The sequence below is a fragment of the Pseudomonas sp. B329 genome, from assembly GCF_023127835.1.
GTDB classification, from domain to species: domain Bacteria; phylum Pseudomonadota; class Gammaproteobacteria; order Pseudomonadales; family Pseudomonadaceae; genus Aquipseudomonas; species Aquipseudomonas synxantha_A.
The window spans coordinates 132,883-189,351 of the sequence record NZ_SPKP01000021.1 but is presented as its reverse complement, the minus strand read 5'-3'; the positions used below and the strand labels follow the sequence as shown (position 1 = coordinate 189,351).

The following is a 56,469-nucleotide window of genomic DNA, read 5'->3' as shown; positions in this document are numbered from 1 at the left end:
TTCCTGATCGGATCGGCGGCATTGTTCGGCAGCCTGTTCGCTCGCAGCTTCCTGCACACCGTGCAGCACAGCCGCTGGATCGACCGGATCCTGCTGGCGCTGGCAGCCTGCGGCGGCGTGGTGATGGCGCTGGCGCTGTTGACCAGCTACGCCGTGGCCCTGCGCCTGGCCACCGGCCTGGCGCTGGTGTTCACCGTGACCATCTTTGTCGCCGCGATCAAGGCCTGGTACTGCGGGCAGCGCATGGCGCGCTACTTCATCATCGCCTGGTCGGCGTTTCTGCTGGGCGGAGTGGTCAATACGCTGATGGTGCTGGGCTACCTGCCCAACGTGTTCCTGACCATGTACGCCAGCCAGCTCGGCTCGGCCATTGAAGTGGCACTGCTGTCCCTGGCCCTGGCCGACCGCATCAACGGTATGCGCGAACAGCAGGCGCAAATCCTCCTCGACGCCAGCCAGAAGCTCGAAGCGCTCAACCAGCAACTGGCCCGCAGTAATCGCCTCAAAGACGAGTTTCTCGCCACCCTGACCCACGAACTGCGCACGCCGATGAATGGGGTGATTGGTTCCCTGGAATTGATGCAGACCGTGCCGTTGGGCGAGGACCTGGCGCAGTACCAGCAAACCGCCGCGGGCTCGGCGCGGGACATGATGCGCATGGTCAACGGTATCCTCACCCTGACCGAGTTGCAGGCCGGTCGGATGGTGGCCCAGCCGCAAGCGTTCAGCCTGCGCGGTGTGCTCGACACCTTGCGCCAGCAGTTCACCCCCAGCGCGCAGAGCAAGGGCCTGGCGTTTTCCATTGATGTTGCCGATGAGTTGCCGGACCGGGTGATCGGCGATGCCGACAAACTGCTCCAATGCCTGGATTGCCTGCTGGACAATGCATTCAAATTTACCCAACTCGGCGCTGTGCGCTTGCGCGTGGTCGGGGTGCCCGAAGGGGAGGGTGCATTGCACCTGAGCTTTATTGTCACCGACACCGGTATCGGCTTCGCCTTTCTCGATGAGGCCACGCTGTACCAGCGCTTCTTCCAGCTTGATGGCTCGATGACTCGCGAATACGGCGGCCTGGGCATTGGTTTGGCGATTTGCCGGCAGTTGATCGAGCTGTTGGGTGGGCGCCTGACCCATCATTCGGAGCCGCGCAAGGGCAGCCGTTTTCAGTTGGAGGTGGACGTCAGCGTGGTGCCTGCGCAACCCAAGCCGAGCGGGCAAGCGCAGCCCAGGCAGCGTGCGCCCCAGGATTGCACCGTGTTGCTGGTGGACGACAACAGCGTCGGCCAGTTGGCGGTGCGTGGCATGTTGCTCAAACTCGGCTACCGGGTGAAAACCGTAGATAACGGCCCGGCGGCACTGGCGGCATTACAAGGCAATCGCTTCGATGCGGTGCTGCTCGACGTGCCGGAGGGCGGCTTCTCATTGTGCTGTCAGATTCGTGCACTGCCCGACTGTGGTGAGTTGCCGGTGATCGCCTTGAGTAGCTCAAGTGATGGACCAGAGCGTGAACGCTGCCATGGCATCGGCATGACTGATCGCCTGGCTAAACCGGTGCGGTTCGAAGCCCTGCAAGGGGTGCTGGAGCGCCGCGTGTTGCGCTTGGGTGAGGGCGAAAGCGCCGGGCATTCGGCGGGTATGCCACTGTTTTAAGCGTGAGGTCGGTGCTTAACTGAATTCAAGGCCCCTCTTTCACGTGGCCTTTTTCCAGGAGGCCCGTCATGAACCTGCATCAGTTTGCCGAAACCCACGACGTCACCAATCAGCCACCGTCCCTGGACGGCACCAACCTGTATCGCATCGACTTGCCCCTGCAGCAATGGTCGCGTCGCTTTGGCGCCGGCTGGGCCGAATCGCGTATCGATGCCTACGGCGCGCTGGCCGGAGGGCCGTTGATGGCAGCCGGGTTCCTGGCCAATCAGAACAAACCGGTGTTCAGCAGCCATGACCGTTATGGTCATCGCATTGACCTGGTGGAGTTTCATCCGGCTTATCACGAACTGATGCGCACTGCCGTTGAGCATGGCCTGCCGTCGCTGCCCTGGGCTCACCCGCAGCCCGGCGCCCATGTGGCCCGTGCGGCAATGACCTACCTGCACAGCCAGGCCGAGGCCGGCACCGGTTGCCCGCTGACCATGACCTTCGCCTGCGTTCCGGCCTTGCGCCTGCAACCGGACCTGGCAGATCGCTGGTTGCCGAAAATCCTTTCGACCCAATATGACCCACGCAACGTCGGCATTGCCCACAAAGCCGGCGCCACCATCGGCATGGCCATGACCGAGAAGCAGGGCGGCACCGACGTGCGGGCCAACACCACACGCGCTTATCCGGTGGGCGCGGGTGGGCCCGGCCAGGCCTATGAACTGGTGGGCCACAAGTGGTTCTGCTCGGCACCGATGTGCGATGGCTTCCTGACCCTGGCCCAGACCGACAAGGGCCTGACCTGTTTCCTGCTGCCCCGGCACCGCCCGGATGACACGCGCAACGAGTTCTATATCCAGCGCTTGAAGAACAAACTCGGCAACTGCTCCAACGCGTCCAGCGAAGTGGAGTTTCGCGGCGCCCTGGCCTGGATGGTCGGTGAAGAGGGCCGGGGTGTGCCGACCATCATCGAAATGGTCGCCATGACCCGCTTCGATTGCATGGTCGGCTCCAGCGCCTTGATGCGCCAGGCGTTGACCCAGGCCAGTCATCACTGCGCCCACCGCCTGGTCGGTGGCCGCGTGCTCAACCAGCAGCCGCTGATGCAGAACGTCCTGGCCGACCTGGCATTGGAGAGCGAAGCGGCCCTGGCCTTGAGCCTGCGCATGGGGCGCGCCCTGGATCATCTTGAAGATGAACAGGAAGCCAAGTTCGCTCGGCTGGTCACGGCGGTCGGCAAGTATTGGATCTGCAAGCGAGCGCCCGCGATGATCAACGAAGCCGCCGAATGCATGGGCGGCGCCGGGTATGTGGAAGACAGCATCTTGCCGCGTCTTTACCGTGAGGCGCCGGTGAACTCGACATGGGAAGGTTCCGGCAATGTGCAATGCCTGGACGTACTCCGCGCCTTGTCCAAAGAGCCGGGCGTGCTGGAGGTGCTGTTTGTTGAGTTGGGAGACGGCCATGGTGACAAGCAACTGGCGCGGCATATCGAGCAGTTGAAGTCGGCGTTTATGGACACCCAGGACATTCAGTACCGTGCGCGGCAGTTGACCGAGGATATTGCCGTGGCGTTGCAGGCCAAGTTATTGCTGGAAGCAGGAAATGCGGCGGTCAGCGACGGGTTTATCGCCAGCCGGTTGGGCGAATCGTCGGGGCGGGTATATGGCACCTTGCCGCGTGGGGTGGATGTAGAAGCCATAGTCGCGCGCTCAACCCCGCCATCTCCCATATTTTAAGGTGCATTCCAATCCGGCTGTTTCGGTGAGGCCGGGATACAGGCAAGATAAAGGCCTGCAAGTCCAGAACACAGGATGCTTACCGTGACCGAAGCTTTTGTTGTCGTTAAAACCGCCGAAGAAGCCGTGGACCGGCTGGCGGCTCTGCATGAGCAAGCCACCGGCGCGCTCAATCAAGCCCTCAAGCAATACCTCAAGGACCGCGTCGAGCCCGACGCCGCACAACGCGCACTGTTTCGCTACCCGGAACTGCGCCTGACCTACCACTGCCATGGCGAAGTCCCACAGACCACCCGTGCATATGCCAAGGTGCAACTGCCGGGTACCTACAGCGTCACCGTGACCCACCCCGCCGCGTTTCGTAAGTATCTGCTGGAGCAACTGGTGCCGCTGATGCACGACTTCACCGTCACGGTGGAAGTGGGCGTCAGCCAGCAGAACATTCCGTACCCGTATGTGGTGGAGCAGGGCGACGAACTGGCCGGCTCCGGCGTGACCGCCGCGACCCTGGCCCGCGTATTCCCCAGTACCGACCTGTCCGCCGCCACCGACGGCATTGCCGATGGCCTTTACGACTGGGAAAACACCGACCCGCTGCCCCTGGCATTGTTCGACGCGGCGCGCGTGGACTTTTCCCTGCGCCGCCTGGTGCATTACACCGGCAGCGATTGGCGCCATGTACAGCCGTGGATCCTGCTGACCAACTACCACCGCTACGTTGACCAGTTCATCCTGCACGGCCTGGAACAACTGCGCAGCGACCCGCGTTTTATCCGCATGGTGCTGCCGGGCAACGTGGTCATCGACAAGAGCATGGACCACGGCGAAGCCTCGGCGATTGCCGCCGGCGTGGTCTGGCATCGCTACCAGATGCCGGCGTATCACCTGCAAGCCAGTGACGGCCACGGCGTGACCCTGGTGAACATCGGCGTGGGCCCGTCCAACGCCAAGAACATCACCGACCACCTGGCCGTGTTGCGCCCGCATTGCTGGCTGATGATCGGCCACTGCGGCGGCCTGCGCCAATCCCAGACCATCGGCGACTACGTACTGGCCCACGCCTATATGCGCCGTGACGGGATTCTTGACCGCGTGGTACCGCCGAACATCCCGATCCCGGCCCTGGCCGAGGTGCAGTTGGCGCTCCAGCAAGCGGCGGCCCACGTCACTGGCGAAAAAGGCGAAGAGCTGAAAAAACGCCTGCGCACCGGTACCGTGCTGACCTATGACGACCGTAACTGGGAATTGCGCTGGGCCCAGGAACGGCCGCTGATCAACCTGTCCCGCGCCGTGGCCGTGGACATGGAAAGCGGCACCATCGCCGCCCAGGGTTACCGTTTGCGCGTGCCTTACGGCACCTTGTTATGCGTATCCGACAAACCCTTGCACAGCGAGATCAAGCTGCCGGGTTCGGCCAACGCGTTCTACGAGCGTGCGGTCAGCCAGCACTTGAAGATCGGCATCGAGGCGGTCGACCTGTTGCGCACCGAACTCAACTCGTTGCACTCGCGCAAACTGCGCAGCTTCGACGAGCCGCCGTTCCGCTAAGCGGTTGGGATGGTCATTTGGCGGTCAGGCCACTAGCATTGTCGGTCCTGACCGTTAGATGTTTCTTTGCCATGTCCCGTCCTACCCGTCCCGATTCGCGCCGCCCAGGCGTGAAACCTTCGCAGCCTGTTCGGCGTGTCGCCAAGGCGCCACCGGCCGAGCCGAAGCTGATCCTGTTCAATAAGCCGTTCGACGTGTTGACCCAGTTCAGCGACGAAGGCGGTCGCGCGACCCTCAAGGATTTCATCGACATTCCCGGTATTTACCCGGCCGGGCGCCTGGACCGTGACAGCGAAGGCTTGCTGCTGTTGACCAACGATGGCCAGCTTCAGGCGCGCATCGCCGACCCCAAGCACAAGCTGGCGAAAACCTACTGGGTGCAGGTGGAAGGCGAGCCGACCGAAGAACAACTGCAACGCCTGCGCGATGGCGTCGAACTGAACGACGGCATGACCTTGCCTGCCGAGGCCCGTCAGTTGGATGAGCCGGCATTATGGCCGCGCAACCCGCCGGTACGTTTTCGTAAAAGCGTGCCCACCCATTGGCTGGAATTGGTGATTCGGGAAGGGCGCAACCGTCAGGTACGGCGCATGACTGCCGCCGTGGGCCTGCCGACGCTGCGCCTGGTGCGCGTGCGCATTGGTGACTGGTCTATCGACGGCCTGGATCAAGGCCAATGGAAAGCAGTACCGGCGCGCCTATAAAGCGCCGGACTCGATCAAGCCGATCACCACGCTCTTGATGATGAACGCGGCCACGCCCAGGCCCAGCACGAAAAACAGAATGAATGAGCCAAAGCGCCCGGCCTTGGATTTCTTCGCCAGGTCCCAGACGATAAAGCCCATGAAAATGATGAGGATAGTGACCAGGCCGGTCATCATCCATTCTTCAAACAGGGCGGGGTCGATGTTGTTCATGGGGCTCTTCCAGCAAGACAAGCGAGCAGTATACGGCAGCGTTACAGACGCAACATTGACCTGAGTCGAAGCACAATCCAAATGTGGGAGGGGGCTTGCTCCCGATGACTGAGTGTCAGTCAGTTATTTATCAACTGACCCACCGCTATCGGGAGCAAGCCCCCTCCCACATTTGAATCTCTGTGTTCTCAGGTGCGCAGGTGGGTCAGCGGCAGTTCGGTGCTGTTGAGTACCTGGTTGAGCACAAAGCTGGAACGCACGCTGGTCACCCCTTCGATGCGGGTCAGATGGCCCAGCAGCAGTTTCTGGTAATGGTCCATATCCGGCACCACCACCTTCAACTGGTAGTCCGCGTCCATCCCGGTCACCAAACTGCATTCCAGCACTTGCGGCAAGGTGCGAATGGCGGCTTCAAAATTCTCGAAACGCTCCGGCGTGTGCCGGTCCATGCCGATCAATACGTAGGCTGTAAGGCTAAGGCCGAGCATCTTGCGATCCAGCAGGGCGACCTGGCGGGCGATATAGCCGTCGTCTTCCAATTGCTTGACCCGGCGCGAGCAGGGCGAAGGCGACAGGCCGATGCGTTCGGCCAGCTCCTGGTTGGAGATCCTCGCGTCGCGCTGCAATTCCGCCAAAATACTCAGGTCGTATCGGTCAAGCTTGCTCATTGGGTTGGCCTTTGTCGTAACTATTGCGGTGAATTATCCATGAAGGGTTAAAAATTGCGCAAGCACTGTTTATTGACGCAATCTTCGCAATCATCTGTCCGCCCGGCACGCCTATGATTACCAACAGAATCACCGCCTGGACAACAGTCCACAGCAGCGCGCCCAATCAGGCCCGCTGCGGCCGCCGCCCCAGCAGGGTTGAGCCGGCCTCCAGGCTGCACACTGTCCACAAGACGGCGTGAGGTGAGCCAACGTCAAAAGCGTTGAGCACGGACGAAATTCTCAAGGGGTGGCCGACGGGTCACCCCTTTTCTTTTGCCTTGAGAAAATAGTGCCCACGACTGATAACCTGCGTGAGAACCGGGTGAGGCTTTTCCAGTCTCATGTGTAGGCCCTAATCCGCAGTGAGGAAAAGCATGAAGCGCATCTGGCGTATGGCAGGTGTTGGTTTGCTGGTGGCAAGCGTCGGCACGCAGGTAATGGCCGACGAGCGCGATAACTCACCGGGCCCGGGTCAACGGCCTGAGCACAATCAGCCACGTCCACAAAACCCGCAGGATGATCGCGGCGGCCAGCACGAGGGTGGCCAATGGCAAGGTCGCCCGCAAGGTCATGAGCCAGGGCGACCTGCACCGCAACCTTCCAATAACCTGCCGATCCAGGGCCAGCCCGACACGGTGCGCCAGACCCAGGAACCGCGCCAGGGTTATTACCGTGATATCCCCAGGCGCCCCGATGACAATCGGCATTGGGAGGCTGGCGGCCCCGGTTCGCGTCCGGGTAACGATCGCCCCGGTGATAACCGCTGGCCAGGCCGCCCCGACGGGCATGGCAACGGCTGGGGTCCGGGCCCGCAACATCGCCCTGGTTATGTCATCGACCGTTTTCCCGACCGCAATTACCGCGTGCCTTACCGTGGCCAGGACTACTTTTTCTCCGGCGGCTACTGGTATCGCCCCCAAGGTCCACGCTACGTGGTGGTGACGCCACCCTATGGCATCCGCGTGCATTACCTGCCGGACTATGCGCGTGAAGTATGGGTAGGGGGTTCGCTGTTGTTCCTTGCCGCTGGCGCGTACTACGCCTATGAGCAAAGCACCCAGCAATACGTGGTGGTGCAGCCTCCTGCGCAAGTGCCATCGCCCCAGCCGGCGCCGCAAGGCAACGGCTATGACGTAGTGGCCTACCCTGCCAACGGCCAATCGCCGGCGCAGGTGCAGCAGGACGGCTACGACTGTTATCGCTGGGCGGTGCAGCAAAGCGGCTTCGACCCGCGCACCGTCACCTACGCCCCGGACCCGGCGGTGGTGCAAACCTACCGCCAGGCCCAGGGCAACTGCCTGGGCAGTCGTGGGTATCAGGTGCAGTACTAGGTTTTGTTGCCGGTGACCACTTCCAGCGGGTCGGCGTGCACCAATACTTCGGCTTTCGGGTATTCCCGGTGAATGGCGTCGGCGGCCTGGTCGCTGATGCCGTGAGCCACCGACAGCGTCAATTCCCCCGGCAACTCCAGGTGCAGCTGCACAAACCAGTGGTTGCCGGAAACCCGCGTACGCAAGTCGTGGGCACCCAGCACGCCGGGTACGCCACGAGCCAGTTCCAGCATGTGCTGGCTGACATCTGACGGTAACTCTTCGTCCATCAACACCGCAAAGCTTTCGCGGGCGATCTGGATCGCGCTCCACAGAATATAGGCGGCGATACCCAGGCCAAACCAGGCATCGACCTGATGAAAGCCAAAACCGGCCAACACCAGCGCAATCAGGATGCTGCCGTTGAGCAGCAAGTCCGAGCGGTAGTGCAGCGAGTCGGCGCGCACCGCGTTGGAGCCGGTCTCGCGCACCACGCGGTGTTGCAGCATCAGCAGGGCCACGGTCAGCGCCAGCGACAGGATAATCACGCCAATGCTCAGCCACGGTGCGCCGACCGGCTCCGGATGCTTGAGCCGTTCAAAGGCCTGGAGCGCAATCAGCACCGCACTGCCGGCAATAAACAAGGCTTGCGCCATGCCCGCCAGCGACTCCGCCTTCCCGTGCCCGTAACGGTGATCGTCATCGGCCGGGCGCAGGGCGTAATGCACGGCCAGCAGATTCAACAGCGAGGTCACGCCGTCGAGCAGCGAGTCGGTCAGCCCGGCGAGCATACTCACCGAGCCGCTGAGCCACCAGGCGATGGCCTTGGTGATAATCAGCACACTGGCCACGCCCACCGAGGCGCGGGTGGCCAGGCGCAGAAGCCTTGCGTGTTCGGGGCTGCTGGTCATGGGCTGTCCTTACGCGGCGGGCTGCAGGCCCAGGGACGCGAGTTGTTGCACGCTGCCCTTGAACTGGATCAGACGCGGGTCGTCCAGCGGCAAGCTGCGGCCGGTTTCCTTCTCAATGATGCTTTGCAGCTTGGCATTGTCGACCTTGCCGTCGGCGCCGATGGCTTCGTGCAATTTCTCGGGCGCGACCTGGGCGGTCTTGCCGGGTTCGTAGTAGATCGCGCCCGTGGCGAAGTCGACCCCAAACGCGATCAGGCCCGGGATCACGTAGAACAGCAGGCCGACGGCATCGAGCACGGCAATGGCCGGGTCGATCTTGCCGTCGATCTGGCCACGGCGGTCGGGGTAGAAAATCGAGCCGCAGGCGGTGAGTTGGCTCAGCAGGGTGACGGCGAGGACACCGCCGATGACACGGGAAGCGATACGCATGAAAAAGTCTCCTGAACACTATTTAAGGGTGACTATAAGCCAGATCTGCCAAACGCTTATGAACCAATGTGGGAGCTGGCTTGCCTGCGACAGCGTCGGTTCGGGGAATACAGCGGTGACTGTCACACCGCTATCGCAGGCAAGCCAGCTCCCACCTTTGACTGCATTCCCATTCCAAAGAGTGGGTATTTTTGAGACCTGTATCGGCATCCGGCAGTTCGCCGTTATACTCGCCGTCCTGTCTGGACGCCAATGGTGTTCAAGCTTTTCTGTTTGCAGACGAAACACCGTGCAGTTTACAAAAATCAAGGAAGGATGATGACTGAAGAGCAGCAGGCAAACACACTTTATAACCGGACTTTTTGTGAAGATCTGAAAGCTTTTTTCGTCGAATACTCCAGTTTGTTCCTGGTGTATTTGTTGTTTTCCATGGCGTTGATTTACTGGGGCACTTGTCTGAAACCCGAAGTTGGCGAGCTCTTGAACAAAGCTTACGGTGAAGGACTGGCACCTATTTCTATCGCAGTACTAATGGTCATAACCTGTCTGATCATTGGTATCACCCGTCTTATTGCACCCGTTTCATATGCAGCAAAGGAGCATTGGCTGGTGATCATGGCCTTGGCCCTGACGAAATTCATGATCAGCTTGATGGTTACTTATTACGCTTACCTGTTGGGGTTTCTTGCTGCCTGCAGGTTGCTTGAATTTCCCGTCGACATTGTGCTGTGGAAAGGGGCTTTTATTTTTCCGCTCTTTATATTCTTTATCCACTGGGCTGCGCCGCGAGTGTTCTTTGACTCGTTTCATTCAAATGTCGATTTGGATATTGTTTTAAGTCTTGGGACCCTTGGCGTCGGGGCCATCGTGGTTTTTGTGTGTCTCTATCAAAAACCTGAAGAGAGCTCCGACGAAAAGCAGGACGTCAACTCGATGGTCATGTGTTGGTATGGACGGCCCATACATTAGGCAGTCGCCGGATCGGTTACGCCTCTTAACTGCGCGGATTGCCAGAGAACCCTTATGAATTCGTTGCCGATCGATGATGTTTTACCCGCCCTGCGTGACGCCTTGGCGCATCGCCATGAAGCCGTGCTGGAAGCGCCGCCTGGCGCCGGTAAAACCACCCGCGTGCCGTTGGCCTTGTTGCATGAGCCGTGGCTCGCCGGGCAAACCATCCTGATGCTCGAACCCCGGCGCCTGGCCGCACGGGCTGCCGCCGAAAGACTGGCCAGCGAGCTGGGCGAAAAGGTCGGTGAGACCGTGGGCTACCGCATTCGCCTGGACAGCAAAGTCGGCCCCAACACGCGTATCGAGGTGGTGACCGAAGGCATCCTCACTCGCCGCCTGCAGGACGACCCGGCATTGGATGGCGTGGGCCTGTTGATCTTCGACGAATTCCACGAGCGCAGCCTCGACGCCGACCTGGCGCTGGCCCTGAGCCTTAACGGGCGCGAGCTGTTTCGCGACGACCAGCCGCTGAAGATCCTGCTGATGTCCGCCACTCTCGAAGGCGAGCGCCTGGCGGGCTTGCTGGATGACGCGCCGATTCTGCGCAGTGAAGGGCGCATGTTCCCGGTGCAGATGCGCTGGGGCCGGCCGTACCAGGCCGGGGAGTTTATCGAGCCGCGCGTGGTGCATACCGTCCTCGAAGCCCTGCATGACGAGACCGGCAGCGTGCTCGTGTTTTTGCCGGGGCAAGCGGAGATTCGCCGGGTCAACCAGCAACTGGCCGAGGCCTTGGGTGATCGCCCTGATGTGCTGTTATGCCCCCTGCACGGTGAGCTGGACCTCAACGCCCAGCGCGCCGCCATCGACCCGGCGCCGGCCGGCAAGCGCAAAGTAGTGCTGGCCACCAATATCGCCGAGACCAGCCTGACCATCAACGGCGTGCGCGTGGTGATCGACGCCGGGCTGGCGCGGGTGCCACGTTTTGACCCGGGCAGCGGCATGACGCGCCTCGACACCCAGCGCATCTCCCGTGCCAGCGCCACCCAGCGCGCCGGTCGGGCAGGGCGGTTGGAACCGGGGGTGTGTTATCGGTTGTGGTCCGAAGACCAGCATGACGGTTTGGCCGCCTATGGCAGTGCGGAAATTCTCGCCGCCGACCTGGCCGGGCTGGCCTTGCAACTGGCGCGTTGGGGCGTGACGCCCAGCCAGTTGGTTTGGCTGGACATCCCACCGACTGCCGCCTATGCCCAGGCTCAGGAGCTGTTGCAACGCCTGGGTGCATTGAACGAAGCAACCCTCACCGCCCATGGCCAGAAGATGGCCGAGCTGCCGGCCCACCCGCGTATTGCCCATCTGTTATTGCGTGGCCAGGACCTGGGGCTGGCTGCCATGGCCTGTGACGTGGCAGCCCTGTTGGGCGAGCGCGATATCCTGCGCGGCGGCGGTGCCGACTTGCACAGCCGCCTGGCGCTGATAGCCGGTGAAGAACGCGCACGCGGCACTCAGGGTGGCGTGCAGCGCGCCAAGCAGTTGGCACGGCAATACCGTGGCTACCTGCGCGGCAAGGCGACCCAGCCGGTGGACAATCCCGACCACCCGCGCTGGCTCGGCGCCTTGCTGGCACTGGCCTACCCGGACCGCGTCGCCCAGCAACGTCGCCCCGGTGGCGCTGAATATCGCCTGGCCAATGGTCGCGCGGCGCTGTTTGCCGAAGCCGACAGCCTGATGAAACAACCCTGGCTGGTGATCGCCGACCTGGGCAGCCGCCAGGGCCAGCGCGAAGAACGCATCTACCTGGCGGCGGATTTTGATCCGGCGTTGTTCGACACCGTGCTGGCCGAGCAAGTGCGCAATGTCGACCAACTCGACTGGGACGAACGCGAAGGCGTCTTGCGTGCCGAGCGCCAACGCAAAGTCGGTGAGTTGGTACTCAGCCGCGAACCGCTGACCGGCCTCGACGAATCCGCCCGCAGCCAGGCGCTGGTCAACCTCGTGCGCCGCAAAGGCCTGGAACTGCTGCCCTGGACTCCGGAACTGCGTCAGTGGCAAGCCCGTGTGATGCTGTTGCGCCAACTCGACGCCGGCAATACCAGCGAGTGGCCCGACATCAGCGACAAGGCGCTACTGGCCAGCCTCGAACACTGGTTGATGCCTTACCTGGGCAAGGTCTCGCGCCTCAGCCATTTCGCCAACCTGGATATTTCCAGCTACCTGCATAACCTGCTGCCCTGGCCATTGCCCCAACGCCTGGAAGAGTTGGCGCCGCAGCATGTGAAAGTGCCGTCGGGATCATCGGTACGCCTGGACTACAGCGAGCAGCCGCCGATTCTGGCGGTGCGCTTGCAGGAATTGTTCGGGCTGGCAGACACCCCGCGTATCGCCGGCGGGCGCCTGGCCGTGAAGTTGCACCTGCTGTCCCCGGCGCGGCGGCCGGTGCAGGTCACGCAGGATCTGGCGAACTTCTGGCGCAGTACCTACGCCGAGGTGAAGAAGGATTTGAAAGGGCGCTACCCCAAGCATTACTGGCCGGATGACCCGTTGGTGGCCGAAGCTACGGCCCGGATCAAACCCAGAAAGCCTTGAGTGTAAGTAACTCCCCAGTCGTTTTGATGACTGGGGGGTTACCTGAAAGCGTTGAATCACAGCAAGGAGGTTGTCTTGAAGGGCTTAAAGCGCTTCAAGCGCACTGTCAAATTGCTTATGTGCGTTTGGCAACGATTTGCTCGTTTGGGTGTGGATGCCGCAGGTGTACTCGATGAACGAATGCCCGGCGGTTTCAGACTGGGCAATATTGTAGTTCTGAAAGGGCAGCATGGCCCTGCGCACCGGCGACTGATCCAGGATGTTCTTGAATGTGGTGCTCGCGTCATCAGCGATCCACAGCCTTCTTACTTTTCTCTGCTGGTTGCCATCGATGAATTTATGCCGGGCATGCAGGACCCGCAGGTTATCCATCACCAGGATGTCCCCTGGCTCAAGGCTGATGGGGGTAATGTAACGTTCGTTGGTGGAGTAGTGGGTCTGGATGTATTTAAACGCCGCGTTGGCCCATTCGGGAATAAACGCAGTGCTGTCATACCGGTAGCGAATTCTTAACGTTTCGTCATCGATTTTTTCAAAGACTGCGCAATCGATGGACAGCAAATCGTCGCGGCAGTAAGTGACACTGCCGCTGGTCATCAATATTTTTAATGTGTCAGCGTGATGGGCAAGCAGGTCATTGTAGATTTTCTGCCCATCCACCAGGAAGTTGTCGCCGCCAAATTCAGGCTTTGAAACGCACTGGAGAATGACGAATTTGGGTGGCGTGATTTTTTTCGCAGTGCCCTCTACGTAGGCGATGCCATTCAAGAATGACCCATCGGTATGCGGGAAAAAATCGCTCGACAGTTCGCCATGATAATCATCCTTGAAGCGTTGCCAGTCCTTGTTGATCGGCTCGCCACCGCCCACCACACCGTGTTCATCGGACTTGGTATGAAACTGAATCAGCCCAAACTTGCCGGCGGTCTCTCTAAAGGCTTCCAGAGAGTGGTCTTGAGGCTTGATAACGCAATATCCATGCTCTTTCAGAAACGTTGAGATTTCTTTGGTTTCAAAAAAATCAAACTTACGTGTGCTCATTTCACGCTCCTTGTTTTATTGGAAGAACTTTTTACAGGCCGTTGAAAAAATGATCGAAGATCATCTTCAAACCAAAAAACGTCACCCCTGCCTTTAACAGCATTGCGCCGACACGCTGCGATATACGGTCTCTGAGAAAGCCGCCCAAGTACGAACCCAATGTAGAGGCGGTAATCATGATGATGATCAGGTTGGCGTAATCCATGAACGCAAAACCTGCAATAACAAAGGCGGCGACCTTGAGCCCGTGCAGTACGCTCATTTGCATGGCGTGGGTGACAATTACTTCGTTTTTATTAATATTCATCTTCATCAGGATGGGCTGCGATATCAAACCGGTTACGGCCACGAACAGTGAAAGGAAGGTTTGAAAAAAGCCCACCAGGGCAAAGTTTTTAAATATAAAACCCAGGCGTGCGACGATCTTGGTCCAGGTGATGGCCAGGATGAAGAAGCCGAGAATCAGTGATAAATATTGCTCGGGAAATTTGCCGATGAAGAAGTAACCGATGAACGCGCCGACCAGGCAGCCGATAACGTATTTAGGCAGGATTTCCACTTTTGCACTTTTGAAGTCAAACGCGAATCGACTGGCGTTGCTGACCATTTGAATCAAGCCGTGAACCGGTACAACCGCAGAAATGGGGATGAATTGAGGCATAACCGCAAGCAGTCCAATCCCGCCGCCCACGCCAATGGCAGCCGTCATGAATGACGTAATAAAACTGACGCCCACCAATAGATACAAACCATCAGAAAGTTCGAGCATTGTTAATTCCTATCCAATTTTATAAAACGTAAAGCATATATATCGATGCGCAGGCTTCTCACCGGCTGAGTAAACCGGGCGCAATCGCCTGCGAGCGCGCTGAGAGAGTCAGGCGCTTTGAATCTGGCGTAGAAGTGGGTATTGCTACGTGAATAAAGGGCAGCAGTGATGGCCGCTACTTATAAAATTCCCGCGATAAGTCATTAGCCTGTCATCACTCTGAAGTGATGCGATATGTGCCAGAAACTACGCCATGACTGAGGGGGGTAGAACATGTATATGTTTTACCCACCGATACGCTCATGGCGAGCCTCTCTTACAGCACTCGATTTTTACTGCTCAGGCAGGGCCCAGGCGATGATGCTGTCACCTAACTTGGTTGGGATTCGGTCATGACCGCCAACCACCGCCACCACGTACTGTCGACCCTGGCTCATGTAGGTCAAGGGCGAAGCCTGATTGCCTGCCGGGAGGCGTTCTTCCCAGAGCAGTTCGCCGCTTTCGCTGTTGTAAGCCCGCATGAACCGGTCAATAGCGGCGCCGATGAACGTCACGCCGCCAGCGGTTGTCACGCCGGTTGCATCACTCGGCGTACCGATTTCGAAGCGCATCTTGGAGGCGATCCCCCAAGGTCCACTGTCATAGCCTGTGCCGAACGGGCGGCTCCACACGACATCGCGAGTGCGCAGGTCGATACCGGAGATAAAGCCCCAGGGTGGCGCAATGCAAGGCTGGTCCAGGGATGACATCCACGGATCTTTAATCGCGCCGTAAGGCAGGCCGGCCTGGACGCGGAAGCCTTGGGCATTGCCCGGCGACTCCTGGAACGACTTGGCATTGATGGCGTCGAGTTGTTCGCGAGGCACCAGCCCCTGCATATAAGGAAGGCGCTGGTTATTGATGATCAGCAGCCCTCGCTTGAGGTCGACCATCACACCGCCCCAGTTCAAGCCGCCATGATGGCCGGGGAAGATCAGGCTTTGCTGTCCCACGACCGGCGGGGTGAAGATCCCTTCGTAGCGTGCCTGGCGAAATTCGAGGCGACATTGCATCTGATCGAAAGGCGTCAGGCCCCAGGCATTGGCTTCGGTCAGTACTTCCGGTGTTTTCGATGGACGCCCCATGGTGCTCGGCATATCCGGGGACAGTGGCTGGGTGGCTGCGGTGTAGTCTCCCGGGGCGGTGCCCTGTGGGACAGGAGCTTGCACGATATCCACCAGTGGTTCGCCGGTGGCGCGGTCAAGCACGAACAACTGGCCGGATTTGGTCGCCTGGATCATGGCCGGGCGTGGCCCGGCAGCCGTCGGAAAATCAATCAGGCTGGGTTGCGGGCTCAGGTCGTAGTCCCATAGATCATGGTGGACTGTCTGGAAGTGCCAGCGGACTTTACCGGTGGTGGCGTCCAGTGCGACCAGGGACGAGCTGAACGTGTCTTCTTGTGCTGTGCGGGTGCCGCCATAGAAGTCGCCCGCTGCGTTGCCGGTGGTGACATACACCAGGCCCAGTTCATCGTCGGCCGACAGCGGTGCCCACGAGTTGGGGGTGCTGAGGGTGTAGGTCTCGTTGTTACCCGCGGGGGCGTTGGTGTCTGGCCGGCCCAAATCCCAGGCCCACTTCTGTTTGCCGGTCACTGCATCGTAGGCGCGCACCACGCCCGAGGGGGCAGGGCGCACATCCGAGTCGAGTACTCGGCCACCGGTGATCACCACCCCGCGAATGACCAGAGGGGCAGACGTGATACCCGTCGAGCCTTTTCTGAAAGTGCCCAGCCCGTCTTTCAAATCCGCAAAGCCTGCGTTGCCGAAGTCGGGGCACGCCTGGCCGGTCAGGGCGTCTACCGCGCCGAGGCGAATATCATTGGTGCCCCAAATGATGCGCGAGGCGCACAAGCCACTGGCATTGGGGACTTCGAAATAAGAGACACCACGGCAATAGGCGCCGCCATTGGCGAAGTAGTCCGGGTCGACTTTGGAGTCGAATCGCCAGTTCTCCTTTCCAGTGGTGGCATCCAGGGAAATGATGATTTGCTTGGGGGTGCAGGTGTAGAGCGAGTTACCCACCTTGATCGGCGTGGCTTCGTTCAAGTACTTGGTTTTCTCACCGGGTTGCTTCACGTCGCCGTGGTGGTATTCCCAGGCTTTGACCAGGCCCGACACATTCGAAGGCGTGATTTGCGACGCGGCTGAATAGTGGTTGCCCAGGTTGGAGCCTGCATAGGCGGTCCAGTTGGTCTCGGTGTGTGACGCGGCAATATTGCCGTCTGGAGAGTCGACAGTACTGCGGCTGAAGGCGGCGGCGGGGCGTGTGGTGGCAAGCGTCGAGTCGGCAAGGTGAACGCTTGTGGGGAAGAACAGCGGCACCAGAATGGTAGCCCCCATCACCAGCGGCAGCACACCCATAATGGTGAAGTAATGACTTTTTCTGACGTTGGCAAAATCACGCCGTACCACGGGCCAGAACGCCAGGAACGGCACGCTGAGAACCGCCAGCCAGGCCAGGCGTGGAATATAGGCCCAGCCATCGTAACCAGACTCCCACACCGCCCAGGCATAGGTGGCCACAGAGGCTGCGCCATAAAGGTAGAGGCCCAGGGACTTTTTCAGGCCCAAGAGGATGGCCGATAACAACAGCGCGGTGCCCATCATCGCGTAATAGAGTGACCCGCCCGCGGCCATCAGCACGCCGCCTTTATAGGCCAGCATCACGCCAAGCAGGGCAACCACTGTGTTGTACACCCCGAACAGGAGGTTTGAGACTCCCGCTGCACTACCCAACGTCCTTTCGTTCATGGCCACCATCCCTGTGCGATTCGTTACGGATCCGAGTCCGAGCGGCGCGCATGATTGCCTATTGTTGTAACGAAATACAATATGTAGTGAAAAAATTAACTGTTTGGTGATTTTTTTGTATTCTGTTTTGATCAGAAACAATTGTGCTAGGCTGCTTGGCCCGTTATTGGGCGCGGTGATGGCGAAGCTGCGGCACTGACGGGTAGTCAGTGACGTGCTCTAGATTTGGCTTTCTTCTGGCACTGCGCGTTGATCAGTCTTGAGTCGGCCGACTTGATCCAGGTGGCGCCAGAGAAACTGTGCGGCTTCTTCACGCCGATCAGACTCGATGAGGTCGAGCAAATGGATGTGTTCCTGGCATTGCGCCTTAAGACGCGTGCGATCAATGTTGGCCTTGTAGCCCATAAAGCGCCTGAGCTGATTCTGGTGGCGTATGGCGTCGATGAAAAAAACATTGCCGGAGCACTGCACGATCATTTCGTGAAACTGGGCCCCCAGCTGGAACAGTTGCGCGCGGGACAAGGTCTGGATCTCGCCGTCGATCAAGGCCTGTTGCTGTTGCCTGGCCTGGGCAAACGCGGCGTGATTGACCTGATAACCGGGCTCAAGCAGCGCCGCCGGTTCGATGGCCATCCGGAAACGGTAGCTATGAATATGCGCCTGCGTGTTATGCACGAAGTCCTTCAGACCCCACCCTTGGCCTGGCTTACGCTCCACCATGGCTTCGCCGGCCAACCGGTTCAGCACCTTGAGCAACTGCCCCCGGGGCACCTCATAGCGTCGCAACAACTGCGCTTCGAAAAAGTGCGCCGGTATTTCTCCGCTCAGAATGTCGTCGACCACGCGAAGGTAAAAGTCCTCGAACGGATCGCTGGCGCAAGGGACTGCGGCTTCCTGAATCTGCCCGGCACCTTGTTTGAGGAAATAGCCACGATTGGGCTCTTGAATGGCAAGGTCCCACTCGGCGAGCAAGGCAAAAACCCGCCGGATCGGCGAGCGCGACACCCCGAGCGCTTGCGCAAATGTCTGCTCGCGCAAGGGCTCACCGGCTTTCATCGAACGGGCGCGAACCATGTCGATGACGCGTGGGGCCAACTGCAGGGCGAGGTCTTTCTTGATCACAGGTTTTATTCCGAATGGTTAGCTTCAGTCCGTTCCCGTCGGGGCAGATGCCCCCACCGCACTGGAGTGGGAAAATACCATACGAAGAGCATGAGTATTTGCACTGACCACTTTCAATAGCGTGGCGCTGGAGCCGCGAATGAGGCTCCAGGCTGATGATTTGTTTATTCCCAGGATGGATAGTTACCCATGCTCAAATTCAATGCTCACCTCGGTTTCCAGTTCAACGAATTGCCTTTTCTGCAACGCATCGAAGCCGCCGCCGCTGCCGGTTTCAGGGCGGTGGAGTTCCCATCGCCCTATGAATTTGACGCCAGCCTGCTCGCCGATCACCTGGCTCAATACAACCTGCCGTTGATTCAGTTCGCAGCGCCGGCAGGTGTTACCAAAGGCATCGCTGCCTTGCAGGGCAAGGAGCAGGAATTTCGCGATGGGCTGCGCGAGGCGGCCCGCTATGCGAAGGCGCTGAACTGCTCGGATGTGCACATCATGTCTGGCGTGACCACGCCCCAGGATGAGAGCGCGCCTGCCTACGCAAGTAACCTGGAATACGCGGTCAAGTACCTCGAAGATCAGGGTTTGCGCGCGCTTATTGAAGTGATCTGCCCGCAGGCGATGCCGGGCTATTACATGTCTGACTTCAACAAGGCGCAACAGGTGCTGGAAACCTTTACGAGTGTCGGGCTGATTCTGGATCTTTACCATGCCCAGCTTTTGACCGGCGACGCAGCCGGGGTACTGGCGCAGTTTTACGACAGGACCGTCCATGTACAAATCGCCGACAACCCGGGGCGTCACGAGCCGGGCACCGGGACCATGGACTTTGCCGCCTTGTTCGCGGCGCTGGAGCAGCGTGGCTACCGAGGATGGATCGGCTGTGAGTACCGCCCATCCGGCACCACGGTTGAAAGCCTTGAGTGGCTTAAGCCGCTGCGGGCCCAGGCGTTGAAACCCTAGGGGTTATTGTGCGGCAGGCAGCAGGAAGCGGGCGATCACCGGCAGATGGTTGGAAATACGCAACGTATCTTCCTGCCGCACCTTCGCTTCCACGCGTTTGATCCGCGAGCTGTAGAACAGGTAATCCAGGGTGCGATCCGGGCCATCAAGGCTTGGATCGTTGGGGAAGTGCGTCAGCCATTTCTCACGGTCGATGCCACTGGATTGGCTGTTGCTGGGGATCATCGGGTATTTGTCCCACAGCAGATGCAACTCACTGTCCGGCGAGTACTGGCCACGCTTGCCCGCGTCCAGGCGCAGGAACTGGCCCAGTGGCAGCAGGTTGAAATCCCCGCCAATCAACCAGGGTGTGCCGCGACCTTCGAGTTTATCCAGCAGTTTTACCGTGCTTGCCACTTGCTCCTGCACCGCGCTGCGCCCAGGTGCGCCGCCGTCCAGGCGGGTGTTGAGCACCGCCAGTTGGCCGCCATCGCTCAAGGGCAGATATGTCAGCAGCAGAGCTGGCTTGGGTTGGAACTGGCGGCTGATGACGTTGGCATCGGCGGTCGGCAGTTGCAGGCGTTCGGCGTGCTCGATCTGGTAGCGGCTGAGTGTCGCCAGCTTGCGCCCGACGCTGCCGAAGATATGCAGGCTGGGCACAAAGTCGGCTTTCCAGTCGAAGGCCTGGGCGCTGCACGGGTAGAGGTCGACCAGGCGCTCCTGCAACAGCGCAAGCTGGTCCTGATAGTGGGACGGTTTGGCGCCTTCGTCGAGCTCCTGCAACAGCAGGATGTCGGGTTGTTCGTCGCGGATCACCCGGGCCACTTCGTCGAGGCTGAAGGCCATGTCTTCGACAGTAGGGCGATCGTCCGGGCCGCTGCCGTCCGGGGTGTCGTACCAGAACACGTAGTTCTTGCCGGCCAGGTATTGCACATTCCAGGTCATGACCTTGAGCGCCTGCCCCGGCAGCAGCGTCGGCGCACGGGGTGCCACGCAGCTGACAGGCAGGGTTTCTTTGTCGGCAGGGCGCCAGGTCAGGCTGTAGATCAGCGCGGCCAGCAGGCCGGCGATGATCAACAGGCTCAACAGGGTGATGCGCAATAAACGGGTCATCGGCTCGGCTTATATGCGTGTCAGAAGAGGCACGGAGCATATCACCGCGCGTCGGCGTCGCCACCGATCAACATGAATAAACGGAACAGCACCACGCTGGTAAACAACTGCAGGAAGCTGTGCGCACTGTCCATCAACAGCCCCAGCAGCGGCGCGGGCTCGGGATACGCCGCCACGCTGGCACCCTTGAGCAGCCACAACGGCGTCATCACGCACAGCAGGCACACCAGGATTCGCCAGAAATGCCCGCGGGTCAGGCGAAAACTCTCCTTCATCGCCTCCAGGGCCGGCATACCGCGCAGCACCAGCAGGTATTCGGCAAACGCCAACACCACCATCAGCCACAAGCCCGGCAGGAAATACAGCGACAGGCCCAGCAATATCAACAACGTGCTCATGGCCGTCAGCAGGGCGAAGCGCGGCCACAGGCTCAATGCCATGGCCCATACATCCTTGGTGCGTGGTGACTCGCCACGGGTGCGGGCGTCGAGAAATAGGATCAGGGCGCCGGTGTACAGCGGGTACACCAATAAACCCACGACCACGCTTTAGCCGGGAAACGCATCCGGGCCCAGCGTGTGGTCCAGTATTTGTTGCAGCAGGGCTTCAAGGATCACCAACGGCAGGCACAACTGCACGATGGCGCCCAGGTTGCGCTGGGTAAAACGCAAGGAGTCGCGCAAAACGTCTAACGGATTCATCAGGGTCATCACAGGCCTGGAAGCAGAGGGCCACACTTTAACCGATCAGGGTCCAAAGGGGCGCAAACGTAAACCTTGAGTAAAGACCATTGAAACAACTCGTAACATCCCCATAACTGGAAGGCACCCGGCCTGATCACAGGCGGGACCGGAATTTTTTATCGGCAATCTAACGAGGTCGCCATGAACAGCGAAGAGCAAACCCTGATCGATGGACTGTTTTCACGGTTGCAGCAAGCCGAAACGGACTCAGCCCCCCGCGACGCCCAGGCCGAAGCGCGGATCAAGGAGCACATGACTCGCCAGCCGGCCGCCGGCTACTACATGACCCAGTCATTGCTGGTGCAGGAACATGCGCTCCAGGCTCTGGATGCGCAAAACAAGCAACAGGCGCAACAGATCCAGCAATTGCAGGACGAACTGCAGCGGGCCAAGTCGGCGCAACCGGCGCCGGCCAGTGGTGGTGGGTTCCTGTCGAGCATCTTTGGCGGTAGCTCCCGTGAGCCACAGCCTGCGCCGAACAACTCCGGTGGCGGCTGGCGTGAGCCGGCGCGGCCGTCGTTCAACCAGCCAGCACCGCAGCAAAACTATCAGCCGCCGCAAGCACCGGCTGGCGCACCCGTGGGCAGCGGTTTCCTCGGCGGCGCCATGAAGACCGCTGCCGGTGTGGCCGGTGGTGTGTTGCTCGCCGAAGGCATCAGCAGCCTGTTCCACCATAATCAGCAGCCACAGGTGGTGGAAGAAATCATCGAACAACCGGCACCGGCCAGCGACCAGGGTGACTGGGGCAACGATGACCAGAAGTTTGCCGGCAATGACAGTTGGGGCAACAACTCTGACAACTTGGCTGACAGCGATTATTCCGACGATTCCTCTTCCTTCGGCGACGACGATTCCTTCGTCTGACACCTCTTGGCCCGGGGCGCCACGGCGCTCCGGTCTGATTTTTTCCCGGAAACGCTCCCTTGGCTGGCATACTGGCGCCCTTTCCGGGCGCTGGCGCCTGGCTGTCCATGAGGAAGTGCGGTGAAGAAAATTGCAGTGTTCGCCGATGTACAAAACCTCTACTACACCGTGCGCCAAGCCTATGGCTGCCACTTCAACTACGCCGCCCTGTGGGCTGACATCAGCGCTCGCGGGCAGATTGTCGAGGCCTATGCCTATGCCATCGACCGTGGCGACAGCAAGCAGCAGCAATTCCAGCAGATCCTGCGCAACCTGGGCTTTACGGTAAAACTCAAGCCGTATATCCAGCGCAGCGATGGCTCGGCCAAGGGCGACTGGGACGTGGGCATCACCCTCGACATCATGGACGCCGCCGACCATGTCGACGAAATCGTACTGGCCTCCGGTGACGGCGATTTCGACATGCTGCTCGAACGCATCATCCAAAAGCATGGCGTGCGGGCCGTGGCCTACGGCGTGCCGGGGCTGACGGCCAACTCATTGATACGCGCCGCCAGCCACTACGTGCCGATCGAAGGCGCGTTGTTGCTCAAATAGAAATAGATTGTTGAATGGAGTTGGAGCAGGTTTGGAACGTATAGCGGTCATCGACTTTGAAACCACCGGCATCACCCCCAGCAGCCAATGCCGGGCCACGGAGATTGGCGTGGTCATCCTCGAGCGCGGTCAAATCGTGGACCGCTACCAGAGCCTGATGAACGCCGGTGTGCGCGTACCGGCCTTTATCGAACAGCTCACCGGCATCAGCAACGCCATGCTGCGCGGTGCGCCACCGGCTGAGCGAGTGATGAACGAGGTCAATGAGTTCGTCGGCACCACGCCCTTGATGGCGCACAACGCCGCCTTCGACCAGAAGTTCTGGGACTATGAGCTCGGCCTGATCCGCCGCACCCGCCTGCAGAAATTCGCCTGCTCCCTGCTGCTGGCCCGCCGCCTGATGCCGGCTGCGCCCAACCACAAACTCGGCACCCTCAACGCCTACGCCAAACTGCCCCACACCGGCCAGGCTCACCGGGCGCTGGCGGATGCGGAAATGGCCGCCAACCTCACGGCCCACCTGGCCCAGCAACTGCGCCAGACCCACGGCCTGCGCGAACTGTCCCATGACCTGTTATGCACCTTGCAGAAAGTGCCTGCCGCCAAAATCAATGAGCACCTGAAAAAGCATCGCGGGTTCTAAACCAGCCACCCTCTCAAGAACACCAAAGATCCAAATGTGGGAGGGGGCTTGCTCCCGATAGCAGTGTGTCAGCTAAAAATAAGCTGGCTGATACACCGCCATCGGGAGCAAGCCCCCTCCCACATTTAGTGATGCGGCGCCTATCGAGGCTGTGTGCACGCCAACGCCTGGTCCACCACTCCCTTCGCCATCTCCACCAAATGCATCACCGCCCGCTGCGGCGCCTTCATCACCTCTCCCGAGGCATGTGCCGTCTCCACCGCGCAATGCAACAAATCCGCCGCATGGGCCAGGGCGTCTTCGAAGCTCAGGTTGTCATTCAGGATAAAAATGGGCGCACCCGGGGCGGATGCCTTGAGGTAGTAGTCGATGGCACGACGGTGGAGCAGGGCGTCTTCGCTGAGGAAGTCGGTTTTGGACTTGGGTGGGTCGGGGGTGACTTTTTTGGCCATGGTGAAGCTTCTCCGTCAGGTAAGAAGCTGCAACCGTTCGCTTGCACACGAATTAGGGTGGCAGCAGTACGCAGGTGTGCAAGACCGAGACGGAGTCCGGTAGATCCGAAGATCTCCCGCGTACAGCTGCCATAACGCATAACGCGTGGACTAAAACCAGGCGTTGGGAGCTAGGGCTGTTGCGTATTACCGTCGTCGGACTTGCACGTCCGTTCACCGAACATTCGATGAAGCAGCGAGACTAGCTACTTGATGCGACGGAAACAAGGCCGTGGGATTCTCTAGGAAACGTCCCGCAAATGAAAGGGATTGGTCTTGCTGGCCACTGAAACACTGGGGTTTTGAGGTCTCTTTCACCTGGGCGCTGAATGGTCGGTAGGCCAAATCCGGCTATGATCTAGGACCTTTCTGGTTTTCCTCTTTACTCATCCATCGAGTTTTACTGCGGCCTACCATCCTGTGTGTCATTCACGCACAGGGACAAAGAACATGCAGGAAAGCGACCTTCATACAGCGATCGTGCGAAGCAAGTTGGAGCTCGAATCAAATGGCATTGATCTGGGTTCCAGTTCAAGCATGGCGTTTCATGTGGGGAACACGATGACAAGCTGCCCGGCAGTCATAGCGTTGCCGAGTTCGCCAGGTTGGAGTCATGGCCCTCATTACCAGTTACTCAAGCCGATTCACGCTGACCCCGCTGTGCCCGATACGACGTTTGATGAACTCTGGAAATGTACACAGCAACACTACGGCCTCACGGCAGCCACCGTGATCACTGGTGCGGCGGGCATACCGATAAGCAAAACTGCGGTGGGTGCTTGGGTTCACGTCAGCTCCAGCAAAACCACGAACCTGGCTAGCCTGATCGGAATGCGCTTTTCCCTCGTACGTTGATCAAGCAACCCTCCATGGCCAGAATGGCAAAGGCAACGTTTGGCACGGTCCGGGTATTTGGCATCATCGGGCGAGGCATCCCCTTCGTCGCTGCCGGGCTTGCAGTCTTTGACCTAGTCAGTATTGGTAAGTGTGCCTATGAGGCGAGAAATGGAAGGTAGCCTGACCAGAGCCGACATCAGCAAAAAAGTGATCCAGCTATTCGTCGATATCATCGGTTTTATCGACCGAAGCGAAGTGACGGAGCAAACCGATTTCATCCATGACTTCGACATCATTGATGACGACCTGACCTGCTTTGTCATGCAGATCAAGTGGCAGTTCAAGTTGCAAGCGACGCAGGAGGATTGGGAACACATCACTACGATTGAGCAGGTAGTCGATTTGATTGTTCAGCGTTCGACTCTTCGGTGAGGCCACTGACGCCATCGCAGGCAAGCCAGCTCCCACAGTTGGCAGTACGCGATCCCTGTGGGAGCCGGGCTTGCCCGCGATGGCGATCGCTCAGCCACCATTTTTCCCATTGGCTTCCAACTGCCCCAACGGCACCCGCCGCTCTATGGCGCTGGACAAAATAATCGAGGTCTTGCTGAACCCGAACTTCGCCACTCGATTAATCAGGTCTTCCAGCTGCGGCATGGTGCCTACCGCCGCTTGCATGATCACGCACGGGTCGCCCGTGACCCGGTGGCATTCGGTCAGTTCGGGAATTTGCGCCAGGGCGTCGTACACCTTCTGGCTGCCGTGATTGGTCAGCCGCAGTTCAATTACGCACTGAATCGGCAAACCGACTTTGGATAGATCCACTTTGGCCTGGTATCCGGTGATCACTCCGCTGGCCTCAAGCTTGGCCACGCGTTCGGCCACGGCGGGGGCGGAGAGGTTCACGGTGCGCGCCAGTTGCGCGTAGGAAGCACGGCCATCTTCAAGCAGGGCGCTGAGCAGCATTCGGTCGTATTTGTCCATGGTAAGGCTCCGGTGGCGCGTGGCTTTCGAAAGCACGGGTTATAGCCCTCATAACCATGGTTTGAAAAGTGTATGGGCGGTTTAAACAGGTTTTGTAACTTAAGTTTATCCACCTTCGTTTCTAGAATAAGTCTCCCTTTTCCTGCCATAGAGCCGCCCAATGCCTGGCCCACGTCGCTTTCCCTTACCGTTGATCGCCGCCTTTTTTGCGTTGTATGTGATCTGGGGTTCCACTTACCTGGTGATCCGCATCGGCGTGGAGTACTGGCCGCCGCTGTTGCTGGCGGGGATTCGGTTTTGCACGGCGGGTGTGTTGATGTATGGCTTCCTCAGGTGGCGCGGGGTGCCGGCGCCAACCTGGCCGCAGTGGAAGGCCGCCGGGATGATCGGCATTTTGTTGCTCACCGTGGGCAATGGTGGTGTCAGCGTGGCCGAACATATGGGCGTGTCGTCCGGTGTGGCGGCATTGGCCGTGGCGACCGTGCCGTTGTTTACCCTGCTGTGCGGGTTTTTCTGGGGCGCGCGTAATACGCGGCTGGAGTGGGCCGGGGTGATTCTGGGCATCATCGGCATCGCCATGCTCAATATGGGCAGTACCTTGCAATCAAGCCCATCGGGTGCAGTTTTGCTGTTGGTCGCGGCGGCCTCCTGGGCTTTCGGCTCGGTGTGGAGCCGCCACCTGCCACTGCCCCAGGGCGCCATGGCCAGTGCCGCAGAAATGCTCGTGGCCGGCGTGGCGCTGCTGATTGTCAGCGCGCTGTCGGGCGAGCACCTGCAGGCCATGCCGCCGCTGGAAGGCTGGCTGGCCCTGGCCTACTTGACGGTATTCGGTTCGATCATCGCCTTTAACGCCTACATGTATCTGCTCAAGCATGTGCGTCCGGCAGCGGCGACCAGCTATGCCTACGTGAACCCGGCTGTGGCGGTGTTGCTGGGGATTGTATTCGTCGGTGAGACCATCGGCCTGGAAGAAGCCTTGGCGATGCTGGTGATCATCAGCGCCGTGTTGCTGATCAGCCTGCCCCAGTGGCGCAAGCCCAAGCCGGAAATAAGGTAAACTGCCGCGCATTACGCCCTTGCGCTGAATTTTTCCTACGGTAACTACATGACTTTCGCCACCCTTGGCCTGATCGAACCCTTGCTGCGCGCCCTTGAGACGCTTGGCTACCAGACCCCGACGCCGGTGCAGGCGCAAGCCATTCCGGCGGTGCTGGCCGGTCGCGACCTGATGGCCGCGGCCCAGACCGGCACCGGCAAGACCGCAGGTTTCGCCTTGCCGCTGCTGCAACTGCTGACCATGGAAGGGCCGAAAGTCGCCGCCAACTCGGCGCGTGCGCTGATCCTGTGCCCGACTCGCGAACTGGCCGAGCAGGTTCACGCCAGCGTCGCTGAATATGCCCAGCACCTGCCGCTGACCACCTACGCGGTATACGGCGGGGTAAGCATCAACCCGCAGATGATGAAGCTGCGCAAAGGCGTCGACATTCTGGTCGCCACCCCTGGCCGCCTGATCGACCTGTTCCGCCAGAACGCGCTGAAGCTCAACCAGCTGCAAACCCTGGTGCTGGATGAAGCCGACCGTATGCTCGACCTGGGCTTCTCCGAAGAGCTTGCCAACATTTATCGCATGTTGCCGAAAAAGCGCCAGACCCTGTTGTTCTCTGCGACCTTCTCCGATGACATCCGCCTGTTGGCTGGGCAGATGCTCAACGACCCGCTGAGCATCGAAGTCAGCCCGCGCAACGTCGCTGCCAACACCGTCAAGCAGTGGGTGGTGCCGGTGGACAAGAAGCGCAAGCCGGAACTGTTTGTGCACCTGATGCGCAAGGGCCGTTGGAAGCAGGTATTGGTATTCGCCAAGACCCGCAACGGCGTGGACGCCCTGGTGGACAAGTTGCAGGGCCTGGGCATCAACGCCGACGGCATCCATGGCGACAAGCCCCAAGCTACCCGCCAACGCGCACTGGACCGCTTCAAGACCAGCGAGGTGCAAATCCTGGTGGCCACTGATGTGGCGGCCCGTGGCCTGGATATCGAAGACCTGCCGCTGGTGGTCAACTTTGACCTGCCGATCGTGGCCGAAGACTACATCCACCGTATTGGCCGTACCGGGCGCGCGGGCAACACTGGGGAGGCGATTTCCCTGGTGTGCGCTGATGAGGTGAACATGCTCTCGGCGATCGAGATGCTGACCCGCCAGACCCTTACCCGCAAAATGGAAGCGGATTTCGAGCCGGAGCATCGTGTACCGGATACCGATGCCAGCGGGCAGGTGGTGAAGAAGCCGAAAAAACCGAAGAAACCCAAAGCGTCCGGTGGTGGCGGCAAGCGCAACCTGGGCAAGTGGGTGGACAGTGGTGACGTGGCGCCGGCTGAGCCGTCGATCAAGCCGGTGCGCAAGGTGCCGGTTTTCAATACCGGGCCGAGTAAGAAGAAGTGATTTTGCGCTGTGGCTGATGGCCTCATCGCAGGCAAGCCAGCTCCCACCTTTAAATTGTGAATACAGTCAAAGGTGGGAGCTGGCTTGCCTGCGATGGCGGCTTTGAACCCACCCCAGATCTCAGCGATTAAGCCACTCCAACATCCCCAGCCCAGCCGCTCTGCCACTGGCAAAACACCCCGTCAGCAAATACCCACCAGTGGGCGCCTCCCAGTCCAGCATTTCCCCCGCACAAAACACCCCAGGCAATGGCTTGAGCATCAACCGCTCATCCAGCGCTTCAAACGGCACACCCCCCGCCGTACTGATCGCCTCATCCATCGGCCGCGTCCTCACCAATGTCAGCGGCAACGCCTTGATATCCACTGCCAACTGCGCCGGATCGGTGAAGTGTTCAGCGGGCGTCAGCTCGCGCAGCAGGGCGGCTTTCACGCCATCCAACCCCAACTGACTGTGCAAGTGCTTGCTCATCGACCGCGAACCCCGGGGCTTGGCCAATGCGGCCTGCACTTTGTCCAGCGGCTTGCTCGGCAGCAAATCGATATGCACCGTGGCTGCACCGCTGCGGTTGATCGCTTCGCGAATTGGCGCCGACAAGGCGTAAATCAAACTGCCTTCAATACCGGTGGCGGTTATCACGCATTCACCCAGCCGAGGCTTGTCATCCCCCAGGCCAATGGCGACGTTTTTCAACGGTGCGCCAGCGAATTTGCTGACCATCAACTCGCTCCACGCCGACACTTCGAACCCGCAGTTGCTCGGTTGCAGGCGCACATAGGGCAGGCCTTTGCCTTCAAACAGGTTCAGCCACGCACCGTCAGAGCCCAGGCGCGACCAACTGCCGCCGCCCAGGGCCAGCAACACCGCGTCGCTGTGGACAACTTTGTCGCCGTCCGGGCTGTGGATAAGTAAATCGCCCTCGGCATTCCAACCGGTCCAACGATGCCGGGTGTGGATAACCACACCTTGATCCCGCAGGCGCTTGAGCCAAGCGCGCAACAGCGGCGCGGCTTTCATGTCGGTAGGAAATACGCGGCCGGAGGTGCCGACAAAGGTCTGGATACCCAGGCCATGGATCCATTCGCACAACGCCTCGGCGCCGAAGCTGCGCAGCAGCGGGGCCATGTGCGGGGCGCGTTCGGCGTAGCGCGACAGAAACGCCGGGTAGGCTTCGGAGTGGGTGATATTCATGCCGCCCACACCTGCCAACAGGAACTTGCGCCCCACTGAAGGCATGCCGTCGTACAGGTACACGCGCACGCCCGCCTGGCTCAAGACTTCGGCGGCCATCAGCCCGGCGGGGCCGCCGCCGATAATGGAGACGTGGTGGGCAGAAGTCTGAGGCATGGGCAGGGCTACGGTGATGTGAATAGGCCGAGCATTCTACCCGACCACGACGCCGCTGCCTGATCAAAAAACGTACACTTTCCTACAGGCCATGCGGCCACTCGCTTGCAGCCGCTTACGCTCAAGTTATCCACAGGCCGTTCCACAGGCATTGTGAGTAACACCCAGAATTCAATGACAGCCTGATGACGTCCACACCCGCTGCGCGCTGTGATGCAGGATGCCGTGACGACGGGCGAGGGCGGGGCGGTCTTTGCTGTAACCGCCGCCGATCACGCCCATCACCGGTATGTCGCGGCCCAGGCAGTGGCGCATCACGCTTTCATCGCGGGCGGCGACGCCTGCGTCTGTCAGCTTGAGGTAACCGAGGGCGTCGTCCTTGTGTACATCCACGCCAGCGTCGTACAGCACCAGGTCGGGCTGGTAGAGCGGCAGCAAGTAGTTGAGCGCGTCATCCACTACCTTGAGGTAGTCGGCATCGCCCATGCCCATGGGCAGCGGGATGTCCCAGTCGCTTTGGGCCTTGCGTGCCGGGAAGTTCTTTTCGCAGTGCAGCGACACGGTGATGGCGTCCGGTGTGTCGTGGAGGATGCGTGCGGTGCCATCGCCCTGGTGCACGTCGCAATCGAAGATCAGCACGCGATTGACCCGGCCGCTGGCCAGCAGATAGCGGCTGATCACTGCCAGGTCGTTGAAAATGCAGAATCCCGCCGGATAATCGTAATGGGCGTGGTGGGTACCACCGGCCAAATGGCAGGCCAGGCCATGTTCGAGGGCCTGTTCAGCCGCCAGTATCGAGCCACCCACCGCACGCACGGTGCGCCTCGCCAGGGCTTCGCTCCAGGGCAGGCCGAGGCGGCGCTGGTCTTCGCGAGACAGTTCGCCGCCCATGTAGCGTTCGATATACCCAGGTTCATGGGCCAGGGCCAGGATGTCTGCCGGGCACAGCTGCGGGCGCAGCAATTGGCTGTCCTGGGTCAGGCCACTGTCCACCAGGTGGTCACGCAATAGGCGAAACTTGTCCATGGGGAAGCGGTGGTCCGCCGGGAACTCAGGGCTGTAGTCTTCGTGGTAGATCAATGGCAAGGGCATGGGATTTTCTGACGGGAACCTGCGAAGGATCTTAACAGCGCTGTACACTCACGCACATGGCAAGGCAGGGGGACCCATGGAGCCGATACTGGAATTGGAAAGTGCACGGCTGGTGCTGCGTCAATGGCGCGACAGCGACCTGCCGGAATTTGCGCGCATGTGCGCTGACTCGCAGGTGATGCGCTACTTTCCGGCTAAATTGAGCCACTTGGAAAGCGCCGCGCTGATCGGTCGGATTCGCGGGCATTTTGCTGAATATGGCTTTGGTTTCTGGGCGTTGCAGCGCAAAGACACCGGTGAATTTATCGGCGTGACGGGCCTTGCGAATGTCAGCTTCGAAGCGGGCTTCACCCCGGCGGTGGAGATTGGTTGGCGCCTGGCCCGTGAGCATTGGGGCCTGGGCTATGCCAGTGAGGCGGCCTGGACCGCACTGCGCTGCGGCTTTGATCGCTTGCAGTTGGACGAAGTCGTCGCCTTTACCACCGAGGCCAATCTGCCGTCACAAAAAGTCATGCAGGCCATCGGTATGCATTACGATCCGCAGGCAGATTTCGAACACCCCAAAGTCGCAGCCGGTGACCCGCTGCGCCCGCATGTTTTGTACCGCATCACCCGCGCCCAATGGTTGGACACGCTGCACGGATAAGCAGCCCGGAATGCCCTATTGATTGTAGGAGTTGCTCTATGAGCCAAGTATTGGAAGATCTGGTGGACTTGCTGACCCTGGAGCCGATCGAGGAGAACCTCTTTCGCGGCCGCAGCCAGGACCTGGGCTTTCGCCAGTTGTTCGGCGGCCAGGTGCTCGGCCAGTCGTTGTCGGCGGCCAGCCAGACCGTAGAAGAAGCGCGGCATGTGCATTCCCTGCACGGTTATTTCTTGCGCCCTGGCGATGCCGCGTTGCCGGTGGTGTATTCGGTGGACCGCGTGCGCGATGGCGGCAGCTTCAGCACGCGCCGTGTCACCGCGATTCAAAAGGGCCATCCGATCTTTACCTGTACCACCTCGTTCCAGTACGACGAAGCTGGCTTCGAGCACCAGACCACCATGCCGGTGGTGGTGGGCCCGGAGAATCTGCCGTCGGAGCTGGAGCTGACCCAACAGCGTGCGCACCTGATCCCCGAGCACATGCGCGACAAGCTGCTGTGCCCCAAGCCCATCGAAGTGCGCCCGGTCACCGAAAAAGACCCGTTCAACCCGCAGCCGTCCGACCCGGTCAAGTACGTGTGGTTTCGTGCCGACGGCGCCCTGGCGGATTCGCCGGCGCTGCATAAGTACTTGCTGGCCTACGCCTCGGACTTCGGCCTGTTGACCACCTCGTTGCTGCCCCACGGCAAGACCGTGTGGCAAAAAGACATGCAGGTGGCCAGCCTCGACCACGCGCTGTGGTTCCACGCCGACCTGCGTGCCGATGACTGGTTGCTGTACGCCATGGATAGCCCATGGGCCGGCAATTCCCGGGGTTTCTCCCGCGGCAGCGTGTACAACCGCGCCGGGCAACTGGTGGCATCGGTGACCCAGGAAGGCTTGATCCGCCATCGCAAGGACTGGGCATGAGCCTGTCAGACGTTAAACATTGGGTGTTCGACATGGACGGCACGCTGACGGTGGCAGTGCATGACTTTGCCGCCATTCGCGTGGCGTTGGAGATTGCGCCTGAGGACGACATCCTCACGCACCTGGCTGCATTGCCGGCGGATGTCGCGGCAGCCAAACATGCCTGGCTGCTGGAGCATGAGCGCGAGTTGGCGCTGGGGTCGGTCGCGGCCGAAGGTGCCGTTGAGTTGGTAAGGGAATTGGCCGGGCGTGGTTATCGCCTGGGCATCCTGACCCGTAATGCGCGGGAATTGGCCCATATCACTCTGCAAGCGATTGGCTTGGCGGACTGCTTTGCCATTGAGGATGTGCTGGGGCGGGATGACGCGCCGCACAAGCCTGATCCGGGTGGCCTGTTGAAACTGGCTGCGGCCTGGGGGGTAGCGCCGAGCGAGATGGTGATGGTCGGGGATTATCGCTTTGACCTGGATTGTGGCCGGGCGGCGGGGGCCAGGACGGTGTTGGTGAACTTGCCGGATAACCCGTGGCCGGAGTTGGCGGATTGGCATGCCGAGGATTGTGCGGCGCTGCGCCGAATGATCTAACCCAGGCGACGGAGATCAAATGTGGGAGGGGGCTTGCTCCCGATTGCAGTGTGTCAGCCAGCCTATGTTTAGCTGGCACACCGCTATCGGGAGCAAGCCCCCTCCCACATTTTGATTGGGTTCCTTCAGGTGCTACTGGGCAAACAGCACCTTTTCTCCCTCTGGCGAGGTAAACATCTTATCCCCGTCATGCCCCACCCCTGGCACTTCCACCAGCTCGTGACTCAACTGCGGATGGCGCAGTTTGAGGTAGCCAAAGTAGTTGTGCCCACGAATCAGCCGATACGCACCCTGGGTTTCGGCCTCGCAGCTTTTATCCAGTGCCGGGTGGTTGGGGTCGGTGTCCTGCTGGCCCAACAGGTAAGTGATGTCGCGTGAGACGTAGGCTTTTTCCAGTTGCTGGGCGCCTCGGTCACCCACGTAATCGGGCAGCTTTTGCATGCCGTATTTCCAGTCGTTGAAGCTTGGGCAACTGGCCGTATCGAACGGCACCGGCCGCTGCGGGCTGAAGTAGGCGTAGGACGATGGGTTGGCCACCACGTACCGCAGGCTGATGCCTTCGGTTTGCAGCAACGGGTGTTCATGGCCGGTGAGGGCGAAGCGTTGGACGACCTGGCCGCCACCGGAATGCCCGGCGATCACGATTTCCTTCAGCGCCGGGAACAGCTTGCGGTTGCCCAGGTGCTTGATGATCTGGTCCAGAGCGCCATAAGAACTGACCTGCCCAGGCGCGGTGGAAGCTTCGCCAGCCATCCAGTCGTTGCCCTTCCAACGCAATACCTGATTGCCCAGATGGTTACGCTTCACGTCCGATTGATTCAGAAACTGCGGCGCGATCACCAGCGTAGTGCCGCCGACCCCGGCATGGGTGGCGGCGTCGATACCGCTTTGCAGATAGGTCTGCGCATTGCGCAGGCGGCCGTGCACGATGATCAGCGCACGCGTGACCTTGGGCAGCGGCTGGCGCCAGTCCTGGCTTACGCCGAGGCTGAGGTCGCCCGCCTCCAGATGAAAGCGATCGGGGCTGACCACCTTGACGCCGTGTTCAGCCGCCAGGGTGCAGCAGGACACGAACACACCCAGCAGCACCCCCAATCGTTTGATCATTTAGAGACTCTTGGCCGCGAAGGTATCGCATTGAGTGATCTGGCCCTGTGCGAAGCCAGTCTTGAACCAGCGTACCCGTTGCGCCGAGGTGCCGTGGGTAAACGAGTCCGGCACCACGCGCCCTTGCCCCTGTTGCTGCAAGCGGTCATCGCCAATGGCGTTGGCTGCATTCAGGGCTTCTTCGATATCGCCGGGCTCCAGCCAGTTCAGGCGTTTTTGCGCCCGATTGGCCCACACCCCGGCAAAGCAGTCGGCTTGCAGCTCCTGGCGTACCAGCAGGCCGCCATCGCCTTCCATTTGCCGACCCTGTTGGCGCGCCGCCTGGATCTTGGACGAGATGCCGAGCAGGGTTTGCACGTGATGCCCGACTTCGTGGGCGATCACGTAGGCCTGGGCGAAATCGCCGGCGGCCTGGAAGCGTTGCGACATTTCGCGGAAGAAATCCAGGTCCAGGTAGACCTGCTGGTCAGCCGGGCAATAGAACGGGCCGCTGGCCGAGGTGGCGCCACCGCAGGCGGAGTTCACCCGGCCACGGAACAGCACCAGCTTTGGGTTCTTGTAGGCCAGGCCGTTTTCCTGGAACACCTGGCCCCAGGTGTCTTCGGTATCGCCCAACACCGCCCGCACAAAGTCGGCGTGCTCATCATTGGCCGGTGGCGCCTGGCGCGATTGCGAACTCACCGACGGCGCCTGCTCCATCTGCCCCGTCAACTGGCCGAGGATCTGCATCGGGTCTTGCCCGGTCAGCCAGCCAATACCTACGACCAGCACAATGGCCGTCAGGCTCAGGCCCTTGCCGCCGCCAAAGCGCATACCGCCACCGCCGCCGCCACTGTCATCGCGGGCATCCACCACGTTGTCGCTGCGTCGGCCTTTTTTCCATAGCATGGGAGCATTCCTCTGTGTGCTAACCGTGATTGATTATGGTCGGTATTAACGGCAATAGCCTTCGCCGGTGGTCACGATCAGGCAGTCTTTTTTATCCGCCAGCCATTTCAGGCCGGTGGCGGCGCCGTCTCCGGCGCGCAACAGCTGCGGGCCGTCGGGGCGGGTGAAGGCGATGCCATCTTCGTTCGCTTCACCTTTGAAGGTGCCGGAACTGTCGGCGTCGAGGCCGTATTGCATGGTCAGAAGGTAGTGGCCGCGGCCGATGCTGTCGTCCTTGGCGATGGTCAGGTGCAAGCCTTCGACGCCGATCCATTTGCCGACCCATTGATCGGTGGGCGGCGTTTGCGGCACCAGGGTCGCCTGTACAGACGGCGGCGCGGACTTGGGGGCTTCCTTGGCTTTATCGCAGGCGGTAAGCAGGGCGAGGGCAGACAGAACAAACAGGATTTTTTTCATAGCGGCAAGGCCTTGATTAAAAAGTGTGCAACGCCTGGGCGAGCGTGCAGGGTTGGACTCGATTCCAGTGATTTAGTGCGCTGTTCGCCCGCTGTTTGGTTATGCTCTTGGAGCAGGCGCTGGCCCGGCTGCTAGATTACCGGGTTGAGTACCATCGCGTTCAGCCCGCCAGCAAGAGAATTCCATGACTGTCAGTACCCCCCTCTCAGGCGTCAACCATCCCTTCAAAGGCATCCTGCTGATTGTGGTGGCGACGTTCCTGTTCTCCAGCCACGACGCCTTGTCCAAATACCTGGCCGGGTTCTACCCCATTGTGATGGTGGTGTGGGCGCGCTACCTGGTGCACACCCTGCTGATGGCCGGGATCTTCCTGCCGCAATCAGGCTTGCGCGTGCTGCGCAGCAAGCGCCCGGGTATGCAGGTGGTACGTGCCTTGTGCCTGTTGGGCACCAGCCTGTTTTTCACCGCCGCATTGCACTACATCCCATTGGCCGAGGCCACGGCGGTGAACTTCCTCGCGCCGATCCTGGTGACAGCGCTGTCGGTGCCGCTGTTGGGCGAACATGTGACACGCGGCCAGTGGCTGGCGGTGATCTGCGGCTTTATCGGGGTGCTGGTCATCATCCATCCCGGCGGCGAACTGTTCACGCCGGCGGTGCTGCTGCCGTTGTGTTCGGCGACGTTCTTCTGTTTTTACCAACTGTTGACGCGCATCCTCAGTAAGTTCGATACGCCGACCACCAGCAACTTCTTCGCCGGGCTGTGCAATACCCTGGTCATGAGCGCCATGGTGCCGTTCTTCTGGCAGGTGCCGAGCCTGTGGCATGGCGTGCTGATGCTGGCACTGGGGACCTGCGGGATGACGGCACACCTGATGCTCACCCAGGCGTTCCGCTTTGCGGCGCCGGCCTTGCTGGCGCCGTTTGGCTATTGCCAGATTGTGTTTGCGGGGTTGTTGGGCTGGCTGGTGTTCAGCCATACCCCCGATACAACCACGGTGGTCGGTATCGGGGTGATCTGCATGAGCGGGTTGGCCGCTGCCTGGCAGCAGCGGCGCAGGTAGGTCAAAGGTCGACGGTAGGAATCTTGCGCGGTGCCATGAAGTACATCCAGGTCAGCGCAATGAAGTACATCGCCGGGATCAGGGTGAATAACACTGTGTAGTTGTTGTTGGTCACCGTGAGGATATGGCCGACGATCTGGGTCATGAACATGCCGCCGATGGCCGCGCACATGCCGCCGAAGCCGAACACCGTGCTCATCATGTGCTTGGGCGTGTAGTCCATCACCAGGCTCCAGATGTTGGCGGTCCAGGCCTGGTGGGCGCCGATGGCCAGGGAGATGGCGAACACCGCGACCCACAGCTGGCTGGAGCCGGCCGCCATGATCACACCGACTATGCAGCAGGCGAACAGCAGCATCGACAAGAGCCGCGCCTTGATCGAGTTCATCCCGCGGCCGATCAGGAATGACGACAGAATCCCGCCTCCCACGCTGCCGAAGTCGGCGGTCAGGTAAATGATGATCAGCGGAATGCCCATCTGCGTCACGTTGATGCCCAGGTTGTATTGCTGGTTCAAAAACGGCGGCAGCCAGTACAGGTAGAACCAGAACACCGGCGCAGTCAGCGCGTAGGCGATGGCGAAGGCCCAGGTGCCACGCATACGCAGGATGCGGCTGAACGGCACGCGGGGCTGTTCGGGCTCGACTTCCTGTTGCACGTAGTCCAGTTCCGATTGTTTAACGCTTGGGTGGTCTTCCGGGTTGTAGTACTTCAACCCCCAGAACACCAGCCAGATCGCACCGAGTGCCGACATGCACAGGAACGCCGCCTGCCAGCCCCACACGTGCAGGATCAACGGCAGCAGCATCGGTGTCATCATCGCGCCGACGTTGGTGCCGGCGTTGAAGATGCCGGTGGCCACCGCACGTTCACCCGCCGGGAACCACAAACGTGTGGTCTTGACGCAGGCGGGGTAGTTGGCGGCTTCGGTCAGGCCGAGGATAAATCGGCAGACCATAAAGCCCACCGCCGAAGTGGCCAGACCGTGGGCGCCGGTGGCCAGGCTCCACAGCAGCACGGCGCAAAAGAACACGCGCTTGACGCCTACGCGGTCGATCAGGCGACCTTGCAGCACAAAGCCGATGGCGTAGCCGACCTGGAACCAGAAGTTGATGTTGGCGTAGTCCATCGCCGTCCAGCTCATTTCTTTGGCCAGGATCGGTTGCATCACGCCCAGGGCGGCGCGGTCGATGTAATTCAGGGTGGTGGCAAAAAACACCAGGGCCAGCATGCCCCAGCGCGTTTTACCCACGGCCAGGGCACCGCGGATCTTGTCGCCGATGCCGGCGTGCGGGTTGCCCGGGCGCGTGGCCAGGGCTGGATTTTGCAGAGGCATGAGGTCGTACCCGTTTTTTTGAAATTCTTATGGTGTGTTCTGGGTCTTTGTTACGTGAACGAATTGCCCGGTCGATGGTGCGCAGTGGTTAAAAAGTCGTCAATTCGCCAAACGGGCATAGTGTTCGATAATCGCACCAAAAACTAACCGGTTCGTACATTTTAATTGCTGCCTGTAGGCTGGGGGCGAATAATTTGCCACAAACAACAATTGCCGGGAGTCTTCCATGCAACGTTCTATTGCCACTGTGTCCTTGAGCGGCACCCTGCCGGAAAAGCTTGAGGCTATTGCCGCCGCCGGGTTTGATGGGGTGGAAATCTTCGAGAACGATTTGTTGTATTACGACGGCAGCCCCCGGGAAGTCAGGCAGATGTGCGCCGACCTGGGCATTGCCATCACCTTGTTCCAACCGTTTCGCGACTTCGAAGGATGCCGCCGCGACCGCCTGGCGCGCAACCTGGAGCGCGCCGAGCGCAAGTTTGACTTGATGCAAGAGCTGGGAACCGACCTGGTATTGGTGTGCAGTAATGCCTCGGCCGACAGCGTGGGCGACGAACGTATTCTGCTCGATGACTTGAGCCTGCTGGCCGAACACGCGGGCAAGCGCGGCCTGCGCATCGGCTATGAAGCATTGGCCTGGGGCAAGCATGTGAACACCTGGCAGCAGGTGTGGAACCTGGTGCGCCAGATCGATCACCCAAGCCTGGGCGTGTTGCTCGACAGCTTCCACACCTTGTCGCTCAAGGGCGACCCCAGCGCCATTGCGCAGATCCCCGGCGACAAGGTTTTCTTTGTGCAAATGGCCGACGCGCCGATCCTGGCCATGGATGTGCTGGAGTGGAGCCGGCATTTCCGCTGCTTCCCGGGGCAGGGCGAGTTCGACCTGGCGGGCTTTCTTGCTCCAATCATCCAGAGTGGCTACACCGGGCCGTTGTCCCTGGAAATTTTCAACGACGGTTTCCGCGCCGCGCCGACTCGGGCGAATGCGGCGGATGGCTTGCGGTCACTGTTATACCTGGAAGAAAAAACCCGCCAACGCCTGGCTGAACAAGCCCCCGCTGCGCCCGTGGACATCCTGTTTGAAACCCCGGCGGCCAGCGAATATGACGGTATCGAGTTTCTTGAATTTGCCGTGGATGAAAGCCTCGGCGCCAAACTGACCCACTGGCTGGAGCGCCTGGGTTTCGCCAAGGCCGGTCAGCATCGCTCGAAGAATGTGAGCCTGTTGCGCCAGGGTGACATCAACCTGATCCTCAACTGCGAACCCTATTCTTTCGCCCACAACTTTTTCGAGGCCCATGGCCCATCGCTGTGCGCCACCGCGATTCGGGTCAAGGACAGCGCCAAGGCCCTGGAGCGGGCGGTGGCCTACAAGGGCCAGCCTTATCGCGGCCTGGTCGGCCCCAACGAGCTGGAATTGGCCGCGGTGCGTGCGCCGGACGGCAGCCTGATCTACCTGGTGGACCCCAGCGAAGGCGGGCTGTACGACACCGATTTCAACCTGCAAGTGGCCACACCTGCCAGCGGTGGCTTGTTGCGCATCGATCATATGGCCATGGCGCTGCCGGCGGACAGCCTCGACAGTTGGGTGCTGTTCTACAAAAGCCTGCTGGATTTCGAAGCCGATGACGAAGTGGTGCTGCCCGACCCTTACGGCTTGGTGAAGAGCCGTGCGTTGCGCAGCCGTTGCAGTTCGATTCGCCTGCCGCTGAACATCTCCGAAAACCGCAATACGGCGATTTCCCACGCGCTTTCCAGCTATCGCGGTTCGGGCGTGCACCATATTGCCTTCGATTGCGCGGATATTTTCGCCGAGGTGCGCCGGGCCAAAGAGGCCGGCGTACCGTTGTTGGATATTCCACTCAACTATTACGACGACCTGGCGGCGCGCTTCGATTTCGACGATGAGTTCCTCAGTGAGCTGGCGTATTACAACGTGCTGTACGACCGCGACGCCCAGGGCGGTGAGTTGTTTCATGTGTACACCGAGGCGTTCGAAGGGCGGTTTTTCTTCGAGATCATCCAGCGCAAGAACGGCTATGCCGGCTACGGCGCGGCCAACGTAGCGGTGCGTCTGGCGGCGATGGCCAAGTCGCGCAGTGGGGCGGTACGCCAGGCCCGGCTATAACCGCAGGCAGGTGCTTCCTTCGGGAAGCGCCGCGGCCCATAATCAGCGCTTGCAAACAATGGCCGTGAGCGCACCATGACCCCGAGTCCCGATCTCCCCGCGGTAGCTGACGCACCGCGCAAGAGTCGCAAGAACAATCCGGAAAAGACCCGCGAGAATATTCTCCAGGAAGCCATTGTCGAGTTTGTTCAACAGGGCCTGGCCGGCGCTCGCGTGGACGCCATCGCCGAGCGCATCCACACCTCCAAGCGCATGATCTATTACTACTTCGGCAGTAAAGAGCAGTTATACGTCGAGGTATTGGAGAAGCTCTACGGCGATATCCGCAACACTGAAACCCGCATGAACCTCACGGCCCTGGAGCCGCGTGAGGCGATTCGCCGGCTGGTGGAATTCACCTTCGATCACCATGACCAGAACGTGGATTTCGTGCGCATCGTCAGCATCGAAAATATCCACAACGCCGAGTACGTCAAACGCACCGAGACCATCAAGGCGATGAACAGCAAGATCCTCGAAGGGCTGGGCGAGACCTTGCGCCGTGGCGCCGAACTGGGGTTGTTTCGCGAAGGGCTGGAGCCGTTGGACGTGCACCTGTTGATCAATTCGTTCAGCTTTTACCGGGTCTCCAACCGGCATACCTTCAGCGAGATATTCCAGATCGAACTGTCGGACGAGGCGATCAAGCACCGGCACCGGGAGATGATCTGCGAGTCGGTGTTGCGCTACCTGCAAGCCTGAGTTCAGCGCAGGGCCAATGTGGGAGGGGGCAAGTCGAATCGTCGCACCGCCCCTCCCACATTTGAACTCTGTTTCGGCAGTCAGCCATTCATGCTCTGGAAGTGCGCCAGCATCCTGTCTGCATCCGCCACTTCACCGCTGAACAACTCAAACGCCTTCACCGCCTGAAACACCGCCATGTTGCCGCCATCCAGGGTGCGGCAACCCAATGCGCGGGCGTCGCGCAGCAGTTCGGTTTCCAGCGGGAAATACACGATTTCCGCAACCCACAACCCTGCCCGCAACAACGCAGCGGGGACCGGTGTGCCGGGCAGCTTGGTCATGCCCATCGGCGTGGTATTGACTAAACCATCGGCCTCGGCCATCGCATTTTTCAGATCAGTGCCGACCTGGGCACGACCAGGGCCGAAGCGCTGCGCGAGGTTATCCACAAGGTCGCGGGCGCGGGAGGCGTCCACGTCGAAAATGCTCAAGTGCTCGACCCCCTCTGCCAGCAGCGCATGGGCCACCGCTGCGCCCGCGCCACCGGCGCCCATCTGCACCACGTGTCGGCGGGCAACGTCATGCAAGTTGCGGCGAAACCCTTCGGCGAAGCCCAGGCAATCGGTGTTGTGGCCGATGCGTTTACCGTCCTTGAACACCACGGTGTTGACTGCACCAATGCCCCGGGCCTCGTCGGACAAGTCATCAAGCAGGGGCAGGATCGCCTGCTTGCACGGGTAGGTAATGTTCAACCCGTTGAAGTGCATCAGCTCGGCGGCCCGCAGTAATTCCGGCAGGGCGTTGAGGTCCAGGCGCAGCGGCTCCAGGTCGATCAGGCGATACAGGTAGCGCAGGCCCTGGGCGTCACCCTCGAGTTCATGCAGGGCAGGGGTGCGGGAAGCCTGGATACCGGCGCCGATCAGGCCGGCGAGAATGCGCGGTTTCATCAGGCGCGTCCCTTGAGTGTCTGGCTGAAGTGCTCAAGCGCCAGGTGGTAGCCGTGGCTGCCAAACCCGGCCAGCACGGCCTTGGCGATGGGCGATACAAATGAATGCTGACGAAACGCTTCGCGCGCGTGCACGTTGGATAAATGCACTTCGATCACCGGCACTTCACTGGCCACCAGCGCATCGCGGATCGCGACCGAGGTGTGGGTCCAGGCCGCCGGGTTGATCACGATACCCGCACAACGGTTACGGGCGCCGTGGATCCAGTCGAGCAGTTCGCCTTCGTGGTTGGTCTGGCGAAACTCGATTTTCAGCCCGAGTTCAGTAGCGCTGCGACCACACAGGGCGGCGATGTCAGCCAGGGTTTCATGGCCATAAGTGGCCGGCTCGCGGGTGCCGAGCAGGTTGAGGTTGGGGCCGTTGAGCACCAGCACGATGGGCGGCATAGCGGGATCTCCACAGTTCTTATTGGTTATGTGGGTAAAATGTACTGGTTGGTTAGTTTGGTCAATTGATCGCAGCGGATCTGTGCGGTTATCGAACTGTTATCAACAACCTCTTACGGCCCGATCAGATTAGATATCAATTGAAAATCATTCTCGACAACGCTTAAGATGCCCGCCTGTTTCCTATACATTCCAGGGAGTCGGTTTGTCGGACGTGGATCTCAAGGGCCTGTTTCTCAAGCACGCCGATACCCTGCGCGGGTATCTGGCGCGCAAGGTACGGGACCCGCAATTGGCCGCAGACCTGGTGCAGGAGAGCTTCCTGCGGCTGGCGGAAAAACCGGCCGGTGAGCGCATCGACAACTCCCAGGGCTATCTCTATCGAACGGCAAGCAATCTGCTGATCGACCATATTCGTCAGGAAGCGCGGCGCAAGACCGACACCGTGCCCCATGAGGCGCTGGCCGAGATCGAAGATGACGTGGCCGGGTTGGAGGCTCAGGCAATGGCGCAGCAACAGCGACAGGCATTGAAGCAGGCACTGGCGGAACTGCCGGAGCGCACCCAGCAGATTTTTCGCTTGAACCGTATCGAAGGCATGACCCACGCCCAGGTCGCCCGGCACCTGGCTATCTCCGACAGCTCAGTGCAAAAGCATCTGGCCAAGGCGTTGGCCTATGTGATGCAGCGCTTGCAGGAAGGCGAGGTGGCGCCATCCGACGAATGAATTACCGAAAAATGCCAGGCCAGACGTCAGAGCGTCTACATAACGAAAATTCGAGATTCACACGTGAATAGCCAGGGTCCGCAACAGCACAGCATTACCGAGGCGGCTGCCGAATGGGCGGTGCGCCTGCACGCCGGTGCCCTGAGCGAACAGGAGCAGGCCGAGTTGCGCCAGTGGATCGCCCGCGACAGCCGTCACGAAGGGGCGCTGCGGTTTGCCGAGCAGACCTGGGCGGCATTGGGTGAAGTACATAAGGACGAGCCCGTACACCGACAACGGCCAGCCGCGCCGACCCCGCCCGTGCGCCGCACCAAACGCAGAAGGCCGTGGCAACGTGCAGCCGCTGTGGCGCTGGTCGTGGTGGTGGCCGGCGTCGGCTGGCTACGCGGGCCCGACGTGTTGCTGCACATGCAGGCCGACTACGTCACGCAAAAGGGAGAGGTGCGCACGGTGCACCTGGCGGACGGCAGTAGGGTGGAGCTGGATTCCGCCAGCGCCATTCGCCTGGATTACGATGGCGTGCAGCGGGGTATCAGCCTGCTCCAGGGCTCGGCGGTTTTTGATGTGGCGCCGATGAAAGGCGAAGAAACCCGGCCGTTCGTGGTGCACAGCGCCGGGGGCCAGACCCGGGCGCTGGGCACGCGGTTTGTGGTCGAGCGTGAGGGCCAGAGCCAGGCCTGGGTCGGTGTGCTGCAGCACAGCGTCGAGGTGTCTATGCAGGCCTCACCGACCACAGGCCCGGTCGAGCGCGTTGTGCAGCAAGGCCAGGCTGCGCGTTACAGCCCCGTTGAAGGTGTGGTCAGCCTTGATCAGTTTGATGTGGATCGCGCCACCAGTTGGCGGCGCGGTGTGTTGATCTTCGACCGCCAGCCGTTGGCCAAGGTTATCGAGCAACTCAACCGTTACCGCCCCGGGCGGGTAGTGTTGACCGACGCGGCCTTGGGTGAGCGCGAAGTCAGCGGTGTCTTCCGCCTGGACATGCTCGACAGCGCACTCGCCACCCTGACCCAGGAACTTCAAGTGCAACGCTTGGACCTGGCCGGCCTCAGCCTGATCTATTGACCTTTCGCGTTATCGGCAGCAGCTCTGTCCTGTGGCGAGCAAGCTTGCTTGCGACTGCTGCGCAGTCGAACGGGAGCAAGCTCCCCCGCCACACGCGGGCTGGTTTTCAAACCCTCATTAAAAATTTCTAAAAAGCCTTACTGACTTCCCGCGTCTCGCGCGTCTTGCTAGGTGAGAAGCATTCGCATAAACAAAAAACGCTTAGCGCAGGGATAACCACACATGTCAGCACTCACCAAGGGGCGTATCACCGGCAGCCGGTTGGCCCTGGCCATTCACTTGGGATTGTTTGCCGTCGCCGCGCCGGTGCATGCCGTGCAGCCTGCGGCTGGCGCAGCCCAATCTGCTGTGTTGAGGTTCGACATTCCTGCGCAATCCCTGGGCAGTGCAGTACTGGCGTTCGCCGATCAGGCGGGCCTGCAAGTGCTGTTCGACAGCCAGCGCCTGCAAGGGTTGAGCAGCTCCGCGCTCAAGGGCAGCTTCGACGTGCAGGAAGGTCTTGGCCGCCTGCTGGGTGCCGCACCGGTTGAATATCGTTTCACCGGCGAGCGCCAGGTCACCTTGACCCGCGTCGAGCAACAGGCCGGAGCGCTGGCCTTGGGGACCACCACCATCACCGGCCTGCACAAGCAGGACTGGGTGTATTCAACACCACGTTCGGTCAGCGTGGTCGATCGCGAGCAACTGGACCGCAACCCGCCACGCCATGCTGCCGAGATGCTCGAAGAGGCGCCTGGCGTCTATTCCGCCGTCAGCCAGCAAGACCCTGGCCTGTCCGTGAATATCCGCGGTATCCAGGACTATGGCCGGGTCAATATGTCGGTCGATGGCATGCGCCAGAATTACCAGCAGAGCGGCCACCAGCAACGCAATGGCACGCTGTATGTCGACCCAGAGTTGTTGTCCGAAGTGGTGATCGAAAAGGGCGCGACCTCAACCCAAGGCGGGGCTGGCGTGATTGGCGGGGTGGCCAATTTCCGTACCGTGGAGGCCGCCGACCTGCTCAAGGACGGCAAGCAAATCGGCGGGCGCATTCGCCTCACCACCGGGTTGGGCGGGCGCAGCAACGGCACGCACTTTATCGGCAGTTCGGCGTTTGCCGTGGGGACCGACGTGTGGGACATGTTGGTGGCCGCCAGTGAGCGTCACCTGGGCGATTACAACCCCGGCACCAAGGGCAGCATCGGCGAGCTGCGTACCGGTGCGGCGTACATGCCGGCCAGTGAAGAGCGCATCAAGCACAGCACGGTCGCCTATTCAGGCTCGGTGATGCGCTCGCGCCTGCTCAAGCTGGGGCTCAACCTGCCAGTTGATCAGCGTCTGCAACTGAGCTACCTGGTCACCGAGGTCGACTACGACGACGTCAACATGATGACCGCCGAAAAGTCCCAGTTGTGGGAAAAGCTCGGCAGCAGCAACGTCAAGGCGCAGAACTTCGCGCTGGATTACAGCTATGCACCGGACAACCCGCTGATCGACGTCAAGGCCAAGCTTTACCATGTGGATACCCGTAATGACCAATCCACGCTGGCCAGGGGGATCAGCAAGGGTTACGACGTTACCTATCAAACCAATACCTATGGCGTGCAGGCGCAGAACATCTCGACCTTCGCCCTGACCGAGCTGGCCGCACTCAAGGCCAACTACGGGCTGGAGTTTTTCTACGATAAGGTTCGGCCCGATTCCAACCAGGCCGTAGAAGCCGGCTCGGCGCTGACGGCGTCGGCGGCGGAAAGCATCACGCCCAAAGGCGACCGCGCGATGGGCAGCGTGTTCGGGCGCCTGGATCTGGACTACGACGGTTGGCTGAACCTCAACGCCGGCTTGCGTTATGACCGCTATCGGCTGCGCGGCGAAACCGGCTTGAACACCCGCACGTTCATCCTCGGCACCACCCGCCAGATTGGGGTGCCGGTCAATTACGACGTGGATCGCGAGGAGGGCCGCTTCTCCCCGACCTTCGGGCTGTCGATCAAGCCCGGCGTCGATTGGCTGCAGCTCTTCGCCACCTACGGCAAGGGCTGGCGTCCGCCGGCGGTGACCGAGGCCCTGGTCAGCGGTCGGCCCCATGGCGGTGGTTCGGAGTCGATTCTCCCCAACCCCTACCTCAAGCCGGAGCGATCCACTGCGTGGGAAGTCGGGTTCAATGTGCTCAAGCAAGACCTGCTGTTCGCCGATGATCGCGCGGGCATGAAAGTGTCGTACTTCAACACCCGGGTCGATGACTTTTCCTATATGGCCCTGGGCGTGCAGCCACCCGGTTATGGCAACGTCAATATCGGCAGTGCGGCCTACGTCAACAACCTGGAAACCACGCGTTTTCGTGGCCTTGAGTACCAGCTCGATTACGACGCCGGCTTTGCCTACGGCCAGTTCAACTACACGCGGATGCTCGGCAGCAACAAGTTCTGCAGCAAAACCGCCTGGCTCGGCGGCGTGACCAAAACCCAGAAGCGGCCCGGCAACCGGGCGCCGGTGGATGCGATGGTACCGGACGATGCGGCCAATGCCGGCGTGGGTTGCAGCGCGATCCTGGGCTCTTCCGAACACATGCCCATGGACCGTGGCACCGCCACCCTGGGCGCACGGTTCTTTGAACGCAAGCTGGATGTGGGCGTGCGCGCTCGCTACAGCGCGGGCTACTACGTCAAAGGCGCCGCCGGGGTGACCACCGCGCAAACCGGCGTCTATCCCGCCGACTGGAAGCCCTACACCGTCTATGACCTTTACGGCAGTTACCGCGCCACCGATCAACTGACCCTGCGCCTGGCCATGGAAAACGTCACCGACCGCGCCTACCTGGTGCCGTTGGGCGACGTGCTGGCCTTCACCCTGGGCCGTGGGCGCACGTTGCAAGGCACCGTTGAATATCAGTTCTGACCGCTTTTGCCCAGTAACGGGCAAAACCACAGCAGGCACTGGCTTGCTGCGGAGTGACCACCCAATGACTTGGAGTTTTGCATGAGCATTTCTATTTCATACAGCACGACCTACGCCGCCAACACCGTCGCTCAGTACCTGAGCGATTGGTCGGCCTACTTCGGTGATCTCAACCACCGTGAAGGTTCGGTCAAAGAGGGTGTGAACACCGGTGGTTTCAATCCTGGGCCGTTCGACGGCACCCAATATGGCGTTTCGAGCAGCGTCAGTGATGCGGCAGTGGTTGCCGAAGGCAGCCTGCATTACACCTTGTTCAATCCGCCGACCCACACCCTGTGGGGCTCGCTCGATGGCCTGACCCTGGGCGATACCCTTGCCGGTGGCGCAACCAGCGGTGGCTACAGCATCGCCAACCAGGAAGTCAGCTTCACCAACCTGGGCCTGTCGAGTCTGCAATCCGAAGGCCGTGACGGCCAGGTGCACAAAATCGTGTACGGCCTGATGAGCGGTGACAGTTCGGCGCTGGCCTCGGCAATTGACACCTTGCTCAAGGGCATCGACCCAAGCCTGTCGGTCAACTCCACCTTCGACCAACTGGCCGCCGCCGGTGTGGCGCATCAGGATTCGGCTGCGTTCGCCGCTGCCGATGTGGGCCTGGTCGGGATTCAGGATGCGCCGCAAGACTTCGCCCTGGCCGCCTGATGCAAAAAAGCCGATGAAAGCTCACGCCTTCACCGGCTTGGTTGAAACCCCGTCGCCGCCCGAGTTTTCGAAGGCCAGGGCGGCGGCGGGGGCAAATTCTGTGGGTGCGCCGCAGGTGCTGTCAACGCACCGGGCGAGCCCTTGCTTGACTCTTCAATGGGACAACCTCCATGACTCGGCCCGGTGCCAAGCGCGCGAATGAGATGCTGGCTGCACTCACGGCCTATAAAAGCGCCTTCTTCAACATCGGCCTGTTCTCAGCGGTGATCAACCTGCTGATGCTGGCCCCGGCGCTGTACATGTTGCAGGTGTACGACCGGGTATTGGCTTCCGGCAACCAGATGACCCTGCTGATGCTGACGCTGATGATCCTCGGCCTGTTCGCCTTGATGGGGGCGTTGGAGTGGGTGCGCAGCCAAGTGGTGATTCGCCTCGGCACGCAAATGGACATGCGTTTGAACCAGCGGGTGTTCGACGCCGCTTATGAAGCGCAACTCAAGGGCGGCACCCAGGCCGCGGGCCAGGCCCTGCACGACCTGACCACCTTGCGCCAGTTCGCCACCGGCCAGGCGCTGTTCGCCTTTTTCGATGCGCCGTGGTTTCCGGTGTACCTGCTGGTGATCTTCCTGTTCCACCCTTGGCTGGGCCTGCTGGCGCTGGGTGGTGCGCTGCTGCTGATCGCGCTGGCGTGGGCCAACCACCATGTCAGCCAGGCGCCGATGGCACTGGCCAGCCAACTGTCGATCAGTGCCAGCCAGCAGGCCACGGCCAACCTGCGCAATGCCGACACCATCGAGGCCATGGGTATGCTCGCCACACTGCGCGGGCGCTGGTTCAGCCAGCACCAGGCGTTTCTGGTGCAGCAGAACCTGGCCAGTGAAAAGACTGCGGTGGTCACAGCCTGGTCCAAGGGCGTACGCCTGGCCCTGCAATCGCTGGTGCTGGGTTTGGGCGCCTGGTTGGCGGTCAACGGCGACATTACGCCGGGGATGATGATTGCCGGGTCGATCCTGATGGGGCGCGTGCTCAGCCCCATCGACCAGTTGATCGGCGTGTGGAGGCAGTGGGGTTCGGCGCGCCTGGCCTATGAGCGTTTGTCGTTGTTGCTGCAGGATAACCCGGCGCGACCGGCACGCATGAGCCTGCCAGTGCCCAAGGGCCAGGTAAGCCTGGAGCAGATCAGCGCCTGCGCCCCCGGCAGCCGCCGGCCCGCGCTGGCCAACCTGGGCTTCAGCCTGCCGGCGGGTGACGTGCTCGGTGTGATCGGCCCCTCGGGCTGCGGCAAGTCCACCCTGGCGCGGGTGCTGGTGGGGGCCTGGGCCCCGCTGGCCGGCAAGGTGCGCTTGGATGGCGCCGACCTGGCCGTGTGGGACAAACAGCAACTGGGCCCGCATATCGGTTACTTGCCCCAGGACATCCAGCTGTTCGCGGGCAGCATTGCGCAAAACATCGCGCGTTTTGAAACGGTGGAGGCCGACAAAGTCCTCGCTGCGGCGCAAATGGCCGGCGTGCACGAGCTGATCCTGCAACTGCCGCAAGGCTACGACACGCAACTGGGCGAGGGCGGCGCAGGCTTGTCCGGCGGGCAAAAACAACGGGTGGCCCTGGCGCGTGCGCTGTACGGCCTACCGGCGCTGATTGTGCTGGATGAGCCCAATGCCAACCTCGACGAAGTGGGCGAGCAGGCGCTGCTGCAAGCCATCGCCCAGCTCAAGCAACAGCGCCGCACCCTGATCCTGATCACCCACAAACCCAATGTGCTGAGCCTGACCGACCAGTTGCTGATCCTCAAGGACGGCCAGATGCAGGCGTTCGGCCCGACGGCGCGGGTGTTGGAGGCGCGGCAAAAACCTGTGGCCAGCAAGCCGGTGTCGAGCATGAGCATGAGCTACCGCTTCGGTGAAGGAAAACCCGCATGAACCAGAGCAAACCTGCGTTGATCAGCGACCAGCCACACAACGTGCTGGCGCTGGATGACAAAAAATACTCGCGCCTGGGGTGGTGGCTGGTGCTTGGAGGCTTTGCCGGCTTTCTTGGCTGGGCGGCGCTGGCACCGTTGGACAAGGGCGTGGCGGTGCCGGGCAAGGTCATGGTGTCGGGGCATCGCAAGACGGTGCAACACCCGGCGGGCGGGATCGTGGAGCGTATTGAAGTGCGTGACGGTGACCGGGTACGCGCAGGCCAGGTGTTGTTGCGCCTGAAAGAAACACCGTTGCGCGGGCAGATGCAGTCACTGCGCAGCCAATACCTGGCGTCGCTGGCCAGCGAAGCGCGCTTGAGTGCCGAGAGCGAAGGCTTGCCGGCCATTGCATTTGGCCCCGAGCTGCTGGCCGATCCCGACGTCGCAAACACCCTGACCCTGCAACGCCAGTTATTCCAGAGCCGTGCCCAGGCCCTGGCCACCGAACAGGCGGGCCTGCGCGAAACCATCGCCGGCTTTGAGGCGCAGTTGCGCGGCACGCGGGCCTCCCAAGCGAGCAAAGTGCAACAGCGGGCGGCGTTGAATGAGCAGCTTCAGGGCCTGCGCGAGTTGGCGCGTGACGGCTACATCCCACGCAATCGCCTGCTCGACAGCGAGCGGCTGTATGCGCAAATCGACGGCGCTATCGCTGAGGATTTCGGGCGTATCGGCCAGTTGCAGCGCCAGGTGCTGGAGTTGCGTTTGCGCATCCGCCAGTTGGGCGAAGACTTCCAGAAAGACCTGCGCACCCAGTTGGCCGAGACTCGCACCCGCAGCGAGGACTTGCGCAATCGCCTGGCCTCCGCCGAGTTCGAACTGGCCAACAGCCTGGTTCGTGCTCCGGCATCCGGCGTGGTGGTGGGGTTGCAGGTATACACCGAGGGCGGCGTGATCAAGCCCGGTGAGGCCCTGATGGACATCGTGCCCCAGGGCGAGCCGTTGTGGGTGGAGGCGCGGGTGCCGGTACAGATGATCGACAAGGTGCACCCGGGCTTGCCGGTTGAGTTGATGTTTTCGGCATTCAACCAATCCACCACGCCACGGGTGGCGGGCGAGGTCACGTTGGTCTCGGCCGACCGCCAGGTCGATGAGCGTACCGATGAGCCGTATTACACGCTACGGGCCCAGGTCAGCGCAGCGGGTATGCAGCAACTGGACGGCGTGCAGATCCGTCCGGGGATGCCGGTGGAAACCTTCGTCAAGACCGGCGAGCGCTCGATGCTCAACTACCTGTTCAAACCCTTGCTGGACCGTACCCATATGGCCCTGGTGGAAGAATGAAGGCGTTGTTGTTCACCCTCTGTTTAAGTTGCACGCCAGCGGCAAACGCCCTGGGTCTGTTGGATGTGTATGAGTTGGCGCTACGCAACGACCCGACCTTTCAGGCGGCGATCCAGGAGCGTGAGGCCGGTGAAGAAAACCGCGTGATTGGTCGAGCCGCGTTGCTGCCGAACCTTTCATGGAGCTACAACAACTCGCGCAATGAGTCCGAAGTCACCCAGAGTACGGCGGTGGGTAATGTCACCAGCGACCGCAATTACCGCAGCTACGCCTCGGCCCTGACCTTGCAGCAACCGCTGCTCGATTACGAAGCCTATGCGCGTTTTCGCCAAGGCACTGCCCAGGCGTTGATGGCCGACGAGCGCTTTCGCGGCAAGAGCCAGGAGTTGGCCGTGCGGGTGTTGAGCGCCTACAGCCAGGCATTGCTGGCACAAGAGCGCATCGAGTTGAGCCGCGCCCAGAAACGGGCGTTTGCCGAGCGCCTGCAACTCAATGACCGCCTGCTCAAAGGCGGTGAAGGCACGCGGACCGATGTACTCGAAACCCAGGCGCGCCTAAGCCTGGCCCAGGCCGAAGAGATCGAAGCCGTGGATGCCCAGGACAGCGCTTTGCGTGAGTTGGAAGCCATTGTCGGCCAGCCGCTGCACATCGAAGAACTGGTACCCCTGGCCAGCTCATTCGAGATCGCGCCGCTTGAGCCCAACCGTTTCGAAACCTGGCGTGAACTAGCCATGGCCAACAACCCCGAACTCAAGTCCCAGCACCACGCGCTCGACGTGGCCTCTTATGAAGTGGAGCGCAAGCGCGCCGGGCATTTGCCCAAGGTCAGCCTGTACGCGACCAGTCGCAAAACCAGTTCCGACTCAGAAAGCAGCTACAACCAGAAGTACGACACCAACAGCGTCGGCATTCAGATCAGCCTGCCGCTGTTTGCCGGTGGCTCGGTCTCAGCCTCTACCCGTCAGGCGGCCAACCAATTGTCCCAGGCTCAATACGAGCTGGACGCGCAAACCGCCGCAACCTTGGTGGAGTTGCGCAAGCAATTCAACCTCAACACCAGCGGCGCGGCCAAGGTGCGGGCCTATGAAATGGCAGTGAGTTCCGCCACGGCGCTGGTGAGCGCCACGAAGAAAAGCGTCAGTGGCGGCGAGCGGGTCAACCTTGATGTACTCGACGCCGAACAACAGCTGTTCACCGCCCGCCGCGACCTGGCCAATGCCCGCCACGCGTACCTGCTGGCGCGCATTCAGTTGAAGTATTACGCGGGGTTGCTGAGCGAGCAGGACTTGCGGGCGTTGGCCGGGTATTTCCAGCCCTCGGCATGAGTGGTTACAACCCGGCATTCGCCGGGTTTTTTGTGGTTACTAGTCTGTGAAACAGCTTCGGGAATCAGGAGCCGGTTGTCGGGTGGCAGAGGGAAATTGTTACCTGGCGGAAAATAACCTAACGGATGGGTTACGATGAGAGTAGGTGCTTACAAAGGCTACGTGATTTCAGTGTTTATCAGGGATGAGCATTGCCCGCCCCATGTGCATGTCAGGGGCAAGGGATGGGATGCACGCTTTCGCTTCAGTTTTTTGGGTGGGGATGTTGAGTTGTGGGACGTAGAGCCTGAACGGAGGCGGCCACCCATGTCGGTACTGAAGGAAATACGCGAGGCGATCATGCAGCGGCACTACTTGGCGCGGGCACGCAGGATTTGGTGGGAAAAACTGCAGACGGTTTGTCTGGAGAATCATTCCTGGGATTGGGACGCTGGTGAGTTGGTTCCAGGGTTGGTCATTCGACCGGGCGTCTACGTCATCGCAAGCGCCCGGCACGACGTTGTCGAGCAACGGACTATTTTGAATCTGGTAAGAGCGCCAGATTGCGTGGGGATTAATTTATGAAGATCGTAAAAGCTAAGGTCAAACCTTATGTACCTCTCACTGAGGCCGACGTTGACAAGGCAATCGCCCGAGGGCGCAGGTTGAAGCGCCTGTACGCCAACGCCAGCAATGTGCGTTATGAAAACGACTGCCTCTCCATCGGCTTCAGCGATGGCAGCCGCGTGGTGTTGCCGGTGGCTGGCCTTCCGGAGTTCGAGGGGTTTTCAGAGAAAGACTTTCAGCAACTGGAAGTGACGTTCGGTGGCAAAGCGATAAGCTGTGAAGCTCAGGACCTGGACGTTTCGATTACCGGCCTGATCGCTACAAGCCAGCCGCTGATGGACCTGGCAACCAGCCTGGTGGCATCGCGCAATGGTCGCAAAAGCAGCGCGGCCAAATCCGCCGCCGCCCGCGCCAATGGCAAGAAGGGCGGGCGGCCACGCAAGGACGTACCAGAAACACCAGACACACCAGACACATGAGTAACCCCTGTGGGAGGGGGCTCGCCACAGCAAGCCCTCTCCCACATTATTGGGTCGATGCCCCGCGGTTTTATCGGCGGGTCAGCAACACACCCGATTCCATATGGTGCGTCCACGGGAACTGGTCGAACATCGCACATTGGGTAATCCGGTGCGTGTCATGCAGTTGCGCGATGTTGGCGGCCAACGTCTCCGGGTTGCAGGAGATGTACAGGATATTGTCGAAACGCCGGGTCAGTTCGCAGGTGTCCGGGTCCATGCCGGCGCGGGGCGGGTCGACGAATACGCTGCCAAACTCATAGCTTTTCAGGTCGATGCCGTGCAAGCGGCGGAATGGGCGCACTTCATTGAGCGCCTCGGTGAGTTCCTCGGCGGAGAGGCGCACCAACTTGACGTTACCGATCGCGTTTTCATCGAGGTTGCTCAAGGCCGCGTTCACCGAGGTCTTGCTGATCTCGGTGGCCAGCACGTTACGCACGCGAGTGGCCAGCGGCAGGGTGAAGTTGCCGTTGCCGCAGTAGAGTTCGAGCAAATCGTCCGGGCGGTCGCCCAAGGCTTCAAATGCCCAGTTGAGCATCTTCTGGTTCACCGTACCGTTGGGCTGGGTGAAGGCGCCTTCGGGCTGGCGGTAGCTGAAGGTGCGGCCACCGACCTCGAGTTTCTCCACTACGTAGTCCTGGCCGATCACATCGCGCTTGCCCTTGGAGCGGCCGATGATGCTCACATTCAGCTCAGCCGCCAGCTTGTTCGCGGCGGTGTGCCAATGCTCGTCCAGCGGGCGGTGATAGCACAGGGTGATCATCGCGTCGCCGGCCAGGGTGGTGAGGAACTCCACCTGAAACAGCTTGTGGCTCAGGGCGGCGCTGGCTTGCCAGGCGGCCTTGAGTTGCGGCATCAACTGGTTGATGCGCTGGCTGGCAATCGGAAACGCTTCGATCAGGATCGGCGTGCGCTTGTCGTCCTGGGAAAACATTGCGTAATGGCGATCACCGCCTTCGCGCCACAGGCGGAACTCCGCGCGCAGGCGGAAGTTTTGCAAGGGCGAATCGAAGACCTGCGGTTCGGGCGCGTCGAAGGGTGCCAGCAGGTCACGCAAACGCGTGACCTTGTCTTGCAGTTGAGCGGTGTAGCTTGCGGCGTCAAAAGTCATGCGTTGAACCAGCCCAGCTTGATCACAAACAGAATCGACAGGATTACCAGTGCCGGGTTCAGCTCACGGTAGCGGCCCGAAAGCAGCTTGATGGCGGTCCAGGCGATGAAACCGAAGGCGATGCCATTGGCGATGGAGTAAGTGAAGGGCATCGCCAGGGCAGTGATCACCACCGGCGCTGCAACCGTAATGTCATCCCAGTCGATTTCGGCCAGGCCCTGGCTCATCAGCACCGCTACAAACAGCAGGGCTGGCGCGGTGGCATACGCGGGCACGCTGGCGGCCAGCGGCGAGAAGAACAGCGCCAGCAGGAACAGGATCGCGACCACGATGGCGGTCAAGCCGGTGCGGCCACCGGCGCTCACGCCTGCGGCCGATTCGATGTAGCTGGTGGTGGTGGAAGTACCCAGCAGCGAGCCGGCCATGGCGGCGGTGCTGTCGGCGATCAGCGCACGGCCCATTTTCGGCATATGGCCGTCCTTGCCCATCAGGCCGGCGCGCTTGGCGACGCCGATCAGGGTGCCGGAGTTATCGAACAGGTCGACGAACAGGAAGGCGAAGATCACGCTGACCAGGCCGATATCCAGCGCGCCCTTGATATCCAGCTGCAGGAACGTCGGAGCCAGCGAGGGTGGCACCGAGGTCACCCCGATGAAGGGTGTGAAGCCCAATACGATGGAGGCGATGGTCACCGCCAGGATACCGATCAGCACCGCACCGCGTACGGCCAGGGCTTCGAGCGCGACGATCAGGACGAAACCCAGCGTCGCCAGGATTGGCGCCGGTTGTTTCAAGTCGCCCAGGCCCACCAGGGTGGCCGGGTTGGCGACCACGATCCCGGCGTTATGCAGGGCAATCAGCGCCAGGAACAGGCCGATACCGGCAGCAATTGCCGAGCGCAGAGGCAGTGGGATGGCGTTGATGATCCACTCGCGGATGCGGAAGATCGACAGCAGGAAGAACAGCACCGCCGAAATGAACACCGCGCCCAGCGCCACCTGCCAGGTGTGGCCCATGTGCAGGACCACGGTGTAGGTGAAGAACGCGTTGAGGCCCATGCCCGGCGCCAGCGCAATCGGGTAGTTGGCGATCAGGCCCATCACGGTGGAACCGATGGCCGCCGCCAGGCAGGTCGCGACAAACACCGCACCTTTGTCCATGCCGGTCTCGCCGAGGATGCTCGGGTTCACGAACAGGATGTAGGCCATGGCCAGGAAGGTGGTGATCCCCGCAAGAATCTCGGTGCGCACATTGGTGTTGTGGGCTTTGAGTTGAAACAGCTTTTCCAGCATGCCGGCTCCCTGTGACGCTATTGTGCGTCGTTATTTGTTGACCTCTAAGTCAAAGCACAAACTGCGCCAAGCGCCTGTGGTTTCAGAGAGGATCGGAAAAAGCGGCGCATCATACCAGCAGCCGAGGCTGTGTGGCGCATGGCCTTGAGGCATACTGCGCCGACGTTCAATACCGGGTCATTGCCAGCATGAAAAAAGCCAACGCGTGGAGTCTAGCTCTGATCGCCAGTATCAGCCTGTGGCTGGGCGCAGCACCGGCGTGGGGCGCGGCTGCACCGGCGTTGAGCGAGGTGCGGGTGTTCAAGGTGGAATCGGCAAAATGCAGCGAAACCATCCCCGAACGGGTGAACACCACCCAGATGTGCGAACACCGTGGGCCCACCCAGGTGTCGGTCATGGAAGTCGGCCTGGGCAACAGCCCGATGGGCCGCTTCAATGGCGCAGAGTTGAACGGGCAACGCACGGCGGTGTGCCAGGTGGGCAACATCAGTGAGGCGTGCAACGGCGTGGGCACCTTGATGGGCTACATCTATGTGTTCGACCTGAATGTCCAGGCCCAGGGCTGGTTCGAATTCACCAATACCTCGATCAACCCCCCGCAAAACACCTTGAAAGCCCAGCTCAATATCCGCTGATCAATCATCTTGAACGCTCAAAATCCCGGGAAGTCGTACCCCTAAGACGGCGATTTTCCTGAACGCCGCGGATGTACTTCAACCCGTGAGGTGTTTATGAGCGCAAACCCCAATGGCGCGGCGGCCCAGCCGTTTGCCCGCTACCCGATACGCATGACACTCAACGGCCAGCCGCGCCAACTGGATGTGCTGCCCTGGACCACCTTGCTCGACCTGCTGCGCGAGCAGCTGGACCTGGTCGGCAGCAAAAAGGGCTGCGACCACGGTCAGTGCGGTGCCTGCACCGTATTGCGTGACGGCAAGCGCGTAAATGCCTGCCTGACCCTGGCCGTGATGTGCGACGGCGCCGAGTTGACCACCATCGAAGGGCTGGCCGAAGGCGACCAGTTGCACCCCATGCAGCAAGCCTTCATCAAGCATGACGCCTTCCAGTGCGGCTATTGCACCCCCGGCCAGATCTGTTCCGCCGTGGGCCTGGCCAATGAAGGCCGCGCCCACGACCGTGCGCAGATCCAGGAACTGATGAGCGGCAACCTGTGCCGCTGCGGTGCCTACAGCAATATCCGCGACGCCATCGAAGAGGCGCTGCCGGTGTGCCACCGCTCGGGAGGTGAACAATGAACCCCTTCCACTACAGCAAGCCTGCCGATGTTC

Annotated in this window: 54 protein-coding genes and 1 pseudogene (2 of these 55 cut by a window edge); 33 read left to right on the top strand and 22 right to left on the bottom strand. The window is 60.9% G+C overall.

Features of this window, described 5'->3' with window-relative positions:
• The 4 genes from E4P00_RS13230 to E4P00_RS13215 form a co-directional block, all read left to right on the top strand.
• Positions 1-1,650, top strand: partial view of a hybrid sensor histidine kinase/response regulator gene (locus E4P00_RS13230; RefSeq protein ID WP_103734848.1) — the 3' portion only. It extends 750 nt beyond the left edge of the window; the window shows 1,650 of its 2,400 coding nt (coding positions 751-2,400); its start codon lies off the left edge, out of view; its stop codon occupies positions 1,648-1,650.
• 68 nt (positions 1,651-1,718) lie between these two features.
• Positions 1,719-3,377 carry an acyl-CoA dehydrogenase family protein gene (locus tag E4P00_RS13225; RefSeq protein ID WP_248131703.1) on the top strand — a complete coding sequence of 553 codons (1,659 nt, stop codon included), beginning with the start codon at positions 1,719-1,721 and terminating at the stop codon, positions 3,375-3,377.
• Positions 3,378-3,452: 75 nt separating this feature from the next.
• Positions 3,453-4,925, top strand: a complete 1,473-nt coding sequence (gene amn / locus E4P00_RS13220) for an AMP nucleosidase (RefSeq protein WP_164699529.1) — start codon at positions 3,453-3,455, stop codon at positions 4,923-4,925.
• A 71-nt stretch (positions 4,926-4,996) separates the two neighbouring features.
• On the top strand, positions 4,997-5,629 hold the full coding sequence (locus E4P00_RS13215; protein ID WP_005791693.1) for a pseudouridine synthase: 633 nt from the start codon (positions 4,997-4,999) through the stop codon (positions 5,627-5,629).
• Here the strand turns inward: E4P00_RS13215 and E4P00_RS13210 are convergent.
• Positions 5,624-5,833 (bottom strand): DUF2788 domain-containing protein, encoded by a 210-nt coding sequence (locus E4P00_RS13210; RefSeq protein WP_025999909.1) that lies wholly within the window; start codon positions 5,831-5,833, stop codon positions 5,624-5,626. The two genes, E4P00_RS13215 and E4P00_RS13210, sit on opposite strands and share 6 nt — an antisense overlap.
• A 197-nt stretch (positions 5,834-6,030) precedes the next feature.
• Entirely contained in the window at positions 6,031-6,510 is a 480-nt protein-coding gene (locus E4P00_RS13205) for an Lrp/AsnC family transcriptional regulator (RefSeq protein WP_003194418.1), read from the bottom strand.
• Between the two features lie 416 nt (positions 6,511-6,926).
• Between E4P00_RS13205 and E4P00_RS13200 the strand changes: the two genes are divergently transcribed.
• A complete protein-coding gene (locus tag E4P00_RS13200; protein ID WP_216092148.1) occupies positions 6,927-7,883 on the top strand; it encodes a DUF6515 family protein in 957 nt (318 codons plus the stop codon).
• Here the strand turns inward: E4P00_RS13200 and E4P00_RS13195 are convergent.
• Entirely contained in the window at positions 7,880-8,773 is an 894-nt protein-coding gene (locus tag E4P00_RS13195) for a cation diffusion facilitator family transporter (RefSeq protein ID WP_103734846.1), read from the bottom strand. The two genes, E4P00_RS13200 and E4P00_RS13195, sit on opposite strands and share 4 nt — an antisense overlap.
• Before the next feature lie 9 nt (positions 8,774-8,782).
• Complete coding sequence (locus E4P00_RS13190) at positions 8,783-9,202, bottom strand: hypothetical protein (RefSeq protein ID WP_005791686.1); 420 nt, start codon at positions 9,200-9,202, stop codon at positions 8,783-8,785.
• A gap of 318 nt (positions 9,203-9,520) precedes the next feature.
• On the opposite strand from E4P00_RS13190, the gene E4P00_RS13185 reads away from it, so the two are divergent.
• A complete protein-coding gene (locus E4P00_RS13185) occupies positions 9,521-10,171 on the top strand; it encodes a hypothetical protein (RefSeq protein WP_103734845.1) in 651 nt (216 codons plus the stop codon).
• Positions 10,172-10,225: 54 nt separating this feature from the next.
• Positions 10,226-12,736 (top strand): ATP-dependent helicase HrpB, encoded by a 2,511-nt coding sequence (gene hrpB / locus E4P00_RS13180; RefSeq protein ID WP_248131701.1) that lies wholly within the window; start codon positions 10,226-10,228, stop codon positions 12,734-12,736.
• Between the two features lie 84 nt (positions 12,737-12,820).
• Here the strand turns inward: hrpB and E4P00_RS13175 are convergent, their stop codons facing one another.
• The 4 genes from E4P00_RS13175 to E4P00_RS13160 form a co-directional block, all read right to left on the bottom strand.
• Positions 12,821-13,777 (bottom strand): TauD/TfdA family dioxygenase, encoded by a 957-nt coding sequence (locus E4P00_RS13175; protein ID WP_248131700.1) that lies wholly within the window; start codon positions 13,775-13,777, stop codon positions 12,821-12,823.
• Positions 13,778-13,808: 31 nt separating this feature from the next.
• On the bottom strand, positions 13,809-14,546 hold the full coding sequence (locus tag E4P00_RS13170) for a TSUP family transporter (protein ID WP_005791677.1): 738 nt from the start codon (positions 14,544-14,546) through the stop codon (positions 13,809-13,811).
• 332 nt (positions 14,547-14,878) lie between these two features.
• Positions 14,879-17,335, bottom strand: a complete 2,457-nt coding sequence (locus tag E4P00_RS13165; RefSeq protein ID WP_248131698.1) for a membrane-bound PQQ-dependent dehydrogenase, glucose/quinate/shikimate family — start codon at positions 17,333-17,335, stop codon at positions 14,879-14,881.
• Between the two features lie 219 nt (positions 17,336-17,554).
• Positions 17,555-18,457, bottom strand: coding sequence for a GntR family transcriptional regulator (locus E4P00_RS13160; RefSeq protein ID WP_005791674.1), 903 nt, complete (start codon positions 18,455-18,457; stop codon positions 17,555-17,557).
• A gap of 189 nt (positions 18,458-18,646) precedes the next feature.
• Between E4P00_RS13160 and E4P00_RS13155 the strand changes: the two genes are divergently transcribed.
• Positions 18,647-19,414 carry a TIM barrel protein gene (locus E4P00_RS13155; protein WP_103734841.1) on the top strand — a complete coding sequence of 256 codons (768 nt, stop codon included), beginning with the start codon at positions 18,647-18,649 and terminating at the stop codon, positions 19,412-19,414.
• Between the two features lie 3 nt (positions 19,415-19,417).
• Here the strand turns inward: E4P00_RS13155 and E4P00_RS13150 are convergent, their stop codons facing one another.
• Together E4P00_RS13150 and E4P00_RS13145 are read right to left on the bottom strand one after the other, a co-directional pair.
• Positions 19,418-20,506 (bottom strand): endonuclease/exonuclease/phosphatase family protein, encoded by a 1,089-nt coding sequence (locus E4P00_RS13150; protein WP_005791671.1) that lies wholly within the window; start codon positions 20,504-20,506, stop codon positions 19,418-19,420.
• Between the two features lie 41 nt (positions 20,507-20,547).
• Positions 20,548-21,207 (bottom strand): annotated as a pseudogene (locus E4P00_RS13145) (YciC family protein).
• Between the two features lie 183 nt (positions 21,208-21,390).
• On the opposite strand from E4P00_RS13145, the gene E4P00_RS13140 reads away from it, so the two are divergent.
• The 3 genes from E4P00_RS13140 (at position 21,391) to E4P00_RS13130 (ending at position 23,353) form a co-directional block, all read left to right on the top strand.
• Complete coding sequence (locus E4P00_RS13140; protein WP_248131696.1) at positions 21,391-22,113, top strand: DUF2076 domain-containing protein; 723 nt, start codon at positions 21,391-21,393, stop codon at positions 22,111-22,113.
• 120 nt (positions 22,114-22,233) lie between these two features.
• Complete coding sequence (locus tag E4P00_RS13135; RefSeq protein ID WP_005791666.1) at positions 22,234-22,710, top strand: NYN domain-containing protein; 477 nt, start codon at positions 22,234-22,236, stop codon at positions 22,708-22,710.
• A 31-nt stretch (positions 22,711-22,741) separates the two neighbouring features.
• Positions 22,742-23,353: a 3'-5' exonuclease gene (locus E4P00_RS13130; RefSeq protein ID WP_032879341.1), complete on the top strand. Its 612-nt coding sequence runs from the start codon at positions 22,742-22,744 to the stop codon at positions 23,351-23,353.
• Between the two features lie 140 nt (positions 23,354-23,493).
• On the opposite strand, the gene E4P00_RS13125 is transcribed toward E4P00_RS13130, so the two are convergent.
• Positions 23,494-23,805 (bottom strand): DUF3077 domain-containing protein, encoded by a 312-nt coding sequence (locus tag E4P00_RS13125; RefSeq protein WP_078822402.1) that lies wholly within the window; start codon positions 23,803-23,805, stop codon positions 23,494-23,496.
• A 489-nt stretch (positions 23,806-24,294) separates the two neighbouring features.
• On the opposite strand from E4P00_RS13125, the gene E4P00_RS13120 reads away from it, so the two are divergent.
• Together E4P00_RS13120 and E4P00_RS13115 are read left to right on the top strand one after the other, a co-directional pair.
• Positions 24,295-24,699, top strand: a complete 405-nt coding sequence (locus E4P00_RS13120) for a hypothetical protein (protein ID WP_248131694.1) — start codon at positions 24,295-24,297, stop codon at positions 24,697-24,699.
• A 150-nt stretch (positions 24,700-24,849) separates the two neighbouring features.
• Complete coding sequence (locus E4P00_RS13115) at positions 24,850-25,113, top strand: acyl carrier protein (RefSeq protein ID WP_078822400.1); 264 nt, start codon at positions 24,850-24,852, stop codon at positions 25,111-25,113.
• Positions 25,114-25,203: 90 nt separating this feature from the next.
• On the opposite strand, the gene E4P00_RS13110 is transcribed toward E4P00_RS13115, so the two are convergent.
• Positions 25,204-25,665 carry an Lrp/AsnC family transcriptional regulator gene (locus E4P00_RS13110; RefSeq protein WP_005791661.1) on the bottom strand — a complete coding sequence of 154 codons (462 nt, stop codon included), beginning with the start codon at positions 25,663-25,665 and terminating at the stop codon, positions 25,204-25,206.
• Positions 25,666-25,825: 160 nt separating this feature from the next.
• On the opposite strand from E4P00_RS13110, the gene yedA reads away from it, so the two are divergent.
• On the top strand, positions 25,826-26,722 hold the full coding sequence (yedA, locus tag E4P00_RS13105) for a drug/metabolite exporter YedA (protein ID WP_005791660.1): 897 nt from the start codon (positions 25,826-25,828) through the stop codon (positions 26,720-26,722).
• A gap of 48 nt (positions 26,723-26,770) precedes the next feature.
• Positions 26,771-28,105 carry a DEAD/DEAH box helicase gene (locus tag E4P00_RS13100; protein ID WP_248131692.1) on the top strand — a complete coding sequence of 445 codons (1,335 nt, stop codon included), beginning with the start codon at positions 26,771-26,773 and terminating at the stop codon, positions 28,103-28,105.
• Positions 28,106-28,225: 120 nt separating this feature from the next.
• Here E4P00_RS13100 and E4P00_RS13095 read toward each other — a convergent pair whose 3' ends face one another.
• Positions 28,226-29,452 (bottom strand): TIGR03862 family flavoprotein, encoded by a 1,227-nt coding sequence (locus E4P00_RS13095; protein WP_248131690.1) that lies wholly within the window; start codon positions 29,450-29,452, stop codon positions 28,226-28,228.
• A 171-nt stretch (positions 29,453-29,623) separates the two neighbouring features.
• Positions 29,624-30,544, bottom strand: coding sequence for a histone deacetylase (locus tag E4P00_RS13090; RefSeq protein ID WP_248131688.1), 921 nt, complete (start codon positions 30,542-30,544; stop codon positions 29,624-29,626).
• 76 nt (positions 30,545-30,620) lie between these two features.
• Between E4P00_RS13090 and E4P00_RS13085 the strand changes: the two genes are divergently transcribed.
• The 3 genes from E4P00_RS13085 to E4P00_RS13075 are packed head-to-tail and all read left to right on the top strand — an operon-like array spanning position 30,621 to position 32,682.
• A complete protein-coding gene (locus E4P00_RS13085; RefSeq protein ID WP_078822396.1) occupies positions 30,621-31,190 on the top strand; it encodes a GNAT family N-acetyltransferase in 570 nt (189 codons plus the stop codon).
• 38 nt (positions 31,191-31,228) lie between these two features.
• Complete coding sequence (tesB, locus tag E4P00_RS13080) at positions 31,229-32,098, top strand: acyl-CoA thioesterase II (RefSeq protein ID WP_005791655.1); 870 nt, start codon at positions 31,229-31,231, stop codon at positions 32,096-32,098.
• The gene (locus tag E4P00_RS13075; RefSeq protein ID WP_078822395.1) at positions 32,095-32,682 is read left to right on the top strand and encodes an HAD family hydrolase; all 588 of its coding nucleotides are present in this window, start codon (positions 32,095-32,097) and stop codon (positions 32,680-32,682) included. The genes tesB and E4P00_RS13075 overlap by 4 nt, the downstream gene beginning before the upstream one ends.
• Positions 32,683-32,814: 132 nt before the next feature.
• Here E4P00_RS13075 and E4P00_RS13070 read toward each other — a convergent pair whose 3' ends face one another.
• Genes E4P00_RS13070 through E4P00_RS13060 form a run of 3 tightly spaced genes read right to left on the bottom strand, consistent with a single transcriptional unit; the run spans position 32,815 to position 35,133 of the window.
• Positions 32,815-33,789 (bottom strand): alpha/beta hydrolase, encoded by a 975-nt coding sequence (locus E4P00_RS13070; protein WP_248131686.1) that lies wholly within the window; start codon positions 33,787-33,789, stop codon positions 32,815-32,817.
• Entirely contained in the window at positions 33,790-34,677 is an 888-nt protein-coding gene (locus E4P00_RS13065) for a neutral zinc metallopeptidase (RefSeq protein ID WP_078822392.1), read from the bottom strand.
• Between the two features lie 45 nt (positions 34,678-34,722).
• Entirely contained in the window at positions 34,723-35,133 is a 411-nt protein-coding gene (locus E4P00_RS13060; RefSeq protein WP_248131684.1) for a membrane lipoprotein lipid attachment site-containing protein, read from the bottom strand.
• 184 nt (positions 35,134-35,317) lie between these two features.
• Here E4P00_RS13060 and E4P00_RS13055 point away from each other — a divergent pair, with 184 nt between their 5' ends.
• On the top strand, positions 35,318-36,196 hold the full coding sequence (locus E4P00_RS13055) for a DMT family transporter (RefSeq protein ID WP_005791650.1): 879 nt from the start codon (positions 35,318-35,320) through the stop codon (positions 36,194-36,196).
• A 1-nt stretch (position 36,197) separates the two neighbouring features.
• Here the strand turns inward: E4P00_RS13055 and E4P00_RS13050 are convergent, their stop codons facing one another.
• Positions 36,198-37,532, bottom strand: a complete 1,335-nt coding sequence (locus E4P00_RS13050; RefSeq protein WP_032879362.1) for an MFS transporter — start codon at positions 37,530-37,532, stop codon at positions 36,198-36,200.
• A gap of 226 nt (positions 37,533-37,758) precedes the next feature.
• Here E4P00_RS13050 and quiC point away from each other — a divergent pair, with 226 nt between their 5' ends.
• Together quiC and E4P00_RS13040 are read left to right on the top strand one after the other, a co-directional pair.
• A complete protein-coding gene (gene quiC, locus E4P00_RS13045) occupies positions 37,759-39,660 on the top strand; it encodes a 3-dehydroshikimate dehydratase QuiC (RefSeq protein WP_248131682.1) in 1,902 nt (633 codons plus the stop codon).
• A 75-nt stretch (positions 39,661-39,735) separates the two neighbouring features.
• A complete protein-coding gene (locus E4P00_RS13040; protein WP_032879366.1) occupies positions 39,736-40,401 on the top strand; it encodes a TetR/AcrR family transcriptional regulator in 666 nt (221 codons plus the stop codon).
• A gap of 80 nt (positions 40,402-40,481) precedes the next feature.
• On the opposite strand, the gene E4P00_RS13035 is transcribed toward E4P00_RS13040, so the two are convergent.
• Together E4P00_RS13035 and aroQ are read right to left on the bottom strand one after the other, a co-directional pair.
• Positions 40,482-41,333 (bottom strand): shikimate dehydrogenase, encoded by an 852-nt coding sequence (locus E4P00_RS13035; protein ID WP_248131715.1) that lies wholly within the window; start codon positions 41,331-41,333, stop codon positions 40,482-40,484.
• Positions 41,330-41,776: a type II 3-dehydroquinate dehydratase gene (aroQ, locus tag E4P00_RS13030; RefSeq protein WP_005791645.1), complete on the bottom strand. Its 447-nt coding sequence runs from the start codon at positions 41,774-41,776 to the stop codon at positions 41,330-41,332. Before aroQ ends, E4P00_RS13035 begins: the two co-directional genes overlap by 4 nt.
• Before the next feature lie 205 nt (positions 41,777-41,981).
• On the opposite strand from aroQ, the gene E4P00_RS13025 reads away from it, so the two are divergent.
• The 9 genes from E4P00_RS13025 (at position 41,982) to E4P00_RS12985 (ending at position 52,738) form a co-directional block, all read left to right on the top strand.
• On the top strand, positions 41,982-42,503 hold the full coding sequence (locus E4P00_RS13025) for an RNA polymerase sigma factor (RefSeq protein WP_032879370.1): 522 nt from the start codon (positions 41,982-41,984) through the stop codon (positions 42,501-42,503).
• 63 nt (positions 42,504-42,566) lie between these two features.
• A complete protein-coding gene (locus E4P00_RS13020; protein ID WP_248131679.1) occupies positions 42,567-43,565 on the top strand; it encodes a FecR family protein in 999 nt (332 codons plus the stop codon).
• Positions 43,566-43,787: 222 nt separating this feature from the next.
• Complete coding sequence (locus E4P00_RS13015) at positions 43,788-46,445, top strand: TonB-dependent receptor (protein WP_248131677.1); 2,658 nt, start codon at positions 43,788-43,790, stop codon at positions 46,443-46,445.
• 81 nt (positions 46,446-46,526) lie between these two features.
• On the top strand, positions 46,527-47,147 hold the full coding sequence (locus E4P00_RS13010; RefSeq protein WP_005791641.1) for a heme acquisition protein HasA: 621 nt from the start codon (positions 46,527-46,529) through the stop codon (positions 47,145-47,147).
• Between the two features lie 170 nt (positions 47,148-47,317).
• Positions 47,318-49,066: a type I secretion system permease/ATPase gene (locus E4P00_RS13005; protein WP_248131675.1), complete on the top strand. Its 1,749-nt coding sequence runs from the start codon at positions 47,318-47,320 to the stop codon at positions 49,064-49,066.
• Complete coding sequence (locus E4P00_RS13000) at positions 49,063-50,388, top strand: HlyD family type I secretion periplasmic adaptor subunit (RefSeq protein WP_216092136.1); 1,326 nt, start codon at positions 49,063-49,065, stop codon at positions 50,386-50,388. Before E4P00_RS13005 ends, E4P00_RS13000 begins: the two co-directional genes overlap by 4 nt.
• The gene (locus tag E4P00_RS12995; RefSeq protein WP_248131673.1) at positions 50,385-51,713 is read left to right on the top strand and encodes a TolC family outer membrane protein; all 1,329 of its coding nucleotides are present in this window, start codon (positions 50,385-50,387) and stop codon (positions 51,711-51,713) included. Before E4P00_RS13000 ends, E4P00_RS12995 begins: the two co-directional genes overlap by 4 nt.
• Before the next feature lie 135 nt (positions 51,714-51,848).
• Entirely contained in the window at positions 51,849-52,277 is a 429-nt protein-coding gene (locus tag E4P00_RS12990; protein ID WP_032879383.1) for a DUF4160 domain-containing protein, read from the top strand.
• On the top strand, positions 52,274-52,738 hold the full coding sequence (locus E4P00_RS12985) for a DUF2442 domain-containing protein (protein ID WP_248131671.1): 465 nt from the start codon (positions 52,274-52,276) through the stop codon (positions 52,736-52,738). Before E4P00_RS12990 ends, E4P00_RS12985 begins: the two co-directional genes overlap by 4 nt.
• A 70-nt stretch (positions 52,739-52,808) precedes the next feature.
• Here E4P00_RS12985 and trmA read toward each other — a convergent pair whose 3' ends face one another.
• On the bottom strand, positions 52,809-53,888 hold the full coding sequence (trmA, locus tag E4P00_RS12980) for a tRNA (uridine(54)-C5)-methyltransferase TrmA (RefSeq protein ID WP_078822381.1): 1,080 nt from the start codon (positions 53,886-53,888) through the stop codon (positions 52,809-52,811).
• Positions 53,885-55,180 carry an NCS2 family permease gene (locus E4P00_RS12975; RefSeq protein ID WP_005791636.1) on the bottom strand — a complete coding sequence of 432 codons (1,296 nt, stop codon included), beginning with the start codon at positions 55,178-55,180 and terminating at the stop codon, positions 53,885-53,887. Before E4P00_RS12975 ends, trmA begins: the two co-directional genes overlap by 4 nt.
• Positions 55,181-55,368: 188 nt before the next feature.
• Here E4P00_RS12975 and E4P00_RS12970 point away from each other — a divergent pair, with 188 nt between their 5' ends.
• The 3 genes from E4P00_RS12970 to E4P00_RS12960 all read left to right on the top strand — a co-directional run.
• Positions 55,369-55,815, top strand: coding sequence for a DUF4879 domain-containing protein (locus E4P00_RS12970; protein ID WP_005791635.1), 447 nt, complete (start codon positions 55,369-55,371; stop codon positions 55,813-55,815).
• Positions 55,816-55,911: 96 nt separating this feature from the next.
• A complete protein-coding gene (locus tag E4P00_RS12965; protein WP_248131669.1) occupies positions 55,912-56,436 on the top strand; it encodes a (2Fe-2S)-binding protein in 525 nt (174 codons plus the stop codon).
• On the top strand, positions 56,433-56,469 hold the 5' portion of the coding sequence (locus E4P00_RS12960) for a xanthine dehydrogenase family protein subunit M (protein WP_248131667.1). The gene runs 953 nt beyond the window's last position; 37 of the gene's 990 nt are visible here — the first part of the coding sequence; it begins with the start codon at positions 56,433-56,435; the stop codon falls past the right edge of the window. Before E4P00_RS12965 ends, E4P00_RS12960 begins: the two co-directional genes overlap by 4 nt.

Coding starts and splice junctions, on each gene's coding strand:
- E4P00_RS13225 (WP_248131703.1), top strand. CDS start 1,719: ATGAACCTGCATCAGTTTGCCGAAACCCACGACGTCACCAATCAGCCA.
- E4P00_RS13015 (WP_248131677.1), top strand. CDS start 43,788: ATGTCAGCACTCACCAAGGGGCGTATCACCGGCAGCCGGTTGGCCCTG.
- E4P00_RS13165 (WP_248131698.1), bottom strand. CDS start 17,335: ATGAACGAAAGGACGTTGGGTAGTGCAGCGGGAGTCTCAAACCTCCTG.
- E4P00_RS13060 (WP_248131684.1), bottom strand. CDS start 35,133: ATGAAAAAAATCCTGTTTGTTCTGTCTGCCCTCGCCCTGCTTACCGCC.
- E4P00_RS13155 (WP_103734841.1), top strand. CDS start 18,647: ATGCTCAAATTCAATGCTCACCTCGGTTTCCAGTTCAACGAATTGCCT.
- E4P00_RS13100 (WP_248131692.1), top strand. CDS start 26,771: ATGACTTTCGCCACCCTTGGCCTGATCGAACCCTTGCTGCGCGCCCTT.
- tesB (WP_005791655.1), top strand. CDS start 31,229: ATGAGCCAAGTATTGGAAGATCTGGTGGACTTGCTGACCCTGGAGCCG.
- E4P00_RS13070 (WP_248131686.1), bottom strand. CDS start 33,789: ATGATCAAACGATTGGGGGTGCTGCTGGGTGTGTTCGTGTCCTGCTGC.
- E4P00_RS13190 (WP_005791686.1), bottom strand. CDS start 9,202: ATGCGTATCGCTTCCCGTGTCATCGGCGGTGTCCTCGCCGTCACCCTG.
- E4P00_RS12995 (WP_248131673.1), top strand. CDS start 50,385: ATGAAGGCGTTGTTGTTCACCCTCTGTTTAAGTTGCACGCCAGCGGCA.
- E4P00_RS12970 (WP_005791635.1), top strand. CDS start 55,369: ATGAAAAAAGCCAACGCGTGGAGTCTAGCTCTGATCGCCAGTATCAGC.
- E4P00_RS13115 (WP_078822400.1), top strand. CDS start 24,850: ATGGAAGGTAGCCTGACCAGAGCCGACATCAGCAAAAAAGTGATCCAG.
- E4P00_RS13010 (WP_005791641.1), top strand. CDS start 46,527: ATGAGCATTTCTATTTCATACAGCACGACCTACGCCGCCAACACCGTC.
- E4P00_RS13095 (WP_248131690.1), bottom strand. CDS start 29,452: ATGCCTCAGACTTCTGCCCACCACGTCTCCATTATCGGCGGCGGCCCC.
- E4P00_RS12985 (WP_248131671.1), top strand. CDS start 52,274: ATGAAGATCGTAAAAGCTAAGGTCAAACCTTATGTACCTCTCACTGAG.
- E4P00_RS13215 (WP_005791693.1), top strand. CDS start 4,997: ATGTCCCGTCCTACCCGTCCCGATTCGCGCCGCCCAGGCGTGAAACCT.
- E4P00_RS13000 (WP_216092136.1), top strand. CDS start 49,063: ATGAACCAGAGCAAACCTGCGTTGATCAGCGACCAGCCACACAACGTG.
- E4P00_RS13205 (WP_003194418.1), bottom strand. CDS start 6,510: ATGAGCAAGCTTGACCGATACGACCTGAGTATTTTGGCGGAATTGCAG.
- E4P00_RS13055 (WP_005791650.1), top strand. CDS start 35,318: ATGACTGTCAGTACCCCCCTCTCAGGCGTCAACCATCCCTTCAAAGGC.
- E4P00_RS13185 (WP_103734845.1), top strand. CDS start 9,521: ATGACTGAAGAGCAGCAGGCAAACACACTTTATAACCGGACTTTTTGT.
- E4P00_RS13150 (WP_005791671.1), bottom strand. CDS start 20,506: ATGACCCGTTTATTGCGCATCACCCTGTTGAGCCTGTTGATCATCGCC.
- E4P00_RS13200 (WP_216092148.1), top strand. CDS start 6,927: ATGAAGCGCATCTGGCGTATGGCAGGTGTTGGTTTGCTGGTGGCAAGC.
- E4P00_RS12990 (WP_032879383.1), top strand. CDS start 51,849: ATGAGAGTAGGTGCTTACAAAGGCTACGTGATTTCAGTGTTTATCAGG.
- E4P00_RS13050 (WP_032879362.1), bottom strand. CDS start 37,532: ATGCCTCTGCAAAATCCAGCCCTGGCCACGCGCCCGGGCAACCCGCAC.
- E4P00_RS13140 (WP_248131696.1), top strand. CDS start 21,391: ATGAACAGCGAAGAGCAAACCCTGATCGATGGACTGTTTTCACGGTTG.
- hrpB (WP_248131701.1), top strand. CDS start 10,226: ATGAATTCGTTGCCGATCGATGATGTTTTACCCGCCCTGCGTGACGCC.
- yedA (WP_005791660.1), top strand. CDS start 25,826: ATGCCTGGCCCACGTCGCTTTCCCTTACCGTTGATCGCCGCCTTTTTT.
- amn (WP_164699529.1), top strand. CDS start 3,453: ATGCTTACCGTGACCGAAGCTTTTGTTGTCGTTAAAACCGCCGAAGAA.
- E4P00_RS12975 (WP_005791636.1), bottom strand. CDS start 55,180: ATGCTGGAAAAGCTGTTTCAACTCAAAGCCCACAACACCAATGTGCGC.
- quiC (WP_248131682.1), top strand. CDS start 37,759: ATGCAACGTTCTATTGCCACTGTGTCCTTGAGCGGCACCCTGCCGGAA.
- aroQ (WP_005791645.1), bottom strand. CDS start 41,776: ATGCCGCCCATCGTGCTGGTGCTCAACGGCCCCAACCTCAACCTGCTC.
- E4P00_RS13005 (WP_248131675.1), top strand. CDS start 47,318: ATGACTCGGCCCGGTGCCAAGCGCGCGAATGAGATGCTGGCTGCACTC.
- E4P00_RS13170 (WP_005791677.1), bottom strand. CDS start 14,546: ATGCTCGAACTTTCTGATGGTTTGTATCTATTGGTGGGCGTCAGTTTT.
- E4P00_RS13195 (WP_103734846.1), bottom strand. CDS start 8,773: ATGACCAGCAGCCCCGAACACGCAAGGCTTCTGCGCCTGGCCACCCGC.
- trmA (WP_078822381.1), bottom strand. CDS start 53,888: ATGACTTTTGACGCCGCAAGCTACACCGCTCAACTGCAAGACAAGGTC.
- E4P00_RS13110 (WP_005791661.1), bottom strand. CDS start 25,665: ATGGACAAATACGACCGAATGCTGCTCAGCGCCCTGCTTGAAGATGGC.
- E4P00_RS13090 (WP_248131688.1), bottom strand. CDS start 30,544: ATGCCCTTGCCATTGATCTACCACGAAGACTACAGCCCTGAGTTCCCG.
- E4P00_RS13175 (WP_248131700.1), bottom strand. CDS start 13,777: ATGAGCACACGTAAGTTTGATTTTTTTGAAACCAAAGAAATCTCAACG.
- E4P00_RS13085 (WP_078822396.1), top strand. CDS start 30,621: ATGGAGCCGATACTGGAATTGGAAAGTGCACGGCTGGTGCTGCGTCAA.
- E4P00_RS13075 (WP_078822395.1), top strand. CDS start 32,095: ATGAGCCTGTCAGACGTTAAACATTGGGTGTTCGACATGGACGGCACG.
- E4P00_RS13065 (WP_078822392.1), bottom strand. CDS start 34,677: ATGCTATGGAAAAAAGGCCGACGCAGCGACAACGTGGTGGATGCCCGC.
- E4P00_RS13125 (WP_078822402.1), bottom strand. CDS start 23,805: ATGGCCAAAAAAGTCACCCCCGACCCACCCAAGTCCAAAACCGACTTC.
- E4P00_RS13120 (WP_248131694.1), top strand. CDS start 24,295: ATGCAGGAAAGCGACCTTCATACAGCGATCGTGCGAAGCAAGTTGGAG.
- E4P00_RS12965 (WP_248131669.1), top strand. CDS start 55,912: ATGAGCGCAAACCCCAATGGCGCGGCGGCCCAGCCGTTTGCCCGCTAC.
- E4P00_RS13040 (WP_032879366.1), top strand. CDS start 39,736: ATGACCCCGAGTCCCGATCTCCCCGCGGTAGCTGACGCACCGCGCAAG.